Source organism: Binatus sp. (SeqCode) (assembly GCF_035272065.1).
Classification (GTDB): domain Bacteria; phylum Desulfobacterota; class Binatia; order Binatales; family Binataceae; genus Binatus.
In genome coordinates, this window is sequence record NZ_DATEQZ010000044.1 from 1 (window position 1) to 54,793 (window position 54,793).

The 54,793-nt window shown below is 61.6% G+C and carries 61 protein-coding genes and 3 pseudogenes (1 of these 64 cut by a window edge); 31 read left to right on the top strand and 33 right to left on the bottom strand.

Annotated elements, in window-relative coordinates:
- From VJX68_RS07480 to VJX68_RS07495, 4 genes are all read left to right on the top strand, one after another.
- A partial coding sequence (locus VJX68_RS07480; RefSeq protein ID WP_324095047.1) for a phosphomethylpyrimidine synthase ThiC occupies positions 1-667 on the top strand: 667 nt, incomplete at its 5' end.
- On the top strand, positions 654-1,139 hold the full coding sequence (locus VJX68_RS07485; protein ID WP_324095048.1) for a peroxiredoxin: 486 nt from the start codon (positions 654-656) through the stop codon (positions 1,137-1,139). The genes VJX68_RS07480 and VJX68_RS07485, both read left to right, overlap by 14 nt.
- An 89-nt stretch (positions 1,140-1,228) precedes the next feature.
- The gene (gene moeB / locus VJX68_RS07490; protein ID WP_324095049.1) at positions 1,229-2,464 is read left to right on the top strand and encodes a molybdopterin-synthase adenylyltransferase MoeB; all 1,236 of its coding nucleotides are present in this window, start codon (positions 1,229-1,231) and stop codon (positions 2,462-2,464) included.
- 114 nt (positions 2,465-2,578) lie between these two features.
- Positions 2,579-3,280: a histidine phosphatase family protein gene (locus tag VJX68_RS07495; protein WP_324095050.1), complete on the top strand. Its 702-nt coding sequence runs from the start codon at positions 2,579-2,581 to the stop codon at positions 3,278-3,280.
- 23 nt (positions 3,281-3,303) lie between these two features.
- Here the strand turns inward: VJX68_RS07495 and VJX68_RS07500 are convergent, their stop codons facing one another.
- On the bottom strand, positions 3,304-4,485 hold the full coding sequence (locus tag VJX68_RS07500) for a VWA domain-containing protein (protein WP_324095051.1): 1,182 nt from the start codon (positions 4,483-4,485) through the stop codon (positions 3,304-3,306).
- A gap of 293 nt (positions 4,486-4,778) precedes the next feature.
- Here VJX68_RS07500 and VJX68_RS07505 point away from each other — a divergent pair, with 293 nt between their 5' ends.
- From VJX68_RS07505 to VJX68_RS07520, 4 genes are read left to right on the top strand one after another with little or no spacing between them, the layout of a single operon-like run.
- Positions 4,779-5,999 (top strand): LLM class flavin-dependent oxidoreductase, encoded by a 1,221-nt coding sequence (locus tag VJX68_RS07505; RefSeq protein ID WP_324095052.1) that lies wholly within the window; start codon positions 4,779-4,781, stop codon positions 5,997-5,999.
- A 1-nt stretch (position 6,000) separates the two neighbouring features.
- Positions 6,001-6,831, top strand: a complete 831-nt coding sequence (locus VJX68_RS07510) for a hypothetical protein (protein WP_324095053.1) — start codon at positions 6,001-6,003, stop codon at positions 6,829-6,831.
- Positions 6,832-6,849: 18 nt separating this feature from the next.
- Positions 6,850-7,245 (top strand): DUF6632 domain-containing protein, encoded by a 396-nt coding sequence (locus tag VJX68_RS07515; protein WP_324095054.1) that lies wholly within the window; start codon positions 6,850-6,852, stop codon positions 7,243-7,245.
- A 53-nt stretch (positions 7,246-7,298) separates the two neighbouring features.
- A complete protein-coding gene (locus VJX68_RS07520) occupies positions 7,299-8,462 on the top strand; it encodes a M20 family metallopeptidase (protein ID WP_324095055.1) in 1,164 nt (387 codons plus the stop codon).
- A 24-nt stretch (positions 8,463-8,486) separates the two neighbouring features.
- Here VJX68_RS07520 and VJX68_RS07525 read toward each other — a convergent pair whose 3' ends face one another.
- The 10 genes from VJX68_RS07525 to VJX68_RS07570 all read right to left on the bottom strand — a co-directional run bounded on the left by VJX68_RS07525 (position 8,487) and on the right by VJX68_RS07570 (position 16,938).
- The gene (locus VJX68_RS07525; RefSeq protein ID WP_324095056.1) at positions 8,487-8,741 is read right to left on the bottom strand and encodes an FmdB family zinc ribbon protein; all 255 of its coding nucleotides are present in this window, start codon (positions 8,739-8,741) and stop codon (positions 8,487-8,489) included.
- A 6-nt stretch (positions 8,742-8,747) separates the two neighbouring features.
- The gene (gene mce / locus VJX68_RS07530) at positions 8,748-9,185 is read right to left on the bottom strand and encodes a methylmalonyl-CoA epimerase (protein ID WP_324095057.1); all 438 of its coding nucleotides are present in this window, start codon (positions 9,183-9,185) and stop codon (positions 8,748-8,750) included.
- The gene (locus tag VJX68_RS07535; RefSeq protein ID WP_324095058.1) at positions 9,164-11,560 is read right to left on the bottom strand and encodes a tetratricopeptide repeat protein; all 2,397 of its coding nucleotides are present in this window, start codon (positions 11,558-11,560) and stop codon (positions 9,164-9,166) included. Before VJX68_RS07535 ends, mce begins: the two co-directional genes overlap by 22 nt.
- 68 nt (positions 11,561-11,628) lie before the next feature.
- Positions 11,629-12,354: an HAD-IA family hydrolase gene (locus VJX68_RS07540; RefSeq protein ID WP_324095059.1), complete on the bottom strand. Its 726-nt coding sequence runs from the start codon at positions 12,352-12,354 to the stop codon at positions 11,629-11,631.
- A gap of 13 nt (positions 12,355-12,367) precedes the next feature.
- Positions 12,368-12,550 (bottom strand): hypothetical protein, encoded by a 183-nt coding sequence (locus VJX68_RS07545; protein ID WP_324095060.1) that lies wholly within the window; start codon positions 12,548-12,550, stop codon positions 12,368-12,370.
- A 63-nt stretch (positions 12,551-12,613) separates the two neighbouring features.
- Positions 12,614-13,759 (bottom strand): ABC transporter permease, encoded by a 1,146-nt coding sequence (locus VJX68_RS07550; protein ID WP_324095061.1) that lies wholly within the window; start codon positions 13,757-13,759, stop codon positions 12,614-12,616.
- A gap of 109 nt (positions 13,760-13,868) precedes the next feature.
- A complete protein-coding gene (locus tag VJX68_RS07555; protein ID WP_324095062.1) occupies positions 13,869-14,420 on the bottom strand; it encodes a hypothetical protein in 552 nt (183 codons plus the stop codon).
- Complete coding sequence (locus VJX68_RS07560; RefSeq protein WP_324095063.1) at positions 14,420-14,944, bottom strand: hypothetical protein; 525 nt, start codon at positions 14,942-14,944, stop codon at positions 14,420-14,422. The genes VJX68_RS07555 and VJX68_RS07560 overlap by 1 nt, the downstream gene beginning before the upstream one ends.
- A gap of 178 nt (positions 14,945-15,122) precedes the next feature.
- A complete protein-coding gene (locus VJX68_RS07565; protein ID WP_324095064.1) occupies positions 15,123-16,334 on the bottom strand; it encodes a CaiB/BaiF CoA transferase family protein in 1,212 nt (403 codons plus the stop codon).
- A 169-nt stretch (positions 16,335-16,503) separates the two neighbouring features.
- The gene (locus tag VJX68_RS07570) at positions 16,504-16,938 is read right to left on the bottom strand and encodes a hypothetical protein (protein WP_324095065.1); all 435 of its coding nucleotides are present in this window, start codon (positions 16,936-16,938) and stop codon (positions 16,504-16,506) included.
- Positions 16,939-17,272: 334 nt separating this feature from the next.
- Here VJX68_RS07570 and VJX68_RS07575 point away from each other — a divergent pair, with 334 nt between their 5' ends.
- The 3 genes from VJX68_RS07575 (at position 17,273) to VJX68_RS07585 (ending at position 20,680) form a co-directional block, all read left to right on the top strand.
- The gene (locus VJX68_RS07575; RefSeq protein ID WP_324095066.1) at positions 17,273-17,605 is read left to right on the top strand and encodes a carboxymuconolactone decarboxylase family protein; all 333 of its coding nucleotides are present in this window, start codon (positions 17,273-17,275) and stop codon (positions 17,603-17,605) included.
- A gap of 34 nt (positions 17,606-17,639) precedes the next feature.
- The gene (gene ispG / locus VJX68_RS07580; protein WP_324095067.1) at positions 17,640-18,800 is read left to right on the top strand and encodes a (E)-4-hydroxy-3-methylbut-2-enyl-diphosphate synthase; all 1,161 of its coding nucleotides are present in this window, start codon (positions 17,640-17,642) and stop codon (positions 18,798-18,800) included.
- A gap of 173 nt (positions 18,801-18,973) precedes the next feature.
- On the top strand, positions 18,974-20,680 hold the full coding sequence (locus VJX68_RS07585) for a thiamine pyrophosphate-binding protein (protein ID WP_324095068.1): 1,707 nt from the start codon (positions 18,974-18,976) through the stop codon (positions 20,678-20,680).
- 21 nt (positions 20,681-20,701) lie between these two features.
- Here the strand turns inward: VJX68_RS07585 and VJX68_RS07590 are convergent, their stop codons facing one another.
- Together VJX68_RS07590 and VJX68_RS07595 are read right to left on the bottom strand one after the other, a co-directional pair.
- A complete protein-coding gene (locus VJX68_RS07590) occupies positions 20,702-21,730 on the bottom strand; it encodes a methyltransferase (protein WP_324095069.1) in 1,029 nt (342 codons plus the stop codon).
- Between the two features lie 118 nt (positions 21,731-21,848).
- Entirely contained in the window at positions 21,849-22,907 is a 1,059-nt protein-coding gene (locus VJX68_RS07595; protein WP_324095070.1) for a ferritin-like domain-containing protein, read from the bottom strand.
- A gap of 217 nt (positions 22,908-23,124) precedes the next feature.
- On the opposite strand from VJX68_RS07595, the gene VJX68_RS07600 reads away from it, so the two are divergent.
- The 6 genes from VJX68_RS07600 to VJX68_RS07625 all read left to right on the top strand — a co-directional run bounded on the left by VJX68_RS07600 (position 23,125) and on the right by VJX68_RS07625 (position 28,080).
- Complete coding sequence (locus VJX68_RS07600; protein WP_324095071.1) at positions 23,125-23,313, top strand: hypothetical protein; 189 nt, start codon at positions 23,125-23,127, stop codon at positions 23,311-23,313.
- A gap of 255 nt (positions 23,314-23,568) precedes the next feature.
- Positions 23,569-25,434 carry a S53 family peptidase gene (locus VJX68_RS07605; RefSeq protein ID WP_324095072.1) on the top strand — a complete coding sequence of 622 codons (1,866 nt, stop codon included), beginning with the start codon at positions 23,569-23,571 and terminating at the stop codon, positions 25,432-25,434.
- 223 nt (positions 25,435-25,657) lie between these two features.
- Complete coding sequence (locus tag VJX68_RS07610) at positions 25,658-26,587, top strand: SDR family oxidoreductase (RefSeq protein WP_324095073.1); 930 nt, start codon at positions 25,658-25,660, stop codon at positions 26,585-26,587.
- Between the two features lie 101 nt (positions 26,588-26,688).
- The gene (locus tag VJX68_RS07615) at positions 26,689-27,021 is read left to right on the top strand and encodes a hypothetical protein (protein ID WP_324095074.1); all 333 of its coding nucleotides are present in this window, start codon (positions 26,689-26,691) and stop codon (positions 27,019-27,021) included.
- 219 nt (positions 27,022-27,240) lie between these two features.
- Positions 27,241-27,543, top strand: coding sequence for a hypothetical protein (locus VJX68_RS07620; protein ID WP_324095075.1), 303 nt, complete (start codon positions 27,241-27,243; stop codon positions 27,541-27,543).
- A 42-nt stretch (positions 27,544-27,585) separates the two neighbouring features.
- On the top strand, positions 27,586-28,080 hold the full coding sequence (locus VJX68_RS07625; protein ID WP_324095076.1) for a hypothetical protein: 495 nt from the start codon (positions 27,586-27,588) through the stop codon (positions 28,078-28,080).
- Between the two features lie 226 nt (positions 28,081-28,306).
- Here the strand turns inward: VJX68_RS07625 and VJX68_RS07630 are convergent, their stop codons facing one another.
- Entirely contained in the window at positions 28,307-29,206 is a 900-nt protein-coding gene (locus tag VJX68_RS07630) for an IS1595 family transposase (protein WP_324095077.1), read from the bottom strand.
- A gap of 92 nt (positions 29,207-29,298) precedes the next feature.
- On the bottom strand, positions 29,299-30,342 hold the full coding sequence (locus VJX68_RS07635; protein ID WP_324095078.1) for a S1C family serine protease: 1,044 nt from the start codon (positions 30,340-30,342) through the stop codon (positions 29,299-29,301).
- 119 nt (positions 30,343-30,461) lie between these two features.
- Here VJX68_RS07635 and VJX68_RS07640 point away from each other — a divergent pair, with 119 nt between their 5' ends.
- The 3 genes and pseudogenes from VJX68_RS07640 (at position 30,462) to VJX68_RS07650 (ending at position 32,885) form a co-directional block, all read left to right on the top strand.
- Positions 30,462-30,734, top strand: coding sequence for a hypothetical protein (locus VJX68_RS07640; RefSeq protein ID WP_324095079.1), 273 nt, complete (start codon positions 30,462-30,464; stop codon positions 30,732-30,734).
- A gap of 488 nt (positions 30,735-31,222) precedes the next feature.
- Positions 31,223-31,717, top strand: a pseudogene (locus VJX68_RS07645) (MraY family glycosyltransferase); the annotation flags it as partial.
- Positions 31,718-32,243: 526 nt separating this feature from the next.
- On the top strand, positions 32,244-32,885 hold the full coding sequence (locus tag VJX68_RS07650) for a nucleoside-diphosphate sugar epimerase/dehydratase (RefSeq protein ID WP_324095080.1): 642 nt from the start codon (positions 32,244-32,246) through the stop codon (positions 32,883-32,885).
- 101 nt (positions 32,886-32,986) lie between these two features.
- Here the strand turns inward: VJX68_RS07650 and VJX68_RS07655 are convergent, their stop codons facing one another.
- The 8 genes from VJX68_RS07655 to sufT form a co-directional block, all read right to left on the bottom strand.
- A complete protein-coding gene (locus VJX68_RS07655) occupies positions 32,987-33,445 on the bottom strand; it encodes a hypothetical protein (RefSeq protein WP_324095081.1) in 459 nt (152 codons plus the stop codon).
- 238 nt (positions 33,446-33,683) lie between these two features.
- Entirely contained in the window at positions 33,684-34,700 is a 1,017-nt protein-coding gene (pfkA, locus tag VJX68_RS07660) for a 6-phosphofructokinase (protein ID WP_324095082.1), read from the bottom strand.
- A gap of 227 nt (positions 34,701-34,927) precedes the next feature.
- Entirely contained in the window at positions 34,928-36,073 is a 1,146-nt protein-coding gene (proB, locus tag VJX68_RS07665) for a glutamate 5-kinase (protein ID WP_324095083.1), read from the bottom strand.
- Positions 36,054-37,073 carry a GTPase ObgE gene (gene obgE / locus VJX68_RS07670; RefSeq protein ID WP_324095084.1) on the bottom strand — a complete coding sequence of 340 codons (1,020 nt, stop codon included), beginning with the start codon at positions 37,071-37,073 and terminating at the stop codon, positions 36,054-36,056. The genes proB and obgE overlap by 20 nt, the downstream gene beginning before the upstream one ends.
- Before the next feature lie 123 nt (positions 37,074-37,196).
- Positions 37,197-38,225, bottom strand: coding sequence for an LLM class F420-dependent oxidoreductase (locus VJX68_RS07675; RefSeq protein ID WP_324095085.1), 1,029 nt, complete (start codon positions 38,223-38,225; stop codon positions 37,197-37,199).
- 130 nt (positions 38,226-38,355) lie between these two features.
- Complete coding sequence (gene rpmA / locus VJX68_RS07680) at positions 38,356-38,637, bottom strand: 50S ribosomal protein L27 (protein ID WP_324095086.1); 282 nt, start codon at positions 38,635-38,637, stop codon at positions 38,356-38,358.
- A gap of 200 nt (positions 38,638-38,837) precedes the next feature.
- A complete protein-coding gene (rplU, locus tag VJX68_RS07685) occupies positions 38,838-39,152 on the bottom strand; it encodes a 50S ribosomal protein L21 (RefSeq protein ID WP_324095087.1) in 315 nt (104 codons plus the stop codon).
- 102 nt (positions 39,153-39,254) lie between these two features.
- Complete coding sequence (gene sufT, locus VJX68_RS07690) at positions 39,255-39,794, bottom strand: putative Fe-S cluster assembly protein SufT (protein WP_324095088.1); 540 nt, start codon at positions 39,792-39,794, stop codon at positions 39,255-39,257.
- A 189-nt stretch (positions 39,795-39,983) separates the two neighbouring features.
- Here sufT and VJX68_RS07695 point away from each other — a divergent pair.
- A pseudogene (locus tag VJX68_RS07695) lies at positions 39,984-40,226 on the top strand (GYD domain-containing protein); the annotation flags it as partial.
- Positions 40,227-40,303: 77 nt separating this feature from the next.
- Positions 40,304-42,184 carry an exonuclease domain-containing protein gene (locus VJX68_RS07700; protein ID WP_324095089.1) on the top strand — a complete coding sequence of 627 codons (1,881 nt, stop codon included), beginning with the start codon at positions 40,304-40,306 and terminating at the stop codon, positions 42,182-42,184.
- Positions 42,185-42,193: 9 nt separating this feature from the next.
- Here VJX68_RS07700 and VJX68_RS19310 read toward each other — a convergent pair whose 3' ends face one another.
- Positions 42,194-42,475, bottom strand: coding sequence for a choice-of-anchor D domain-containing protein (locus tag VJX68_RS19310; RefSeq protein WP_414643464.1), 282 nt, complete (start codon positions 42,473-42,475; stop codon positions 42,194-42,196).
- A 336-nt stretch (positions 42,476-42,811) separates the two neighbouring features.
- On the opposite strand from VJX68_RS19310, the gene VJX68_RS07710 reads away from it, so the two are divergent.
- Positions 42,812-42,955, top strand: coding sequence for a hypothetical protein (locus VJX68_RS07710; RefSeq protein WP_324095091.1), 144 nt, complete (start codon positions 42,812-42,814; stop codon positions 42,953-42,955).
- Here the strand turns inward: VJX68_RS07710 and VJX68_RS07715 are convergent.
- The 3 genes from VJX68_RS07715 to VJX68_RS07725 are packed head-to-tail and all read right to left on the bottom strand — an operon-like array spanning position 42,952 to position 45,666.
- Entirely contained in the window at positions 42,952-44,010 is a 1,059-nt protein-coding gene (locus tag VJX68_RS07715; RefSeq protein ID WP_324095092.1) for an NHL repeat-containing protein, read from the bottom strand. The two genes, VJX68_RS07710 and VJX68_RS07715, sit on opposite strands and share 4 nt — an antisense overlap.
- A gap of 34 nt (positions 44,011-44,044) precedes the next feature.
- Positions 44,045-44,350 carry an NHL repeat-containing protein gene (locus VJX68_RS07720; protein WP_324095093.1) on the bottom strand — a complete coding sequence of 102 codons (306 nt, stop codon included), beginning with the start codon at positions 44,348-44,350 and terminating at the stop codon, positions 44,045-44,047.
- Positions 44,287-45,666 (bottom strand): NHL repeat-containing protein, encoded by a 1,380-nt coding sequence (locus VJX68_RS07725; protein WP_324095094.1) that lies wholly within the window; start codon positions 45,664-45,666, stop codon positions 44,287-44,289. The genes VJX68_RS07720 and VJX68_RS07725 overlap by 64 nt, the downstream gene beginning before the upstream one ends.
- Before the next feature lie 183 nt (positions 45,667-45,849).
- Here VJX68_RS07725 and VJX68_RS07730 point away from each other — a divergent pair, with 183 nt between their 5' ends.
- Together VJX68_RS07730 and VJX68_RS07735 are read left to right on the top strand one after the other, a co-directional pair.
- Positions 45,850-46,116, top strand: a complete 267-nt coding sequence (locus VJX68_RS07730; RefSeq protein WP_324095095.1) for a type II toxin-antitoxin system Phd/YefM family antitoxin — start codon at positions 45,850-45,852, stop codon at positions 46,114-46,116.
- Positions 46,104-46,505, top strand: coding sequence for a PIN domain-containing protein (locus VJX68_RS07735; RefSeq protein ID WP_324095096.1), 402 nt, complete (start codon positions 46,104-46,106; stop codon positions 46,503-46,505). Before VJX68_RS07730 ends, VJX68_RS07735 begins: the two co-directional genes overlap by 13 nt.
- 15 nt (positions 46,506-46,520) lie before the next feature.
- On the opposite strand, the gene VJX68_RS07740 is transcribed toward VJX68_RS07735, so the two are convergent.
- The 4 genes and pseudogenes from VJX68_RS07740 to VJX68_RS07755 all read right to left on the bottom strand — a co-directional run bounded on the left by VJX68_RS07740 (position 46,521) and on the right by VJX68_RS07755 (position 48,776).
- Positions 46,521-47,228 carry a dienelactone hydrolase family protein gene (locus tag VJX68_RS07740; protein WP_324095097.1) on the bottom strand — a complete coding sequence of 236 codons (708 nt, stop codon included), beginning with the start codon at positions 47,226-47,228 and terminating at the stop codon, positions 46,521-46,523.
- A 59-nt stretch (positions 47,229-47,287) separates the two neighbouring features.
- The gene (locus tag VJX68_RS07745; RefSeq protein ID WP_324095098.1) at positions 47,288-47,566 is read right to left on the bottom strand and encodes a DUF2442 domain-containing protein; all 279 of its coding nucleotides are present in this window, start codon (positions 47,564-47,566) and stop codon (positions 47,288-47,290) included.
- A gap of 11 nt (positions 47,567-47,577) precedes the next feature.
- Positions 47,578-47,838, bottom strand: a pseudogene (locus tag VJX68_RS07750) (DUF4160 domain-containing protein).
- 47 nt (positions 47,839-47,885) lie between these two features.
- The gene (locus VJX68_RS07755; protein ID WP_324095099.1) at positions 47,886-48,776 is read right to left on the bottom strand and encodes a tetratricopeptide repeat protein; all 891 of its coding nucleotides are present in this window, start codon (positions 48,774-48,776) and stop codon (positions 47,886-47,888) included.
- Positions 48,777-49,026: 250 nt separating this feature from the next.
- Here VJX68_RS07755 and cofC point away from each other — a divergent pair, with 250 nt between their 5' ends.
- The 6 genes from cofC (at position 49,027) to VJX68_RS07785 (ending at position 53,372) form a co-directional block, all read left to right on the top strand.
- Positions 49,027-49,671 carry a 2-phospho-L-lactate guanylyltransferase gene (gene cofC, locus VJX68_RS07760; protein WP_324095100.1) on the top strand — a complete coding sequence of 215 codons (645 nt, stop codon included), beginning with the start codon at positions 49,027-49,029 and terminating at the stop codon, positions 49,669-49,671.
- 3 nt (positions 49,672-49,674) lie between these two features.
- Entirely contained in the window at positions 49,675-50,466 is a 792-nt protein-coding gene (locus VJX68_RS07765; RefSeq protein ID WP_324095101.1) for an MlaE family lipid ABC transporter permease subunit, read from the top strand.
- A 24-nt stretch (positions 50,467-50,490) separates the two neighbouring features.
- Positions 50,491-51,321 carry an ABC transporter ATP-binding protein gene (locus tag VJX68_RS07770; RefSeq protein WP_324095102.1) on the top strand — a complete coding sequence of 277 codons (831 nt, stop codon included), beginning with the start codon at positions 50,491-50,493 and terminating at the stop codon, positions 51,319-51,321.
- 11 nt (positions 51,322-51,332) lie between these two features.
- Positions 51,333-51,842 (top strand): outer membrane lipid asymmetry maintenance protein MlaD, encoded by a 510-nt coding sequence (gene mlaD / locus VJX68_RS07775; RefSeq protein WP_324095103.1) that lies wholly within the window; start codon positions 51,333-51,335, stop codon positions 51,840-51,842.
- On the top strand, positions 51,839-52,519 hold the full coding sequence (locus VJX68_RS07780) for an MlaC/ttg2D family ABC transporter substrate-binding protein (protein WP_324095104.1): 681 nt from the start codon (positions 51,839-51,841) through the stop codon (positions 52,517-52,519). The genes mlaD and VJX68_RS07780 overlap by 4 nt, the downstream gene beginning before the upstream one ends.
- A gap of 76 nt (positions 52,520-52,595) precedes the next feature.
- Complete coding sequence (locus VJX68_RS07785) at positions 52,596-53,372, top strand: MlaA family lipoprotein (RefSeq protein ID WP_324095105.1); 777 nt, start codon at positions 52,596-52,598, stop codon at positions 53,370-53,372.
- 252 nt (positions 53,373-53,624) lie between these two features.
- On the opposite strand, the gene lipA is transcribed toward VJX68_RS07785, so the two are convergent.
- Both lipA and lipB read right to left on the bottom strand, forming a co-directional pair.
- A complete protein-coding gene (lipA, locus tag VJX68_RS07790) occupies positions 53,625-54,488 on the bottom strand; it encodes a lipoyl synthase (protein WP_324095106.1) in 864 nt (287 codons plus the stop codon).
- Positions 54,481-54,793 carry the end of a lipoyl(octanoyl) transferase LipB gene (gene lipB / locus VJX68_RS07795; RefSeq protein ID WP_324095107.1) on the bottom strand. It continues 383 nt past the right edge of the window, so only the last 313 of its 696 coding nucleotides appear in the window; its start codon lies beyond the right edge, outside the window — the gene reads right to left on this strand; its stop codon occupies positions 54,481-54,483. Before lipB ends, lipA begins: the two co-directional genes overlap by 8 nt.

Sequence of the window (54,793 nt, forward strand, 5' to 3'; positions counted from 1 at the left end):
GATTTCGATCGGCGACGGGCTGCGGCCGGGCGCCACGGGTGACGCGACCGATCGCGGGCAAATCGCGGAGCTGCTGCTGATGGGCGAGCTGGCCGATCGCGCGCGCACGATGGGCGTGCAGGTGATGATCGAAGGCCCCGGCCATGTGCCGCTCGATCAAATCGAGGCCAACGTGAAGCTGGAGAAGCGAGTCTGCGGAGGCGCGCCGTTTTACGTGCTCGGCCCGCTGACTTGCGACGTCGCGCCGGGTTACGATCACATCACGGGTGCAATTGGCGGCGCGATCGCGTCGGCGGCGGGCACCGATTTTCTGTGCTACGTGACGCCGGCCGAGCATTTGCGGCTGCCCGATATCGACGACGTGCGCGAAGGAGTGATCGCGACGCGAATCGCCGCGCACTCCGGTGACCTGGTAAAGGGCGTGCGCGCGGCGAAGGTCTGGAACGATCAGATGTCGCGATATCGCAAGGCGCTCAACTGGGAAGGGATGTACGCGATGGCAATGGACCCCGACAAGGCGCGTCGTTACAAGGAAGAGAGTGAGGCGGCGGGTTCCAACGTCTGCACGATGTGCGGGTCGCTGTGCTCGATCAACATCGACAACGCGGCGATCAAGTTCACCAGGCGCCGCTCGCTCGCCGAGGCTGAAGCGCATGCCGCCGGCTGACGCGAACGGCGCTCCGGATCTTTCGGCAGCGCTCGAGCTCGCACTCCCGGACGCTCGCGGCGAGCTGCGCCGGCTCAAGGACTTTCGCGGCCACAACCTCGTCGTTTATTTCTACCCGAAGGACGACACACCCGGCTGCACCGTCGAGGGCAAGGAATTTCGCGACAGTTCCGAACAGTTCAAGGCGCTCGATTGTGTGATCGTCGGCGTCAGCACGGATTCTTCCGAGCGGCATCGCGTGTTCGCCGAAAAGCACGCCTTGCCGTTCATCCTGCTGGCGGACGAAGACGGAAAGCTCGCCGCCGCGTTCGGCGTGCTCAACGGCAAGTATGCGTCGCGGTCGACTTTCGTGCTCGACAGCGAACTGCGTGTGCGCCGCGCGTTTCACGACGTGACCCCGCGCGGACATGCCGCGCAGGTGCTGAACTTCATGCGCACGCTGGTCGAATCGCGTCGAATGATCGGCGGGTAACCGGCGCCACGCCGCGTGGCGTGACTCGCGCGCGTGGTTATAGTTGTATATTGAAACTGAATCCGCCGACGGACCGGACGGGAAAATTTATGGCGAAAACTTCGAAGAATATCCTTGACGAAGCGCGCTCGACGATTAAGCAGGTCGACATCGACGAAGCCCGCCGGATGATCGATAAGCCCGGCACCGTGCTGGTCGACGTGCGCGAGAGTGACGAGTGGCGGCAGGGTCATATTCCGCAGGCGGTTGCGGTTCCGCGCGGTTTCCTTGAACTCCGAATCGAGGAGAAGGTTCCCGACCACAAGACTCCCGTGATTTTGCAATGCGCGTCGGGCACGCGCTCGCTGCTGGCGGCACGCACGCTGCGCGAGCTCGGCTACGAAAACGTTTACAACATGACCGGCGGCTTCAACGCGTGGAAGGATCGCGGCTTGCCGTGGATCGCGGATCGCGCGTTCACGGCCGACGAGCTTACGCGGTATTCACGCCATTTCGTGATCCCCGAGGTCGGCGAGAAGGGACAGGCGAAACTGCTCGACGCCAAAGTGTTGCTGCTCGGCACAGGCGCGCTCGGCTCGCCGTCGGCACTTTATCTCGCGGCGGCGGGAGTCGGCACGATCGGCCTGGTCGATTTCGACGTGGTCGACATGTCGAATCTTCAGCGGCAGATAATCCACACCACCGATCGCGTCGGGACGCCCAAGACCGAGTCGGCGCAGAAGGCAATCAACGCGCTGAACCCAGGCGTCAAGGTGATTCGTCACGACGTGCGGCTGACCTCCGAGAACGCGATGGACATCGTCAAGGATTACGACGTCGTCGTTAACTGTGGCGACAATTTCCCGACTCGTTATCTGATCAACGACGCCTGCGTGTTCTCGAAGAAGCCGCTGGTGGACGGCGCGATTTTCCGCTTCGAGGGCAACACGACGGTTTTCTACCCGGCCAAAGGCGGGCCGTGCTACCGATGCCTGTATCCGGAACCGGCGCCGCCGGACATGGCGCCGTCGTGCGCCGAGGCCGGAGTGCTCGGCGCGATTCCGGGCCTCATCGGCTCGATCGAAGCGCTCGAGGCTATCAAGTTGATAGTCGGCGCGGGGTCTCCGCTGATAGGCAAGATGGTTTACTTCGACACGCTGTCCGACAAGGACTTCGTGCGAATTCTGAAAGTCCGCAAAGATCCGAAGTGCCCCGTCTGCAGCGAGCATCCCACGCAGACTACGCTCATTGACTACGAAGCGTTCTGCGGCTTGGGCGCGCCCGCAAACGGAACGGCGCATGCGGAACAAACGGCGCACGCGAGCGCAGCAGCGTCCGCGCGGTAAGACTCCGCGCGCTGGTCTCAACAGCCGAAAATCTGGTTTGATTGCGGCGGGGGCTCATGAAGAGATCCCGCCGTGCTATTTTCGGCGGGCACTTCATCAGCCGAGGAAGTTTCGATGGCGCTGGGACCGTTTTACGTCGCGGATAAACTGAAAGGTGGCAACGGGATGAGAGGAATCGCGCTCTTGATGCGCCATGGCGAGACCGCATGGAACCGCGAAGGCCGCGTGATGGGCCGCAATCCGATCGAGCTCGACGACGACGGACGCGCGCAGGTGCAAGCCGCGATTCCTTTCGCCCGCCTGATAGGGCCCGAGTTGATCGTCACGAGTCCGCTCGCACGCGCGCGGCAGTCGGCGGAGATAATCGCGGCCGGCGTGGGCGGCGTCCCGGTGGCCGAAGATCCGCAACTGTCGGAAGTTCAATACGGGCGCTGGGAAGGGATGGTGTACGACGATCTGATCGAGGATCCCGACTACCTGCACTATCGCGAGCATCCGCTGGACGCGGCCACGCCCGGCGGCGAGACAATCGCGCAGGTGCAATCCCGGGGGGTCGAGGCAGTGCGACGCGCGATCGGCGACAATGCCGGTCGGCGTATCCTGTTCGTCTCGCACGGCGACATCATCCGCACCGTCTTGTGCCATTTCATGCGGCTCGAGCTCTCGCACTTCCGGCGAATCCGCGTGGACAACGCGGCTTTCTCAGGCTTCCAGTTAATCGGCGATTTCGCTGAAATGAAATTCCTGAACCTGTTGCCGGATCCGGAGCGCGCGTTCATCGCGCCATTTGTATCGAAAAAGCGCGAGTCTCCATGAGCGGCGACCCTGGAAATGCAGGATCAGGGTCCGCCGGCGACTGACGGATCGAGGTCGGGTGGCGGCGAGCCGGACGCGCCGACTTCGATTCCTTTGCGGACGCGAACGTCCGCTCCCGATTTGCCGGGAACGTCCACTTTCAGACTGCGGTATCCGCCCGCGGTGGGATCGGGCGCGAGAAATCCGATCGTGTATTGCTCGCGCAACTCGAGGCTGATGTTCTCACATGCGCGGCGCAGCGCCTCGCCGTCGCCGGCCTCGCGGATGATGTAAGTCTTGGCGCCGGTTTCGGTCGAGAGCGTGTGCAGCGTCTCGGCGTCAACGTGCTCGCTATCGTCGCCGCCCAGCACGAACGGCCCGATCGAGACGGAAAGTCCACCGCTGCCCCCGTTGGGATCGCCGATTCCGATTGAGTACACCAGCACGCCCATCCGCCGCGCCTGCACGACGACGTCATTCACCGTCGAGGCGCTGGTGTTGTCCATTCCGTCGGTCACGACGAGCAGCGCTTTCTTGTCGTAGCGCCCGCGCTGCACCATCTGCAGCCCCTGCATGATCACGTCGAACAACGCGGTCTGCCCGTATGCGTGCAGCAACGCGAGCCGGTGCATCACGAGGTCGTGGTTGGTCGTGAACGGCTGGAGCAGGAACGGATGGCTGGAAAACGCGAACAGAAAGATGTCGTCCTTGTCATTCAGATCGCGCAGGAACTCCGCGATCGCCGCGCGCGCTTGCGGAATTTTCGGCGTCATGCTGCCCGAAGTGTCCACCAGGATGCCGACCGAGACCGGCGTGTTCAGGTCCTGTCGAAAAAATTCAATCGGGCGCTGCTGCCCGTCCATGTAAAGCTTGAAATCGCTCTTTTGCAGCCCGGTGACGTAAGTGCCGCTCGGTTCGGTTACCGTCACTGTTACTTGCTCGTAACCCGGCTGCTGGCGCAATTCGCGCGTCGGCAGCACCAGCTCCTGCCCGCCCTGCGGAACCTGCGGCGGGATGTTGAGCGACTCGGTGCCCTGTTTCGCCGGCATCGACGGCAGCTCGAGCGTCGAGGTTTCCTTGCCCTGGCTGCGCGGGATGACGAGCGCTGGCGGCTTCGGCGAGCCTTGCTGCTGCGCCGCCGCGGGCGCAACGCCGCCGAGCATTAACGCCAGTGCAATCAGCGCCGCCGTGAGCGAGCGTCGTACTATGTCCGGAGTTGTCCTCATCACGCCTTCTTGTCTAATGATCCTATTTGCTCCTGCTTTGGGCAAGCCGGTCAGTTTTTCCAGGCTGTCTATTCCCGACACTCTATCACTTTGGACGAATTCGCGGGGGCGAAGTTTCAGGCGCGAAGCCATGCCGGTGAATTCACGGTAAACCAACCACGAATTCTTCCTGAACGATCGTTTAGTTTGACGCGGCGCCTTTCTTGTTTCGCGTTCTGATTTCGTCCTAACCTGACAAGTCCGTCGTGGCCCCGAGGCGGTCGCTTTCGACCCTGCCCGACCGAGGAGAAATGATGAAGTTCGGAATTTTCATAGCCCCGTTCCACCGCGTCGGCGAGAACCCGACGCTCTGCTTCGAGCGCGATATGCAGTTGATCGAGTGGCTCGACCAGCTCGGCTACGAAGAGGCGTTTATCGGCGAGCATCATTCGTCGGGATGGGAAATAATCTCGTCGCCCGAAATTTTCATGGCAGTCGCCGCCACGCGCACCCGCCGCATCATGCTCGGCTCCGGCGTGGTCAGCATCCCGTATCATCACCCCTTCCACGTCGCGAACCGCTTCGCGCTACTCGACCATCTGACGCGCGGCCGCGTGATGCTTGGATGCGGTCCGGGCGCACTGGCCGCGGACGCGCACATGCAGGGCATCGATTCGACCACCCAGCGCAAGCGGATGGTAGAGGGCGTCAGCGCTATCCTTCGCCTGTTCAACGAACAGGGCAAGATTTCGATCGACGGGTCGTACTTCAAGCTCGTAGACGCGCACTTGCAGGTGAAGCCGTTTCAGCAGCCGCACATGCCGATCTTTGTCGCAAGCACGGTGTCGCCGTCGGGGATGGTAGCGGCGGGACAGCTCGGATGCGGCGTGCTGTCGGTCGCCTCGTACGCGCCGGGCGGCCTCGACGATCTGATGAAGCGCTGGGCGATGGCGGAAGAGTCGGCGGCCGAGAACGGCAAGACCGTTGACCGCAAAAACTGGCGGATGGTTTTTCCGATTCATCTCGCCGAGACGCGCGAACAGGCGATGAACGATATTCGCGACGGCGCCAACACGTGGATACGCGAATACTTTATCGACACGCTCGGCGCGCAGCTCCAGTTCGAGGAATATCCGAATCAGCCGGTCGAGGAGATGAATATCGATCGCATGAACGGGCGCGGCGGCATTATCGTCGGAACGCCCGACGACGCGATCGCGAGGATCAAGGAACTGCAACAGGCAACCGGCGGCTTCGGCGGAATCCTCGGGCTCGCGCACGAATGGACCACACGCGAAAAGACGCTGCACTCGTACGAGCTGTTCGCGCGCTACGTCGCGCCGCAGTTCCAGGGACAGGTCGCCGAGGGCGTCAAATACTCTAACGACTGGGCACGCGAAAATCGCGACCTGATGTTCGGCAAGGCGGTCGCAGGAATCATAACCGCGATGCAGGACTACGCCCAGCACAAAGTCGAGAAGGGCGAGCCGGTCCCTGACATGATGACCCAGCCGCTGACCCGCGTCCGCCCATAGCATGAGCGAGGATGTTCCGTTTGCGGTGCGTCGCGGCGAGTTGCTCGAGCGCGCGGTAGCGATTTTCTCGGCCGATGCGCGCTTTCCGGCGGGATGGCTCGAAGGCAGCCTCGCCGACGGTTCCGCGGACCCGTACTCGGATATCGATTTGCACCTTTGCGTCGTCGAGAACGCGTGGGACGCGGTATGGAATTCCCGGCGGAGTTTGATCGAACGAATCGCGCCAATCCTCGCGTCGCTCGATATTATGGGCGTTTTCGGCGTCGGCTGTCTGATCGAAGGACCCGTGAAGCTCGACGTCTTTTTCGAGCGGGAAAGTGGTCTGGCTTCGAGGCCGCGAATTGCGGTGAAGCGGCTGTGGGGCGCGGCGGAAATTTACGAGCGCTTCAAAATTGGCGACGACCTCGGCGACGCCGCAATCAAGCACGCGCTCGAGTTCAACGTGCTTGGATTTCTGCAGGGCGCGACCTGGCCGGTTAGAATTTTGGCGCGCGGGCAAATTGAGACATTTCTGTTCAACGAAATCCTGCTGGTCGAGACGGCGATCATGCCGCTGATGCTGCTGGAAACGGATCGGCGCGCGTTCCATCGCAACATGTTCACGCGAGCGAAGCTGCTGCCGTTTGCTCAGCGCGACGAATGTGCGCGGCTGGTCGATCGAATCGAAACGTCGGTGCACGCCGATCGCGATGCGATGCGCGACGTGCACATCGAAATTTTCCAAAAAATCTGCTATCTCGCGCGCGCCGCATTCGCGCGCTACAGTCTGGAGTTCCCGCCGCGCGTCGAAAATGAAATGGTCGCGTTCTTCAAACGGGAGTGGCCTCTATAGCCCTGCAAGGAGGAGATCATGGCTGATGACAGTCGTATGAGAAATCTGCGCATCGCGCTGATATTGGTTGGCGTGATTTTTATCTTCGGAATCTACCCGCTGATGATCATCTGGCCGTCGGGCTGGACGTGGCACACGGGTCACTCCGACTACCCGCTGATGATTGTCGGTATCTACGCGACCCTCGGTGTGTTCCTCATTATGGCGGCGCGCGACCCGCTCAATAACCTCACACTCATCTGGTTCACCGTCTGGTCGAGCATCGTCCACGCCGCGATCATGTTTATGCAGTCTTTCGAAATGCCCGAAAATCACGGCCACCTGATCGGCGACGTACCCGCCCTGATATTCGTCGCCGTATTGCTGGCGGTGCTGACTCCGCGCGGCGCGTTGGCGGAGCGACGGGTTGGATAGTCCGAGTCTTCGGTGCTACTCACAGTGCAATACGGCTCTAGAGGAGCACATTGATGGGCGCTCACGCCGAAATAGCCCGCGCGATTGATAATTACCGTGACAAGGTGGTCGCGCTCAGCCACGAAATCCACGAGCATCCTGAGCTCAGGTTCCAGGAAGTTTTCGCTGCCGGCCTGCTCACCAAGGCTGCGACCGAATTGGGGCTCGAGGTCGAGCGAGGGGTCGGCGGACTCGAGACCGCGTTTCGCGCCGAGTTCGGTGGCAAGGGTCCAACGGTCGCGATTCTCGCCGAGTACGACGCTCTCCCCAATGGCCATTCATGCGGCCACAACCTCATCGCCGGGGCCGCGCTCAGTGCGGTCGCGGGCTTGAAGAGCATCGCGAGCCTGCCGGGGCGAATCGTCTTTCTCGGCACGCCGGCCGAGGAAGGCGGCGGCGGGAAAATAATTCTGATCGACAAGGGCGCGCTCCGCGGCGTCGACGCGGCCATGATGGCGCATCCGACGGACGCGGAGTTCTGCACGATGCCCGCGCTCGCCACGCAGCATCTCAAGCTGACCTTTCATGGGCATGGCGCGCACGCTGCGCTGGCGCCGTGGGACGGCTCGAGCGCGCTGGCCGCGGTGATCCAGACTTTCCAGAGTGTCGATGCGATGCGGCTGCATCTGCGCGACGGCTCGCGCATCCACGGCATCATCACCGACGGCGGCCAGGCGGTGAATATCATCCCGGAACGTACTGAGTGCCTGTTCCTCGCGCGCGCCAAGACCAGCAAGTATGCGAGAGAGATCGGTGCGCGCGTGATCCGATGCGCCGAGGCCGCCGCGATGGCGACCGGGACGCGCGTCGAGGCTATCGTCGAAGGCGGCTACAAGAACCTGATCAACAATCTCAGCATGGCACATCGTTATGCGGCCCATAGCGAGGCGCTCGGCGCAAAATCCGTCGAGGCGCCGGAGAACACGCCCACCGGCAGCACCGACATGGGCGACATCAGTCACGTGATGCCGGCGATACATCCGTCGTTCGCGATTTCGCGCCACGGCGAGGGAAACTGCCACGAAGACGCGTTCGTCGCGCACGCCGACTCAAAACGCGGCTACGACGCGATGATTCGAGTCGCGAAGGCGATGGCGATGACGGCGTACGATTTGCTCGCGGAGCCGAACTTGCTGGCGTCAGCAAAAAAAGAATTCGAAGCGCGCAAAGAGAGCTGACGGTCTGTATCGGCGGGCGTGGCGCTAGTGACAGCCGCAGCCGCAGCCGCCACCGCAACATCCGCCGCCTGTGAAACCATTCGACGTGCCCGAATCGGCCATCGCGGACGCGACCGCTGCCGCGCTGTCGCCGTCGCTGCGGCGCGCCGCGAACGTGGACATCTCGCGCGTCAGCTTCGAGCCGTGACAATTCGGGCATTGCGCGCCGCCGTCACCGGGGCGAACGAATGCCTCGAACGAGCGGTCGCAGTTGGCGCATCGGTACTCGTAGATCGGCATGGTTCTCTACTCGGCGGGCGGCTGCGCGTATTCAACCAGCACGCCGCGCGTGGCCTTGGGATGCAGGAAGCAGATCATGCCCGCCAGGCCGTGACGCGGCTTCTGATCGATGAGCTGGATTCCCTTGGCGCGCGCAGCGTCCAGCTCACGTGCGACGTCGTCAGTTTCGAAGCATACGTGATGCAGGCCGCCGCCGCGCCGCGCGAGGAATTTGCCCACGGCGTTGTCGGAATCGAGCGGCTCGAGCAGTTCGATCTCGCTCTCGCCCGCCTTGAGCAGCGCGGCGCGAACGCCTTGCTCTTCAATCGTGGCGCTCTTGGTGAATTGCAGGCCGAGCGTGTCGCGCCAGAATTTCAACCCCGCGTCGAGACTAGGCACGACGACGCCGACATGATGAATCTTCTTGAGCATCGAGCTGCTGGTTACCGCTGATGATCGAGGCACAGCGAGCGCTGCAGCTTGTCCCACCTGACCTTCATGTCTTCCGAACCCAGGGTCGGATGCTCGGCGCGCGTTTGCGCCAGCTTGCTGCATGCGCCCTGCGTATTGCCCTGCTCGTTGTAGACCACGGCGAGCTGGTACTTCGCCTCGTACCACAGCGGGTCGGACTCGGCCGCCGTGTTCTCGACGGCGGTCCACAGATTGACCGCGTCCTTCCAGTCCTTCTTGGATTGCGCTCGACGGGCAAGACCCGCGTTCGCATCGGGCGACGCCGGGTCAGCCTTCACTACTTGCTCGAAGATCTTGTCCGCCTCGTCGTCCTGGCCGTTAGCCTGCAGAGCCTGAGCGTAGATCGACAGTGTACCAGTCAAATTCTTGACCGGAATCTTGCCCGACGCTGCCATGTCCGCGAAAAACTTGTACGCGGTGGCGGTCAATTTCGCGTTGGCGTGATATGACTTCTCGTCGTTATTATCCTTGGCGGCCAACGCGGTCTTCCAGAAATCGATTCCAAGTCCCTTGATGAAATCGCCCTTGGCCACGTCCCCGTGGCTGCGTTCGACGAGTGCGGCAACGTCGGTGTTAACCTCGTCGTACTTGCCGAGATGGTCGAGCGCCGTGATGCGCCATTCGACGACGTCCGGGAATTTCGCGCTCATCATCGGGTAATTCGATTCGTAACCGACAAGCAGTGGCGCGACTTGCGCGTAATCGACATGGTCCGGGTCTTCTTCGAGGATCGAGGCGAGCATGTAGGTCGCTTCGCCGCGAATCTCGCGCACCGCCTTCTTGGCAGCCGGTGTACTAGCTGATCGCTCCGCTTCGGCCCCCATCTTGATCGATTCGTTCAGATTGTCGAGCGCCGCTTTTTTGAGCTGCTCGGTATCGACCTTGGGTCCCTTGTTGTCCTTGGCGCTGGCACCCAGGAGCTGCTTGTAGTAGCACTCCGCGGCCTTGAACTTGGCGGTGAAGGTGAACTCGGGATCGCCCTTGACCTGAGAATACATCTGCGCAGCTTCGACGAACTTGCCCTGCCGCTGCAGGCGGTCTGCGAGCTGCACGCGCATCTCGGCGGCATGCTCACCGTTGGGATCTTTTTGCAGGTAGTCCTGCGCGTCCTTCACCCACTGATCTTCCAGCGCGGTATCCTTTTGACCGCTCTGTTCCCATCGGTTATGCGCGAGGCTGAACTTCAGGTACTCGGCCCATTGCGCGTCGCCGCCGCCACCGGCTGCGATCTTGCTGAGCATCGCCTCGACCAGGTCGTAGCGCTTCTCGCGCAGATAGATGTCGGCGGCGAACTTGTAGGCCTTGGGATACTTTCCGCTGGCTCCAGCCTCGGCATAGTACTTCGCCGCGTTGGCTTCATCCTTGCGCGAGAGCAAGACCGCGGCGAGTAGCCATTTCTCGAACGGGTCGTTCGAGTTGCCGAATTCCTCGACCGCGTTGGTCGGGAACTTGGACGCCGCCGCTACATCGACTGCCCATCCTTCCTTGTCGTTCTCCTTGGACTTCATCAAGTCGATGATTTGCTTATGATAGGCCGCCTTCTTGGCCGGATCGCTGGTGGCGCGCTCGGCGCTGAACAGGGTCTGCAACTGAAGCATGAACTGGCCCGAGCCGGCATGCCCACCGGGCTCAGTTGGGAGAGTCTTGGCGGCTTCCTCCGCATTACCCATCTTGGCGTAAGTCGTTGAGAGTCCCTGGCGCGCTGCGGCGTATTGCTGCGTGCCGCTGCCGTCGTCCATTATTTTCTTGAAGTCGTTGATCGCGTTGTTGTATTCGTTGCGATCGAACTTGCCCAACTCGCGCTCGCAGTAGGCGCGGCCGAGGGTGTTTTCGCGAATCAGGTTGGGATCGGGCATCGCGAGCATGCTCGCAGTGAAGCCATCAATCGATTGGTTGAGCAGTTTCTTCGATTGCTCGGCGTTATCGTCGAACAGAGTGGTCGCAGCCGTGAACCGCAGCCAGGCAAGCGGATACGCGGCGCGCAAGGCCAACTGCTCAGGCTGGTCGTAGTCGCATTGCCCGCCACTGTCGATCTGCGCGATGCAATCGTCCTTCTTCTTGGAATAGGCTGCTTGCATCCGATCGAGCATCGACTCGAGCTGATGGAAGATCGGGATCAGCGCGCCCTTGTCCACCTTGCCGCTCGAAGTGAGCTTGGCAAAGGTGCCCTCGGCGTTGTCGAGCCGGCTGATCACCTGGTCTGCAGTCGACGCGTTGGACTCGGCCGACGACATCTGGCCCGAGAGGCTCGAAAGCTCTCCTTCGAGCTGCCCGGCGCTCTGCGCGGCCGCCATGCTGGCGGTGAAAGCGAGCGCAAAAAACGCGGTTAACATCGCCGTCAGACGATGCGAAAAAAGCGGACGTTTCATTTGTCTAATCCCCAAATACTGTTCCCCGGGAAATTGTGGCCTTAACTAAGGATAATGCGGCGATAACGTCAAGCGAGCTCCAATACTCGCGCAACTTCAGGGACGCTGGCAAGCGAGCAAATCCTGGCGGTGCGGCCCGCAATCGAGGGCGCGGCCTGCCGGTCCTCGCGATCGATCAGCACCGCGGCCAGCCCGAGCGCCGCGGCCGGTGCGAAATCGAGATGCTCCGAGTCGCCGATATGCATCGCGTCGTGCTCAGTAACGCCGGCGCGCGAAAGAGCGGCGGCGAACGCCTCGCGCCGCGGCTTGGCGTAGCCGGCCTCGGACGAAATCGTTATCGAGTCGAAGTAACGGGTCTGGTCGAGGCCGTCGAGAATTCGATACAGGCGATAGTCGAAGTTGGAGATCACGCCGAGGTTGAGTCCATCGCTCTTTAGACGTTGGAGCATCGGCGCGGCTTCACGGTCCGCAATCCAATGAGCGGGATCGGCGAAATGGGCAAACAGGGCGTCGAAGTACGCGTCGAAGTCGGGAAATTTGCCCAGCGGCGCGAAGGTTTCGCCGACGCGATTCCGCCACCATCCCCGCTCGAGGCGCCGAAGCTGGTCGTGGCGAAGCCCGCGTCCGAAGGCCAAACCGGGCGCCGCACCGAAAACGCGGCGAAAACTCGCGGCGACGGCCTCCTCGGGCGCGTCGAGCCCGAAATCCCGCGCCAGGCGGGCGTAGGTGCGTCCGACAGGCTCGCGCGCCTCGAACAGCGTCCCGGCGGCATCGAAGAATGCGGCGCGGATCAAGAAATGCGAACCCTCACGGAGTTTCGTTTTTCACCGGCAGCGGCGCCTGCTCTTCGCACGCAGGATCGCGGCGGGCCCACCAGAAGATGTCGCACAGAGCGCCGCATGCGGCGAGATAAATTTTGGGCGGTTCGACATGCGTCGAGGGCGGCGAGTAATCGGGAGCGCCGGTTTTGCTTTCGTGGTCGCGAAGCATGACGGGAGAAATGGTAGCTGATTCGGTAAATGTGGGAAATCGCGCCGAGAGTCGAACTGCTCGTTACACGGCGCGGAGTTCGGTTGAAATGTCGCCGCGGGTCGCGAGCGTTGCCGGGATGAAGCCGCTGGCCGCCCCAATAAGTGCGGCGATCAGAAAGCTGTAAACGACCATTCGCGGTTCCAGCGTCATCGCCAGCGCCAGCGGACCGAGCGCTCCGGAGACTCGCGGCAAGAGATCGAAGCCCAGCAGTGCGAGCACGCACCCGAGCGCGCCCCCCGTCACCCCGACTATCAGGCCCTCGACCAGAATCCGCAGTATGATCGAGTTGCGCGTGAATCCAATCGCGCGCATCACCGCCATCTCGTGGCGCCGCTCGCGCACCCCCATCGCAGCCGTGTTGGCGGCGACCAGCGCGATCGTGAACATCACGATCGCCGCGAGAAATTTCGCGCCGTTAAGCATCAGGCTCAGGTTGCTCCCGATCTGGTTCTTGATCAGCGCCACTTCGGTTTCCGTAGCCGTTTCGTACTGCGAATTAGCGAACATCTCGTCGATCGCCGCGATAACTTCAGGCGATGATTTCGAGCTGTCCACCTTGACCCAGAACAGGTTGGCAGTGCCGGGCCGGCCGAGCAGTTCTTCCATGTAGTCGCGGCGGAAAATAATGCGAGGGCCGGCTGCATCCTCGTTCAGCACGCCGACGATTGTCAATTGCAGATCGACTGGATACATCGTACCCCGCAACATGATCGTTTGGCCGACTTTCCAGCGGTAAACCTTCATCAGGTTGGTCGCGACCAGCGCCGCGGTGCGCATGCTCTCGAATTCGTGTTCGGTTTCCGCGCTGACATCCCAATCGGGAAAAATGTCGCGGATATGGTCGTCATCGACCGCGAGCACGCCCAGCTGCTGGTTCGGATCCTGGTAAGTTGCGAGGAAGACGCTGTAGGCCGCGACGGCCTGCACGTGCGGCAGGGTTTCGATTCGCCGACGGTAAGACTCGGGCAGCATGTAGAGCAGGCTGGCCTTGCTATGGCAGATGAGGCGCAGCGAGTTGGCGCGGTCGCGCAACACCTGGTTGAGCAGACCGGGCAGGCTGATAAGCGACGCGAAGATGAACACCGAGACGGTGATCGACAGCATGGTAAGAATCGTGCGGCGCTTGTTGCGGGTGAGGTTTCGGAGCACGAGGGACAGGTAGTTCATGGCGCGAGCTTAATTGTAGTGAAACCGCCTTGGGTTTGCAGGGGTGACCGGCTCGTCGATCCTGACCTCTCATTGTCTTGGGAGAGGTTGGGATCCGGACGGGGAAGGGTTAGATCAAAAGCGCGCCGCGGAAGGGTTCGTCCCTCGGAGGCGGAAATTGGAGCAGGTTGATCGCCCATTTGCGGGCCTGGCGCAGCGCGTCTTCAGCGCGGCGGAAGATTCTTTCGCGATACATTACGGACCATACGTACGCGTCGACTGACGGCTCGTCGCCGAGCGTGATGTCCAGCATCCAGTCCTCGAGCTGCGGACCACAAATCAGCAGGCGCACCACGCGCCCGTGATCGATTACGATTCCGCGCGCATCGCGCGGGATGCGAAACTCGTCCTTGACCCGCTTGATTACGTTGGCCGGCGCGTGCTGCTCGGTCATCGCGACGTAGGCCCAATCGCCCTGCGGCGGATTGGCTTCGCGCGCGATGCGAAGGTTGTTGTCGGTCAAGTCTTCCTTGGCGCGGTCCTGGTCGTAGTCGCGCGCGACCTGGTAAAAGGCCATCGCGACCGGCAACTGCGGCATCTCGGTTTCGGACCTGGCCCGCTTGGGTTTCTTGAAGGTGGTTTCGACCCACCAGCGATTTTCGACGGTTGGCTTTTGCGGCATCAGGCGACCCGCCGGGATTTGCGCGAGGCGATGCGCGTGGTGCGTCGCGATTTTCGTGCGACCGAAATGCGCGCGCCGCGCTTGCGGACGCGATTTGCGGCGCGGCGAGCGCTCGAGATTCCGGCGCGGATGCGCGAGCGCGCGGCGCCGCGGCCGCTGGTGGACTTGAGCCCGCGCCTCATCCGGCGCGAGAACAAATCGGCCTTGCGCTCCGGGTCGCTCCAAAAAATGAAGTGGCCCATCTCGTGATAGATCATCTGGATCCACATCCGCTCGCTGAAATAGACGCGGCCACGCTTCCAGTTTTCAGGATGGACGAGATGGATGCGGCCGTCTTCGTAGGTGCGGCCGGCGGTTTTGCCCCAATCGATATACTCGAACCATTCGATGCGCGGGCGGCGCACGTTGAAGTACCGGCACATCGACGAGATGGCGCGATTGAAATGCGCGGCGCGATGGCCGCGGAAAAATTCGGCGAGGTTGCGATCGATTTCGCGCCGATGAGCGACAGGAGGAACAATCATTCGCACAAGCAGGCGACCTCCGGGAACAAATGCTGACCAAGTAATGCGATCATACGGAGGCTCGTTCGTCAGAGTCAAACAAAGTCGGTGAAATGCCGGTTTATACCGATGTTTGATCATTCCATAAGTTCGAAACCGCCCGTCAGGAACGAGGTTGGCGCGCCTTGCCGGATCAAGGCTAACCGAGCGTACCGGAGGCTTTCAGCCGCGCGATTTCGTCCCAGGTCAGGCCGATTTCGAGCGCGACTTCCTCCGTATGCTGACCTATTTCGGGCGCGGGACGGTGGGGCGTTTTGTTGGCGTCGCCGAACTCGACGGGACTGTTCACGACGCGACATCCGGGAATGTTCGGGTGATCCACGGCGGCGAAAGCGCCGATCGCTTCGGCTTGCGGATCGTCGAGCACTTCGTCGTCGGTGCGCACAGGCGCCCAGACGAGATCGTGTCGATCGAAAATCGGAGCCCATTCGTCCGAGGTTCGGACGGCGACGGCGCGATCTATTTCATCGGTTAGCGCGGCGCAGTTTTGCGCGCGCGCAGCGGAATCCTTGAAGCGGGGATCGTTTTGCCAATTTGATTTGTCCAGCGCGCGGCAGAAATCCGGCCAATGGCGATCGCTCTGGATCATCACGAAGTAGATCCAGCGCGCGTCGGCGCATCGGTAGGAGCTCCACAGCGGATTCACGCGTTCCGTGCGCGCCTCGGAATGCGGCGAGCGGCCGGTCATGAGTCCGACGGTGAGATCGGAGGCGTTCATCCACAGGCCCATCGAGAACAGCGAGATGTTGACCTCGCGGCCGCGACCGGTGCGCTCGCGCGCGAGCAGTGCGGCGGAGATTGCACCTGCCAGGCCGAGGCCGACGGCATGATCGATCATCGCCGGCCGCTGCGCGGGCGGCGACTGCCCGGGCTCGGCAATCGTCGCCATCAGCCCCGAGCGCGCCCACGCGGCGGCGTAGTCGTACGCGGGACGATTGCGGTCGGGGCCGCGATGCCCGTAGCCGTTGATCGATCCATAGATGAGGCGCGGATTTTTCGCCGATAGCGTCGCGTAGTCGAGTTTCATCCTCTCGATGGCGTCGAGGCGCAGGCTGGTGACGAAGACGTCGGCGTGTTCGATGAGCTTGAGTGCGAAGGCGTGACCGCCCGGCGTGCGCAGGTCAACGGCGACGGACCGCTTGTTGCGATTGTCGAGTTCGAACGGCGGACGGATGCGCGCGTTGGGATCACCCATCGTGCGCGTGACGAAGCCGCGAATCGGATCTCCCGTGCGCGGGTCTTCGAGTTTAATAACGTCGGCGCCCCAGTCGCCGAGCACCGCGGTGGTGGACGGCCCTGCGACCCACATCGCAACTTCGACGACTCTGACGCCTTCGAGCGGAAGATCCATAGGAACTTGATTGTAGTGAAACCCGCCGTGGGTTTGCAGGGGTGGCCCTTCACCCAATGTTAAGAAAAAGATGTGAGACCTCGTCCCTGTTGGAACTTCCTTAATACGAAAACCGCGCGCGGACCTTTGTAGTCCGCACGCGGCAGAGTGCTGCTATCAAATTAGTGCGCTAGCGGGCGCGATGCATCCGGCGCGGCTCGCGGCGCCGCACTCGATTTACCGTGAGGCGCTGCATCCGGCTCGCTTCCTTCAGGCGCAGGCGGAGCGGACTGCCGCCGCGGCCTGCCACCAGTTCCGACAGGCGCCATCGCAAGCCGTCGGTGTCGATGCCGAGTGCGTCGCATACGCTGACGAACGACAAAGGACTCGAGACACGATTGCTGAAGAACCAGTTCCAGGCCTCGTTAAACGAGTTGCGTTTGCGCAGGCTCGAGGAGCCGCCGAATTCCTGCACGACATTAATCGCGTCGGCCAGCACCGCGAGCATCAGCCGCTGCTCGCTCGAGAGCGCGCGCGTGCCGACCATCTCGAAGAACTGGCTGCGAAGGATTACGTCGGGAAAGGGACGCGGATCGGCGACGCCGATTGTGGTGATGGTACTCATTGTTCAGCTTCCTCCCTCCCCCGAGCGAAGAGCTTGAACTCGAAAGATTCCCTGCGGGCGAACAGCAGCTTCACTTACACACCGCCCTTTTCCGTCCAGTAAACAACGACGGAGAGAAAGAAACTTAGTGAGAACGGTGACTCATTGCAAGGGAAAAGTCAGAGCCTAAATTCGCCGTTGCTAGCTTTGGATAAGCAAAAATTGTCTGGCGATAACGTTAGAATTAGCGTAAGCGAATGGCGCCCGCGCGCAAAAAACAATTGTTGTCGATACGCACGGACGCTCTGCTATAGTTGCATCCTCACTAAGAAAGGGCGGCCCAAGGGGAATCGCGATGGCAGATTTCTACGGCAAGGAAACCTCGAAGTATCTCCGCAACCTGCGCCAGAATGCGCCCGACGCGTTCAAGGGCTTCCTGGAATTCGACAAGGAAGTCTTCAAGGACGGGGCGATCCCAAGCAAAACGAAAGAGTTGATGGCGATCACGGCGGCGCACGTGACGCAGTGCCCCTGGTGCATCGAGGCGCACGTCACGCGCGCGAAAGAGAAAGGATGCACCAACCAGGAGATTGCGGAGGCGGTGTGGGTCGCGGCGGCGATGCGTGCGGGCGCGGCGTTCAGTCATGGCGCAATTGCGATGGCGGTTGCGGACGAGCACAAGCACTAGCAAGCCTGGCGCGCATTCGGCAGCATAGGTGGGAATGGATCACGCGCTTAAAGATCGGAAAACACGGCAGATAACGATTGGCGGTACCAAGGTCGGCGGCGACGCGCCGGTGGTGGTGCAGTCGATGTGCGCGACGCGGACGATCGACATCGATGAGACCGTCGCGCAGGCGCATCAGCTGGCAGATGCGGGCGCGGGAATCGTGCGCATCGCGATCGACAGCGAAAAGGAAATCCCGGCGGTCAAGGAGATCCGCGAGCAGACCAAGGGTGTCGTCCTGTCGGTCGATTTGCAGGAGAACTACAAAATCGCGGACCGCGTCGCGCCGCACGTCGACAAGATCCGCTACAACCCGGGGCATCTGCACCATATCGAGAAGTCGAAGACGATCGAGCAGAAGGTGAAGTGGCTGGTCGATGTGGCGCGGGACAACGACGTCGCGATTCGGATCGGCGTCAACTGCGGCTCGGTGGCGCCGGCGTTCCTGGACAAGTACCCGGGCGATCAACTCGCGGCGATCGTCGAGTCGGCCGCGTACCATTGCGATCTGATGGACCAGCTCGGCTTCACCCGCTTCGTCGTGTCGCTGAAGGATTCCGATCCCGTCAAGGTGATGGACGCGAATCGCCGCTTCTCGAAGCGGCGGCCCGACGTCCCGATACATCTTGGCGTCACCGAAGCGGGGTTGCCGCCCGACGGGATCATCAAGACGCGGATAGCGTTCGAGAAACTGCTCGCGCAAAGTATCGGCGATACGATCCGTGTCTCGCTCACGCTGCCCAACGAGCGCAAGCATGAGGAAGTGCTGGTCGGGCACAAGATTATCCAGGACGTCGCGGCGGGCAGGTTTATCTCGGTGCCGGACTTCGGCGCGGGACTGAATATCATCTCGTGCCCGTCGTGCTCGCGCGTCGAGAACATGAAATTCGTCGAGCTGGCGCAGCAGGTGAAGGAGCTCACGGTCTACGCCGAGAAGTACAAGATCACGATTGCGATCATGGGATGCCGTGTGAACGGGCCGGGCGAGACGGATGACGCCGACCTCGGGCTGTGGTGCGGTCCGACGACGGTGAATCTCAAAAAGAAGGATCGCAAGCTGGGCTATTTCGGCTACGAAGAAGTATTGCCCAAGCTGCGCGCCGAGCTGGATCGGTTGATCGCAGAGCGCACTGCCGCCGCTGCCACCACGAATTAAGCGGCTACCTGGCCGCGCGCAAATTCGTTCGCTGCATTCACCAAGAGAAGAGCCGCTCAACTTTTCCTGAGTCATCGCGCTGTTATGTCGTCCCTGTTTTGTGCCATCTAAGAGGCTGGCCAGGCCGCTTCGATCGCTTCATCCGCTGCTAACCCGGCCGGCAGGAGGATTTTATGAGCGAAATCGCCGGAGCTGAGCTGCTGCTGCGATGTCTCGTCGCCGAGGGTGTGCGCTTCGTCTTTGGGATCCCTTGTCCCGAGGTCGATCCGCTGCTCGCCAAGCTCGAGCAGTACGAAGTGCGGTTCGTGCCGGTTCGTCACGAGGCTGCCGCCGTCCACATGGCGGAAGGGTTGTACAAGACTACAGGGCAGGTGGCCGCCGTGCTTGGCAATCCCGGGCCCGGCTCCGCGAATCTTCTGCCCGGGGTGATCACTGCGCGGCACGAGGGCGTGCCCGTCGTCGTCATCACTGCGCAGCATCGCCTCGGGATCGTCTATCCCTCGCCGCCTTCGACCTTCCAGGGCCAGGACCAACTCGAAATCTTCAAGCCTGTGGTGAAGTGGAGCGGTCCGATTCTCTCGTGGGATCGAATCCCCGAAGTAATGCGCATCGCCTTTCGTGAGATGTGGACCGGGCGTCCTGGCCCGGTACAAATCGAGATACCTGCGCCCGTGATGTACGCGACCGGTGACGACACAAAAGTCCGGGTGCTGAAGCCGCTGGAATACCGCGCTGCCGGCCCGCTGCCATCTGAAGCGCAAATCGAAGAGGCAGCCGCGATGCTCATAGGCGCGAAGCGGCCGCTCGTCATCTCGGGCGCGGGAGTGGATCGCGCCGGCGCCAACGAAGCGCTGCTTGCCGTCGTCGAGCTGCTCAACTGTCCCGTCATCGGCTCGATTGCCGGACGTTCGTCGGTGCCGCTCGATCATCCGAACTTCCTCTACGGCTACGGCGCCGGCGCCGACCTCGCGCGCCGCGAATCCGACGTGATCCTTGTCGCCGGCTCGCGGATGGGCAATCTCGACATTCCGTACGACAAGTACTGGGGCGATCCCGCCAGTCAAAAACTCATCCAGGTGGATATCGATCAGCGCAACATGGGCGTCACGCGGCCGCTGGCCCTCGCGATCGTTGCCGACGCGAAAAGCGCGCTCGAGGGTTTGCTGCGCGTGCTCAGAACAAAGCGAGCCCAGCGCAAAGGCGGTGAGGATTTGGCGCGCTATCGAGAGACCGCCCGCGAATGGCGCGAGAAGCGTTTCGCATCGGTCGCGAAGTGGAGCGGACCCGGAATCCATCCGGCGCACGCGATCGAAAAAATCGGCAAAGTCTTCGGCGCCGACAGTATCTATGTCGCCGACGGCGGCAACACCTCGTTGTGGTCGCTCTGGTTTCTGCCGTCGACCAGGCCGCGCTCTTACCTCAACATCCTCGAGCTGGGAATGCTCGGCACCGGAATCCCGTCCGCCATTGGAGCGAAGCTTGGCAATCCGGAGCGCGAGGTTGTCTGCGTCAGCGGCGACGGCGCTGCGGGATTCAACTTCATGGAGATGCAAACGGCGGCGCGCGAAGGCCTGAAGGTCAGGGTTATCGTGTTCGCCGAAGGTTCATGGACGATGGAGGAGCCGAATGAACGGCGGCTCTGGGGAAAGACCTTCGGCACTGAGATGGGGACCGTGCGATGGGACAAGGTCGCCGAGGGCCTCGGCTGCAAATCGTTCTATGTCGAGCGCATGGAAGATCTCGAAGCGGCGCTCAACGGCGCGAAGTCAGCGGACGGCCCCGCGGTCGTCTGCCTCAAGACCAATCGCGACGCCAACCTCGCGATTCCTGGCGAGCTCGGCCTCCGCTTCGGCGAGGTGTATCAAGGCCCGATGGGTTGAGCTGTCCGGCGCGCCGCCGCGCTAAGGCTTGACCCCGGTGACGATGCTCATGTAGCCGAACGTCGGCTTGACTCTGATATCTTTGAAGCCTGCTTCACGCAGCATTTCCGCGATCTCGTGTCCGGAGTACTGCCTCCCCGTCGTCCATCCGAGCATGATCATCGTGTATGCGGCCGCGGCAAACGGCCCGGTCTTGTCCTTGTTGTAGAGCACCTCGTGGACAATCAGCCGTCCACCCGGTCTAAGGCTCTCAAAGCTCTTACGGCTCAGCAAGCGGCACTTATCCGGCGGCCAGTCGTGGTAGATGTACGAATAGAAGTGCACATCGGCCGGGGGAAACGCATCATTCCACATATCGAGGGCGTGTGTGCTGACGCGATCCTGCAGGCCGGCTTGTTGCGCGATTTCGCGGGCGACCTCGCACACCGGTGCAATATCAAAGACCGTCGCCCTCAACTTCGGCCATCGCGTCACGGCGCCGATACTATGCGCGCCCGATCCGCCACCAACGTCCAACATCGTCTTGCACTTCGACAAACTAATTGCGCTCGGCCAAGCCAGCGCCGGCGCCATGCTGATACTGTGCATGGCTCGCGTAAACGATCTGGCTAAGTTGGATTGCTCGTCGTGGGACTTAAAGACTTCGGCGCCGTGATAAACCTGCGGCGAATCTGTGCGCACTGCTTTCTCAAGGCTCTCGATCGAGCAAACCGGGTAGTTGTCGATTATCAGATCGAAGTAGCTGCCGAAGTAGCTAGGACTGCTTTCGAGCAAATAGTCTTCGGAGAGTGGGGTGAGCGCGTAGCGGCCGCTCTTTAGTCTGACAAAACCCAGTGCCGCGTTCGCCGCGAGGATCGTCTCAGCCGGCCGGTTCGCGATTCCAAGACACCCGCAGATCTCGTCGAACGAGCGCGGCTTCTCCGCGAGAAATGGAAAGAGTCTGAGTTTGTGCGCGAGCAGCACCGCCGGCGCACCGTACACTGAAAACACAACATCCCACAGCGCCCGATCGTCGCGCCGCGACTTTCTAATGGAGGGTTTCTTTTTCACACCAACCTGTTCTAACAGGGACGAAGTCCCGCATCTTTTCTGCTCACTGGGTGCAGGGGTCACCCCTGCCCAGGGAAGCGTGAAACCCACGGTGGGTTTCACATTAGATGAAGTGACTTTACTTCTCCGCGCCGCGGCCCATCCGTGCGTCGAACTCCTGCGCCACCTTCTCGTCATTCTCCATCAGTTGGTCGCTATCGAGATCGGCGTAAGCCATCACGCCCATGTTCGAGTACGCGCGGCGAATCTTCGGCCCCCAGAGCCCGATATTCTTGATCGTCGGAACGATCCGCGAGAACAGCCGCGACTGAAACTCGCGCATGTCCGGCGACGAATCGACGTACTCGACGCATTGCTCGACCGGCAGTCCCAAAGTTTCCCACACTTCCTCTGAGCGAAAGCGGTCGCGCATCAGGTAGGAGGCCTCGACCGCGAACTCTTCGCGCTCATCGCGCTCCGGCTGCGTGAGCTGCGGATAGTAGTCGCGCAATGCCAGCCGCCCGAAGGCGACGTGCCGCGCTTCATCCTGCATCACGTAAGCGTTGACGGCCGCCGCCAGCGAATTTTTTGCGGTGTCGCGGATTCCCGCGAACGCCGCCAGAGCGAGCCCCTCGATCAGTACCTGCATCCCCAGGTACGTCATGTCCCATCGCGAATCACTGAGCACGTCATTGAGCAGACGCTTGAGGGGTGGCGTTATCGGATAGGCGAGATCGAACTTCTCGTGCAGCAGCCGCGAGTAGGTCTCGACGTGACGCGCCTCGTCCATCACCTGCGTCGCGGCGTAGAACTTCGCATCGACGTTGGGCACCTGTTGCACGATTTTCGCCGTGCAGATCAGCGCGCCCTGCTCGCCGTGCAGAAATTGCGAGACCGACCACGCTTGCATATGCCGCCGCAGGTTGGCGCGCTCCTGCCGGTTGAGCCGGTTCCACAGGTCGGATCCGAAAATCGAGATACTCTCGTCGGGCAGCTCCTGCGGATTTTCGGGATCGAGATCCTGCGACCAGTCGATCCGCGTCGTCGTGTTCCACTGAAGATTCTTGCCCTTCTCGTACAGCTTGCGCAGCGCGTCGCTGCCCTCCTGGTATTCCCACTTGAACACCGTGTCGAAGCTGCCCGGCACCGCCCATTCGGTCGCGTCCACAGGAATCGCGTAGCGCTGTTTTGTGCTCATCGGAGAACCTCGCTTGTGGCAAGGTTTTCCTTGTAACCCGCGCTCCGATCTATGCGCAAGCGTGCGACTTAGCCGCGCGATTTGTGCGCCGGAACGACATCGAGCCTCAGTTGCTCCGTCCTGCGCACCGCGACCTGGCTCATCGTAAGATGACGCTGCAAATCGTCGATGCCGGCGATCGGCGAGTCGCCGAGGACTTCGACCTGGGTATCCGAAGGTGGACAAGATGATTGCGGGCCTGCGGTGGACCGTTTCCATCGGCTGCGGATCATTCTTCGTGGCCGGCGTTTACCGCGGGATTTGGCGCTACACAGGACTGGCCGAAATCGTGCGCTTTGCGCTGGCGGCGATGATGGCGGGGTTCGTCGTCAAGCTGGCGTCTTCGTTCCTGCCGATTACCATATGAACTCTTCTGAGCTTGTGTTGCATCAACGACTCTTTGGCTGTATCGGACATGCTACACGGGCCCCTGGATGTACCGACTTTCAACGCAATGTTAAGGCATAGAAGTTGCTGGTACCATCATTTCAAACTCTTGGTCGTAGCCCTCGGAAATGCCGATTTCTTTGTTGTTTCCTTCGGAAGCATACTATGTGCAACGGAAATCCGAGATTCCGCGATAACTGCTGCTGAAAACGGAAGTGCCGGCTGAAAGGAAATCATGATTCGAAGATTGAGTGTATTTTTGCTCACCATCGTCGCGACCGTTTCAGGCGCGAGTATCGTTTGCCGGGCGCAAGAACAGGTTCCGTTAACGCGTCATGTGCGCGAAGTGACTCTCAGTGGGCAGGCGCAGTTAATCGGGCGACTCCCCGCAACAAAGTCAGTGCGCTTCGACATCGTGCTGGCGCTGAGCAATCAGACAGAGTTGGATAATTTCTTGCAGGAGCTCTACGATCCTACGAGCCCCTCCTACCGGCACTTCCTTACGGTGCAAGAGTTTACGGCGAGGTTTGGTCCCACTCAGGGGGACTATGACGCTGTGATTGGTTTCGCGAAAACGAGCGGCTTAACCGTGGTTGGCGGCTCCCGCGATGGTATGGACGTGCAGCTCGAGGGCTCGGTCGCGGCCATCGAAAAGGCCTTGCATGTTACCATGGGTGTCTATCAGCACCCTACGGAAAACCGCACATTCTATGCGCCGGACCGGGAGCCCGGGGTGGACCTGCCTTTTCGGCTGTGGCACATCTCAGGTTTGGACAACTATTCGATCCCGCATCCCGCAGCCCAGCATAGAAATCTGATTGCGAAGTCCGCTGCCGTTAGCGGCTCCTGTCCATCTAGCTCATATTGCGGCAGCGACATGAGGTCGGCCTATTACGGGGGAACGGCTCTCACCGGAACGGGCCAGACGCTCGGGTTGCTGGAGTACTACGGATATGACACAGCCGACGTGAACACTTACTTCACGAACGCTGGCCAGAAGAATACTGTCCCTATCGACGGCATTTCCACTGACGGTACCAGCTTGAGCTGCCTCTATGCGGATGGTTGTGATGACACTGAACAGACCATCGACATAACTCAGGCGGTTTCCATGGCCCCGGGCATGACCGCACTAAATGTTTACGTGGGGTCCTCCGATACCGCCATCTTCAGCGCCATGTCTACGCATTCCCCGCTGGATGCGCAATTGAGCTCATCGTGGACCTGGAGCCCGTCGGACCCCAGCACTGACGACCCCTACTTCAAAAAGTTTGCGGCGCAGGGTCAAAATTTGTTTCAAGCAGCCGGCGACAGTGGCGCGTATACCTCGTCTTCCACGTATGTCTACCCCGCGGATGATGCGTATGTCACAGTGGTCGGCGGCACGGACTTACAGACCAGCAGCGCGGGCGGCTGGAGTTCAGAAACCGCCTGGGCCGACGGTGGCGGCGGCTACTACACGCCGGGCGCCATTCCAATTCCCTCCTGGCAGCAGCTCGCAGGCGTCATAACCTCGACCAACGAGGGGTCGACGAGCTTGCGGAACTCGCCGGATGTTGCGGCAGAAGCCAATTTTGACTTTTACGTCTGTGCCAACCAAAGCCCCTGCATTGCAAACTACTGGGGCGGAACAAGTTTTGCTGCACCCATGTGGGCCGGCTACCTCTCTCTGGTCAATCAACAGGCGGTTGCCAATGGCAATTCGAAGCTGGGGTTCATCAATCCGATTCTTTATTCGCTTGGTGTGGGGCCAGACTTTGCCACCGATTTCCACGACATCACCAGCGGTAGTAACGGCTTTCCGGCAGTAACCGGCTACGATTTGGCGACCGGCTGGGGCAGTCCAAACGGAACCAGCCTGATCGACGCACTTGCCGGAACCGGCGCCGCCTCACCTACCCCGACATCCACTGCGACGAGTACCCCAACGGCCACTACGACCAAAACAGCAACGGCGACACCAACTAGGACCGCAACCCCGACTAGAACAGCGACGGCTACAGCAACCAAGACCGCAACTCCGACCAAAACCGCGACGGCAACCAGGACTGCGACTCCCACTGCCTCACCCACGTCTAAAGGCCACGGGCACAAAGGGTAAAATTCATTCGCCTTGAGGCCGCTCCAAATGCCACCGCTAGTGCAAAACATAATCGTCGGATAACACCGGCACCGGTCTCCCGCCCCACAATCCAGTCCCCCCTTCCACCAATGCGAGGGGGTGGTTGGGGGGGAGGTTTCTTCGCCCATACTGCTCCTCGAAATCCCCCGTCCGATGGTATAAATCCCGGACCCGATTCGGTGACAAAGGAGGCGACCCACCAATGGATGCAGCCAACGGCGAACCGAAATTCGGATCGCGATCCAGCGCCTACGATGTCGTCGCCGGCCGCGACCTCTCCGGCCACACGATTGTCGTCACTGGCGCCAACACCGGAATCGGCGAATGGACCGCGCGAGCGCTGGCCAGCGCTGGGGCGCGCGTCATCTTCGCATGTCGACAGCCGGCAAGCGGAGAAGCCGCCGTCGCCCGGACGCGCGAAGCGCACTCCGGATGCAAGGCCGAGTCCGCGGAGCTCGACCTCGCGTCGTTCGCGAGCATCACGCGTTTCGCGCAGCACCTGAATGCCGATCGGATTGATGCCCTCATTTGCAACGCGGGTCTCCTGCAGATGACCTGGGCCGAGACGGAGGAAGGTTTCGAGCGAATGGTGGGCGTCTGCCACATCGGTCACTTTCTTCTCGCACGATTGCTGATGCCGCGGATGCTCAGGTCCGCGAGCCCGCGGATCGTCATGGTGTCGAGCCTGAGCCATCGCACGCCGGCGAAGCTTGATTTCGATCGGTTACCGATGACGCGCGAGAACTTTCGAGGCATGACGGCATACGGTCAGGCGAAGCTGTGCAATGTGCTGATGGCAAAGGCGCTGCAATCGCGCTATGGCAACCGCGGTCTGGTCGCCTGCGCGCTGCACCCGGGCACGCTAGTCACGACCGATATCGGCCGCAGTTCCATGCTCTTCGGCGCACTGATGAAACTGGTGAGTCCCTTTACCAAGAGTCCGGTTCAGGGTGCGGCGACCAGCGTCTATGCGACTGTCCACGAACCAGCGTCGGACCTGGCTGGACAATACCTGCAGAACTGTCGTGTCACGCCCTGCAGCGCAGAAGCGAACGATCCCGCAGTAGCTCAGCGTTTGTGGACAGTAAGTGAACAGTGGATCGCGCCGGCCGCCGCCCCTGCCTGGCCGTAACACCGAGGGAAGGGGGTTGTGTTGCAATGCACCCACAGAGGGGATAAGCTCGACCGACGAACAGGGCGGCGACGACGAATCTCCAACCGAGGTGCGACTCGATGGCTCTAGATTGGTTCAATACCGTTTTTCTTTATGAGTTGGGACGTGACTTGCAGACATTGACACAAGCTGCTCCGACTTCGCTGGCTGCCGTATCAGAGCCACTGCTCAATGCTCAGATAGCACTGGATGTTCTCTATACTTCAAGAGTCTTAGGGAAGCCGCTATTACCGCTGCCAACTTCCCAACGCGCGTACAAATCGCTTAAAGGCGTGCTTGACCAGATAGACAAAGCGGTCACCAAGATGACTTTGGAGACTGCGGCTCAGCCTCTGGACTCAAGACTTCTGTCGGATTTGACCGAAAAACTCGCGCAATTTCAAATTGTGTAAGAGGCCGATCTTGGTAGGTCTTGGACTTACGTTGTTAAACAGCCCGGCATTCTTGCCGTTGATTCTCTGATTTACGGTGCGCGTGTAGTTTTTGAAGGTTATGCGAATCGCATTCCAGAAATCGCAAAGCGAGATACCGACCAAGCTGGTCGTTGTATCGCTTTTGACCTTCCAACTGCCGCAGGTTTCCATATCGCGCGGGCGACCGAGGCCGTTCTTGTGAAATATCTTGAAGCATGGGGCAAAAAGGTTGAAAAAGCGAGTCAACGAAACTGGGGAAAATACACTGATTTGCTCAAAGAGACGGGTGCAAACAAGAAGGTGATCAACTCGATTGACCAAATAAGGGAATTGCACCGCAATCCGCTGCTGCATCCCGAAGATACCTTAATTATGGCCGAAGCGCTTAATTTGTGGGCTATTTGTTGTAGCACGATTCAAGGAATGATCGCTGACATCGAAGAACGATTTCCGAATCCTAGCCCCGAAATCATCGGAATGCTGCCGGACGAAACCAGATAAAACCCCGATGCCGAATTGTCGTAAAATTAGTATGCTGCACGAATGCCATCGCGACTGTACTACTGGTTCGCGTTAGCTCTAAGCGTTGCGGGAATCGGATTGGCGCTAATAAACAATCAGCAGGACTCCGCAGCATTGGTGGCGTTCGTTATCGCCTTTGTCTTGATATCCGCAGGCGGCATCGGTGAACTATTGGTGCCGTTCTTACTGTGGCGATTCGGTCGTTTTGGGAAATGCGAACGTGCGATCCGAGCGCGAATTAGACTAAGGGAATCACTTCTCAAACAACCCATTGTCACCCAAGATGAGGCGACACATTGGGACGCGCTAACTCAACAAGTTTTACGAAAATTTCTTGGCGGAGAATGGCATAAGGAATTCAGAAACTTTCTGAGAGTTGGGCGTATTGACCAGGCGTTAGAAGAAGATCGTCGGCGCGTAGTATCTGCGAGAATTCACGTGCTGATTGATCTGAGGAAGGCGATAAAAAATCGTGCGATCAGCATCACGTTGAATAGGGATGTGAAACTGTCTTAAGGCGCTTAAGCGCGGCGAGACGTTTGCGTGAGCAAGGGTTTGATCGCTTTGCCCAACGTTTTTTCAAACTTCTTGATGTCGGCGTCAGTCAGACTCTCAAACTCTTTTCTTATTCGCTGGTCGTCGGCGCGCTGCTCGGCGCTTGGTACGTATGGTTTGCGGGCCGGTCGGCCCTTTGCCCTTGTGGAAGCCACCGCGATATTCTAGCGCTTCCACGTTTGCGCGGCTAGTTACTGCACGTCGCAATCAAATCCGCGAATGCGTTTGAGTTTTTGCGGTTGTTGAGACGCCATGCGAATTCGTTCACATAGAGCGGCAAATATTCCTTGCTGACTTTGTGATACGAACCGATGATCCCGCGCTTGAACAGACTCCAGAATCCCTCGATGGTGTTTGTGTGAGTAGTGCCGACAACGTACTCGCCAGCGCTGTGCCGAACCACGTGGTGATTCATGTCAGCGCCCAAGAGCCGGTATTCGCTGTGCTCGTCGGTCGCAACGAGTTTCACATCTTTGGAAACGGTCTGGCGGACAAACTTGTCCAATTTCGCGGTGTCGGTATTCTCAATCACTTTCGCAACGATCATTCCCTTGCGGGCGATTGCGCCGATGACAGCGATTTTGTTCTTTGTGCCGGTCAATGCGAGCGCCTTGCGCCGGCTGGCGTGCATATTGTGCGCTTTGCCGCCGACGAAAGTCTCGTCAACTTCCACTTCACCAGTGAGCGGCATCACGTCGCCCTTCATCGCGGCCCGCCAGCGCTGGCAGATATACCAAGTGGTCCGATAGTCGTGGCCAGAATCTTCACCGAACACGACGCGATGCACCTGTAGAGCGCTCATTCCTTTCTTCGCAGTCAGGATGAAGTAGGCGATGCGGAACCATAGCTTCAATTCAATCTTGGTATCTTGGAAGATCGTGTGTGTGATGACGCTGAATTTGTACCCGTTGCGACCACCACAATCTGCGTTGCGACAACGCCATTGATACGGCTTGATCGCGTAGACTTTCTCTTTGCGATTGCAGCGAGGGCAACGCACACCATCGAGCCAGCGCTGTGCGGCTAGAAAGTCTTTGCACGATTCTTCAGTTGGAAAGCGTCGGTCGAATGCGCTTAGTGTTTCCATACGCTGAATATAGACTTTTCAGCCGTGTGGGTCAATAGCAACACAATCACCCCGAGGGGAGGGGTTAGGGGTTGGGTTCCAAACACGCGGACTTAAGCGCGCGATTTGTGCGCGACTTCCGCCGGCACCACTTCGAGCATCCGTTGCTCCGTCCCGCGAATCACGACGACCGGCGTGCGCACCCCGACCTGGCTCATCGTGAGATGACGCTGCAAGTCGTCGATGCCGGCGATCGGAGAATCGCCGAGTCGAATCAACAGGTCGCCTTCCTTGATGCCGCCGAGCGCGGCCGGACTGTTCGCCTCGACCGATGCGACGCGCACCGCGGTCTCCGCGGGCAGCCGATAGAAGCGCACGAAGCGGCGCGGCAGCTCGACGTTGTGGCCGGCGATTCCGATGTAGCCGCGGCTTATCTTGCCGTCCTTGATCAGATGCCCCGCGACCAGCTTGGCGCTGTTGATAGCGATCGCGAAGCAGATTCCCTGCGCGGGCAGGATGATCGCGGTGTTGACGCCAATTACCTCGCCGCGCGAGTTGACCAGCGGCCCGCCCGAGTTGCCGGGATTCAGCGCCGCGTCGGTCTGGATGACGTTGTCGATCAGGCGGCCCGATCCCGCGCGCAACGACCGTCCGAGCGCACTCACCACGCCCGCGGTCACGGTGCATTGGAAGCCGTAGGGATTTCCAATCGCTATCGCGAGCTGGCCAACCCGAATCGCCTGCGAGTCGCCGAGCGACACGGCCGCCAGGTTCGAGCCGCTGATTCGAATCACCGCAAGATCGGTTTCCGGATCGTCGCCGATCAGTTGCGCGTCAGACTTGCGACCGTCGGAAAGCGTGACCGAGATTCGCGACGCGCGGTGAACGACGTGGCTGTTGGTGATGATGTAGCCGTCGGGCGCGACGATAAAGCCCGATCCGCTGCCCGCCGGCGCGTCCGGATTGCGCGAATTGCTCCGCGATTCGGTCGCATGCGAGACCTCGATATTCACTACCGCTGGACTGACGGACTCGGCGGCGCCCGTCACGGCGCGCGAGTACGCGTCGAACAGACGCTCGTCGGACGAATCATGAGGGAACGGACGGCTGCTGTTGCGTGCGGCGCCATCCGAAACCAGTTTCAAAGATGAACGCATTGTCGGTACTCCTGACCACTAAAGATAATCACGATTGCCCAGTTGTGATGCGCGTCGAATCGTTATAAATCCTTGCCACTGCGGGGTTACTCACGATGAAGATGAGGGAGGGAGGCGTTATGAGCGGACGCTCGATACGAGTTGCGGCGTGGATGGTCTCGGCGGCGACGATCGCGCTGGCGGGATGTTACATTTTCTCGCCGTCGCAGGCCCAGGAGAACAAGGCGCAGACCCAACTGCACTTCGACCTCACCCAATGCGAGCAGACGGCGCCCAACCTTTACAAATGCCCGAGCGTCGACAAGTCGATTTGCGGAGCATTTTATTCGGGGCAGCAGGTCGATTGCCTGAAGGTGGATAACGACGGCAACGTGATCGTGATGAAGCAATAGAAGTCCGCTGAAAGTAGCATTTTAGGTCAGAAAGTACGTAAGCTTTGGCCGGCAAATCGCGGCAGTTGCGGACTTGCGTACACGCCCAATAAATCACCATAGCTTACCTTGACGTAGCATCGATCCTCTGCCATGGTCACGTGACCGAGGCAATGAACCGCTCAGCCTCGACACGATGGCCAGCGATTCGCGTACCCGAAATCGAGGGTTTAGCCTTTACCCTCGAACAGCGCTAATCTGCCGGACGCGCTTACGACGGGCCGCGATGGGCGGCGGCAGGCTTTAATTAGTAACCAAAGCAAAGAGCGTAAAAAGCAAGATTGTCCACCGAGTTTGAAATAGCGCTCACGCTTCTCTCTGCGTTCCTGGTCGCGACCGCGATGATGCCGGTCGCAAAAGCCGCGTCTCTCCGCTTCGGCATCGTCGCGCAACCTTCGACCGACCGCCCCCATGAAAAGCCGACCGCGTTGCTCGGAGGCCTGGCCGTAATGGCCGCCTTCGTCGTCGCGATCGGCTTCGTCGGAATCCTGTCAGGGTTGCCGTATCACAGTATCCCGTGGCTCGCGGGGTTCGCGGTCGCGATGTGCCTGGTCGGATTGCTCGACGACATCGTCGATCTGCGGCCGCGCCACAAGCTGATGCTGGAGCTTGCCGCCATTTCTGCCCTCGTCTGGTGGGGGCCCCATCTCGACTTCTTCCCCTACCAGCCCGTCAACATCGCGCTCACGATTTTCTGGCTGGTCACCGCGACCAACGCCTTCAACCTGATCGACGGGGTCGACGGCCTTGCCGCGGGAGTTGGAATTGTCGCCGCGTTGAGTATCGCCACGGTGGCCGGACTGCATCAGCACGACGGAACGATGCTCGCGGCGCTGGCGATTGCCGGAGCGCTGGCGGGATTCATGGTCTTCAACTTTCCCCCCGCTTCCGTCTTCATGGGTGACGAAGGCGCGCTTGCGGTCGGGCTGGTGCTGGGCGTGCTGTCGATTCAGGGCAGCCGCCTTGGCGAAGGTTCTCTGCCGGCGCGTTTCGCGATGCCATTGTTGGCGCTGATGGTTCCGCTGCTTGACACCGTGACCGTTACGGTGACGCGGCTGGCGACGGGAAATCCTGTCTCGAGGCGCGGCCTCGACCATTCGCACCATCGGCTGACTCGCCTCGGCCTGTCGTCGTGGAGGGCGGCGGCGGCGTTGATCGGCCTGCAGGTGATCGCGGGTGGATGCGCGATCGCGCTCAGCCTGGTGCCCGGATACGACGCGGTGCTGCTGATTCCCTATATGGCGCTGTTTTTCGCGCTGGTCGCGTTGTTCATGATGGATCGATCGTTCGACGCGGAGGCGCCCGGTCAAATCGAGGACCTGCCCGCGCTCGCGCGTCATTCTGAGCTTCGGCTACAAGCGCCGCTTCGTCGAGTTGTTCCTCGATGCGGCGCTGGTGGTGGCGGCGGCGTATTTTGGCGCGATGCTCCTGCGATACGACTTCGACCTGAGCATCGCGCAGGTGGACCAGATGATTGCGGGCCTGCCGTGGATCGTGGCGATCGGCTGCTGCTCGTTCCTGGTGGCGGGCGTTTACCGGGGGATATGGCGCTACACGGGACTGGCGGAGGCCGTGCGCTTTGCGCTGGCGGCGATGATCGCGGGGCTCGCGGTCAAGCTGGCGTCGTCGTTCCTGCCGATAATCATTTCACGCGCGGCGGCAGTGATGTTCGTCCTGTTGTTGTTCAATTTCCTGGTCGGTACGCGCTGGTCGTTCCACTTGTTCCAGCGCATCGGCCGCTTCCTGGCGCATTCCGCAGGGCGCCTTGTGATTGTCGGCGCCGATGCTCGCGGCGCGGCGGCCGTTCAACATCTGCACTCGGCGATTAGCGCGAACACCGAACTGCTGGGACTGCTGGACGACGACAGTTTCAAGCACGGCAAGCTGTTCCATGGCTACCCGGTGCTGGGCTCGCTCGCCGATCTGGAAACGATCATGGCGCGCACCCCCTTCGACGAAATCGTAATCGCACAAGAAACCCTGTCCGCCACGCAACTGGCCTTGCTCGAATCCTTCGCTCAGAGTCACCGCATAACCCTGCGCCGCTTCATGCTCGGCGTAACCGATCTAACCGCCCCCAAAATCTCCGACCGCCAACTCACCACCGCCTAACCACCGCGGCCTTTTGAGCGACCGCAGTCGGGAGAGGCCGACGCTCGTCCACGCGCGGCGGGTGAGGAACCAAATTTCCGCGATTCTGGAGGCGTCGTTCATCAGAAGGCGGGGACTGCGACTTGGGTTCGGGTGCGGCGGCGCCGGCTTAGATGCTTGGTCCGCGGCGTGATCTTCAGCCGCAGATGAGGCGTCGCGGCTCGAGTCTCGACGTTGCGGCGGAGTTCATGCTTCCAGGCCAGCATCCGGCGCCGCAACACGCTCGGGTTGATTCCCAGCGCGTCGCATACAGTGTCGAAGCTGAATGCGTGACGGCATTTCGCGCTGGCCGTGATCCATCGCTCGGCATCGATGAACAACAGGCGCTTGCGCGTATTCCGCGACAGGACTCCCTGCTGATAGACGTTGATCGCGTCGGCCAGCAACGCGAGCATCAGGCGCTGCTCGCCGGTCAGGCGATGGCCGCCGGAAAGGTCGTAGTATTGGCTGGGAAGAATCTGGTTCAGGCCGACGAAGCGTTCGACCGCGGTATCGGAAGTCAGCTGGAAACCTTCGGACATCTGCAAAACCCCGGGGCGTTAGCGTCCTCGGGAGCGCATCCGGAATGCTCCCGGCAGGACTCTCATCGACCGCGATGAGACGGTCCCCATGCGCTCTGTTAACCATCGAGTGTCGCCATTGGTTCCCAAAGTTGAAGGCTACACGCCCGTCATCCAGTAATACCGACCGGGCATGCCCGCGGATTATTCCACCGCGCGGCGTATGGAGATCTCGCTGATTTTCGGAAGTCTCTCGGGGTCAGGTGGAGAGCTGATGGACCAGTTCAATCAGCGAGGGGTCCAGCGGGCGGCGCTTATTGGCGACCTCGCCCAGCGGGACGCAAACGATTGCGCCCCGCTCCTCGCCGATCAGTGAAGGTCCCGCGCCGTCGAGGACGGCCCGGACGGCGCCCGCGCCCATCCGGCTCGCGAGCAGCCGGTCGCGGGCCGTGGGCGCTCCACCGCGCTGAACGTGGCCGAGCACGACGACGCGCGCCTGCATCCCGAGCCGGGCGGTGAGGGCCTCGGCGACCGGGATTACGCCTCCGGTGCGCGGACCCTCCGACACTACGACGATGGTCGAGCGTTTGCCGCGGCGATGGCTATCCTCGACGCGATCGCAGATGTCGTCCAGGCTGAACGGGAGTTCCGGCACGATGACGGCCTCGGCGCCGCCGCCGAGCGCGACCGCGATTGCGATAAAGCCCGAGTCGCGGCCCATCACCTCGACGCAGAAGACGCGCTCGTAGGCGAACGCGGTATCGCGGATTCGGTCGATGGCGTCGAGCGCGGTGTTGACCGCGGTATCGAAGCCGATCGAGTAGTCGGTGCCGGGAATGTCGTTGTCGATCGACGCCGGGATGACAAAGATCGGGATGCCGGTCTCGCCGGCGAAGACCGTCGCACCGGTCATCGAGCCTTCGCCACCGACTACTATGAGCGCCTCGATCAGGTGACGTCTCAGGTTGCGGGCCGCCAGGCCGCGGGCGGCGGGTGTGCGGAACTCCGGCGAGCGCGAGGTCTCGAGGAAGGTGCCGCCGCGCTGGATCATGTTGGCGACGGAGCGGCCGCTGAGCGGCTCGGCCAGGTCGCGGATGAGACCCTCGTAACCACGCCTGAATCCGATCACGTCGATTCCCGCGACCGCCGCGCTGCGGACCACGGCGCGAATCGCGGCGTTCATGCCGGGGGCATCGCCGCCGGCCGTGAGAATTGCGATTCGGCGGGTACGCGCGCCGATCCGGTCGGGAGATTCGCTGTTGCCGTTGCTGTCCATGGAGATAGCGAGCGATTTTTCAGTGCCTATCGCTCACTATCGAATCTAACGAGCGCGCCGAGTAGAACCAAACCGGCGCGAGACGCCGTATGTTGGTGCCGAAGCGATACGCGCTGCGAGCCAGGATCCGGAATTGCCTCACCCCCTGCGGGAAGAGGCCGCCCTGTCCTAGGAAGCGGGAAACCCACGGGGTTCACATTCAATAAAATGACTTACCGTTCCATGCGCTACGCGATTTCTTTCATCAGCACGAAGTTGTCGCGATGGATTATTTCGTCGGCCACCTTGTAGCCGAGCAGCGTTGGAATCTCAGTCGAGCGTCTGCCCGCCACTTTCATCACATCCGACGCGGGATAGTTCACCAACCCGCGGCCGAACTCGACGCCGTCGGGATCGAGCAGGCTCACGCAGTCGCCGCCGCCGAAATCTCCGCGCACCTCGCGCACGCCCGAAGGCAGGAGAGAACGTCCGCGGTTGCACAGCGCGTCGGCCGCGCCCTTATCGACCGCGAGCGATCCCGCAGGCCGCAATGCGAATGCGATCCAATGCTTCCGGCTCTTGAGCCGCACTCCGGCCGGAACGATCAGCGTGCCCGCGTTGCGCGCCGGGTCCAGCGCGGCTGTGACGATTCCAGCTTCGCGCCCGCGCGCGATTATCACGGCGATTCCCGCGCGTGTCGCCTGCCGCGCCGCCTTCAACTTGGTCGCCATCCCGCCGCTGCCAAGCGGGCCCGCGTTCTCGGCGACCAGACCGCGCATTTCGGCTTCGGGATCGCTGATCACGGGAATCAGCCGTGCATCGCTGCGCTCGCGAGGGTTGCCGGTCAGCACGCCATCGACGTCGCTCAGAATAATCAGTAGCTGCGCCTGCACGAGGCTCGCGACCAGCGACGACAGCACGTCGTTGTCGCCGAGCCGGATTTCCTCGACTGCGACCGTGTCGTTCTCGTTGACGATTGGAATCACGCCCGCGCCGAGTAATTCAGCAATGGTTTGATTCGCATTCTGACGGCGCCGGCGTTCCGCCAAATCCTGATGCGTGAGCAAAATCTGCGCGACGCTCCGATCATGAGCGCCGAATGCGCTCGCCCACGCCGACATCAGATCGATCTGGCCGGTGGCGGCAGCGGCCTGGCGGGCCGCGATCGTAGCGCCGTGAAGTTTCGACAACCGCGCGCGTCCCGCCGCCACCGCGCCCGACGTGACGATCACGATTTCCTGCCCCGCCCGTACTGCCGACTCGATCTGCGCTGCGAGCTGCTCGATCACGTCGACGCGCAGCCCGTCGACGTCGGATAGCACCGCGCTGCCGACCTTGATCACGATTCGCCGCGCGCGCGCGACCGTCGATTCCTTATAGTTCAGTTGAGACATGGGCCGGCTGATCCATCGTATGAAGCATGCGCGCGATCGCCGCGACCAACGGCGCGAGCTTTTCGTTCTTGTCCGCCGAAATCGGAAAGACTTCGAGCCCGGTGAGCTTGCGCAGCTTGCGCGCGATCTTGGTCACCGCGGCCGCATCGAGCAGATCTATTTTGTTGAGCGCGACGAGTGCCAGCCGCTCCGCGAGCATAGGATCGAACGCCGCGATCTCCCCGCGCACGGTCGCGAACGCGGCTGCCGGATCGTCCGCCGCGTCGAGCACGTAAACGATCAACCGCGTGCGTGCCAGATGCCGCAAAAAACGGATCCCAAGCCCAAGCCCCTTGTGCGCTCCTTCGATCAGCCCGGGAATATCCGCGAGCGTGAAACTTTCCTCGTCGGAAATAGACACGCGCCCGATATTCGGCGCGAGCGTGGTGAAAGGGTAGGGCGCGATCTTCGGCCGCGCCGCGCTGAGCGCCGTCAGCAGCGTCGATTTGCCCGCGTTCGGCAATCCGACCAGCCCGGCTTCCGCGACCAGCCGCAGTTCCATCCGGACCCATCGCTGCTCGCCCGCGGTTCCGGGAGTCGCGATTCGCGGCGAGCGCCGCGTCGACGACGCGAAGTGCATGTTGCCGCGGCCGCCCTCGCCACCCTGCGCGATTACCGCGGTGTCACCCGGCAACACGAGGTCCGCGAGCGTCTTGCCGCTCTCCTCGTCGAAGACGATCGTGCCGGGCGGCACGCGCACGACGACGTCGTCGGCGCCGTGCCCGTATTGTTCCTTGCCGCGGCCGGGCTCGCCGTCCTTCGCGATCAGACGAGGCTGATATTTGAAATCGAGCAGCGTCGAGAGGCCTTCATCGACCTGGAAGATTACGCTGCCGCCGCGCCCGCCGTTGCCGCCCGCCGGCCCGCCGAACGGCCGGTACTTCTCACGCAAAAACGCGATCGCCCCGTCGCCCCCCTTCCCGGCGTGCACGAATACCCTGGCTTCATCGATAAATCGCATGTTTCTGTCTCCTCTCCCAGCAAGGGAGAGGATGAAGGTGAGGGTCTTTATACAGCGCGCTATTCCGCGCGCGATTCAAGATTCTGCCTCCGTATTACCACCGGGCCGTTATGCAAAGCTTTCCTACAGACAAATCTCCGCCAGCGCGCGCACCGTGTTGATATCGCCGGTGCCGATCAGCATCGTCTTGACCGGCGACGCCTTCCACGCCTTGAGTCGGTCCGCGATTCGCTCGCGGTTCCCGACCAGCGCGACCTCATCGACCAGCTTGTCGGGCACCAGCGCCATCGCCTCGGCCTTCTTGCCCGCGAGGTACAGGTCCTGGATTTTCACCGCGACATCTTCGTAACCGAGCCGTTTCGCATAGTCGTTGTAGAAATTTTTTGCGCGCGCGCCCATCCCGCCGATGTACAGCGCGAGCATCCCCTTCACCGGCATCCGGCACTTCTCGACGTCCGGCCCCATGATACAGGTGACGAACGGCGCGACGTCGAAATTGTCGAGGCTCTTCTTGCCGCCGGTCTTGGCGAAGCCTTCCTTCAGCGGCACGTCATAGATGTCCCATCGTTCTGGATTCATCCAGACCGGAATTACGCCGTCTGCTATTTCCCCCGCGAGCGCGATTCCCTTGGGGCTGATCGACGCGGTGTAGATCGGCATGTCCTTGCGCCCGTGCAGGATGCTCTTGAGCGGCTTGCCGAGTCCCGATGCGCCGGGACCGGTGTACGGGATGTCGAATTCCTTGCCGTGATGCTCGACCGGAACTTCGCGCGCGAGAATCGTGCGCACGATCTCGATGTACTCGCGCGTGCGCTGGATCGGTTTGCCGTACGGCACGCCGTGCCAGCCCTCGACCACCTGCGGACCCGACGGCCCGATACCCAGGATGAAACGGCCGCCCGACAACGCGTCGAGCGTCATGGCGGTCATCGCAGTCATGGCAGGGGTGCGCCCCGGCATCTGCATGATACCGGTGCCCAGCCGGATTTTCTTTGTCAGCGCACCGATCCACGCCAGCGGCGTGATCGCGTCGGAGCCGTACGCCTCCGCCGTCCACACGGAGTCGAAGCCAACGCGCTCAGCCTCGAGGATCGTGTCCATCGGCAAGCCCATCTGCGCGCCCGAGTAGCCGGAAAGTAAACCTAGTCGCATCGAAATTCCTCCCGTCGCGAGTTGCGGAAATACGCAAGCAAAATCAAAAAGTCAAAATTCGAATCACTAAAAAAGAGAAGCCCCACGGTGCAAACCGCAGGGCTTCAGCTCAATCTCGCTGGATAACGATCTACGCGGACGCCGCTGCGGTGTCACCGGCGGGGAGCGGCTCGACGCTCACTTGCCGCTTCTCACCCTTCGGCTCGTACTTAACCACACCGTCGATGAGCGCGTAAATCGTATAGTCGCGGCCGAGACCGACGTTGCGCCCCGGATGCACGCGCGTGCCGAGCTGGCGGATGAGGATATTGCCGGCCTTGACGGTCTGGCCCGCGTAAATCTTGATACCGCGGCGCTGGCCCGGACTGTCGCGGCCGTTGCGCGTCGAACCCTGTCCTTTTTTGTGCGCCACGCAGTGTCTCCTTGAATCGAAAGCCTGCTGAAACTCTTTCCCCTCTCCCTGCCAGGGAGAGGATCGAAGGTGAGGGTCCTTATTCAGCACGCGATTCGTTTCGCGCGCGATTCAGGATTCCGCCTCTGGAATCAGTGATGGAAGGCTCTCCTCTAATGGGCGGCCTTCCGGGCCGCGGTAAAATAGAACTCGCGCGACGACTATGCGCCCGCGGAGATTTCCTCGATCTTCAGAACGGTCAGTTCCTGCCTATGGCCGCGTTTGCGGCGGTAATTCTTGCGGCGCTTTTTCTTGAACACGATTATCTTCGTGCCGCGCGGCTGCTGGACAATCTTCGCCGTCACCGACGCGCCCGCAACGACCGGAGTGCCGACCTTGGGCGCTTCGCCGCCGACCGCGAGCACCTGGTCAAGTGATATAGCTGCGCCAACCTCGCCGGCGAGCCGCTCGACCGTAATCTGGTCGCCGACGCCGACGCGATACTGCTTTCCGCCTGTCTTTACTATTGCAAACATCGCTATGCCGAACGAACACGATTATCGGACGCAGTCAGCCGTGTCAACGCATCGGGCGTTGTGAGCGCGGTCCCCCGAGGCTGCGGTACGTTGCTTAGTCAGTTAGTCGATGCCGAGGCGCTCGCGGCCTTCGGGGGAAATCATCTGCGGCGTCCATGGCGGATCCCAGACCAAATCGACGTCCGCCTCCGACACGCCCGGCAGGCTCATGATCTTGTAGCGCGCGTCGGTCGCGATCGAGGCGCCCATGCCGCAGCCCTGCGCCGTCAGCGTCATCTTGACTTCGACTTTCCTGGTGCCGTCGCCGGCGTCCTTAACTTCCATTCCATAGACGAGGCCGAGGTCCACGATGTTGACGGGAATTTCCGGGTCGAAGCAGGTCTTGAGCTGCTCCCAGACCATCGCTTCGAGGTCGCCGCCGCCCGACGCTGACACGACGCCCGCATCCTCAGGCGTTTTGCCGAGCGCGTCGGCGTCCTTGCCCGCCACGCGAAACAGGCCGCCATACGCGGGGACTTGCAGAGTGAAGGTTCCGCCGAGCGATTGCGTGATAAAGGCCTCGAGCCCTTTTTCGAGCATCATCTTGTTCCCGGCCGGGACCTGGACGCCTTCGCATTCGCGGGTCAATTCAACGCGTTCCATCGACAAATACCTTCCTTGTCAGGTGGAGTATTCTAACGCGACAGCTGGGCGCGAGCCATAGGCGGGCGACGCGGCGGGATTGGCCGCAGACTTTCCGATGTGGGATATTGGCGTCGAAAATTCAGGGAGGTGAAATTTTCGATGCCCACTACGTGGTTTTGTTTCATCTGACTCAAGGGACTTGACCATCTTCGAGGCTCGCCCGATCGGGTCGATGCGGCGAAGAAGACTTTCAGTCAGCACGGCGCCAAGGTAAAGGACTTCTACTCGCTGATGGGACAGTACGATTCGATGTTCATCGTCGAGGCGCCGAACGACGATGTCATGGCGCAACTGTCGCTGACGGTCGGCGCTCTGGGCAACGTGCGGACGGAGACGCATCGCGCCTTCAACGAGGAGGAGTATCGCAAGATCGTCAAGAACATTCCGTGACGGTCGCGGCGTGAAAGGCGGCGTTGCCGCGGCGCATCGTCCCTGCTAAAGCGAAGGAAGGACGAAGGGGCAGGCGGTTGGAAGAAGCGGGAATCCCGGGCGGGAATCAGCGTCATTTTGGCGTCTCGGCCAAGCAGAAGCTGTATCAGTTCCTGTGCTCGCGGCCGGCCGGCGCCGACTCAAGCGAGTTGATTGGTCTGCTGCTGAGCGGCGTCGGCTCCGACCCTGAACTCGGCGCGCGGCTCGTGCGCCACCTGCTCGACGGCGATCCGAATTTCATCTTCGACATCGACACGGCGCAGTGGCGGCTGGCGCAGAGCGATCGGCTGCGCGTCGAGCTCGACCAGGCTGAGTTCACGGTCGTCGATCTGGAAACCACCGGCGGTCGCGCCGGCCCCGGCACGATCATCGAGATCGGAGCCTACCGGATGGTTGGTAAGCGCCTCACCGAGACCTTTTCGCAACTCGTGCGGCCGCAGGGCGGGGTCGTGCCGCGCTTTATCACGGGGCTGACGTCGATCACGACGGAGATGATTCGCGAGGCGCCGCCGATCGAGGAAGTGCTGCCGGCGTTTCGCGAGTTCATAGGCGAGCGCGTGATGGTCGCGCACAACGCGGCCTTCGACTTCGGCTTCCTTGACTTCGAATACCGGCGCATCTTCGGAATCGGCCTCGCCAATCCTGTCCTGTGTACCCTTCGGATGGCGCGCCGGTTCATGCCGTCGCTCAAGCGCCGCCGGCTCGATTTGCTCGCGAACCATTTCGGACTCTCGCTCGAAGGACGGCATCGCGGCCTCGGCGACGCGCGGATGGCCGCGGAGATTTTGTCGATTTTCCTCGAGATGGCGCAGCGGATGGGCATCACGCGGCTCGATCGCCTACTCGACGATCATCATCGCGGACTTGCGGGCAGGAGAATCGAGCGTCATGTACCGCCCGAGGAAATCGCGGCGCTTCCGCATGCACCCGGCGTGTACCTGATGCGTAACGAGCGCGGCGACTTGCTCTATATCGGTAAGGCGCGGCGGCTCCGGGAGCGGGTGAGCTCATACTTCACGGCGTCGGTGAAGGCGAAGACGGCGGAACTGATCTCGCACGTTTACAAAATCGAGACGCGAACGACGCGCTCGCCGCTGGAGGTGGCGCTCGACGAAGCGCGGCTGATCCGCGAGCTGAAACCGCCGTACAATCGCATGCTCAAATCCGCGGCGCCAGCGTATTTCATCAAGCTCGACATGATGGACGAGTTTCCGCGCGTGATGCTTTCCACCAAGATGAGCGCGCGGCGCGGCGTCATGCATCTTGGCCCGTTCATCGGGCGGCGCGGCATCGAGCATTCAGTGCGCGCGCTGTCGCGGATTCTCGGCCTGCGCACCTGCGGCGGCAAGCTCGCGCCGAGTGGGGAAGTTTCGCCGTGCATCTACGGGCAGATGGGCCACTGCACCGCGCCATGCAACCTGAGTATCGACGAAGAAAAATACGCTGAGCGCGTTCGGCGCGCAGTTGGATTTCTACGCGGCCGCACTGGCCCGCTGCTCGGTGAACTGGCGCGGGCGCGCGACCAGGCCGCTGCCGCCATGCGCTTCGAGGAGGCCGCGCGTTTTCGCAGCCATCTCGAAGCGCTAACCACGCTGGTGCATCGCGCGACCCGGCTGAGCGAAGTGGTGACGGAGAACAATCTCGTGATCGTGACCGGCGCGGCTGACGATCGCAGGGCGCACGTCGTGCTGTCGGGTCGCCTCGCGATGACCCTGCTGCTCGATCGTGATGAGGCTGCGCGCGAAGTGGCAGAGTTCGTCGCCGGCAACTACGAGCGGTACAAGTTGAAAGCCGTCGAGCGAGGCGAGCTGGAGCCGATGACGATCGTCGCGCGATGGCTCCGGGAGCGCACGCCCGACGAGGGCCGCGTCATTCATTTGAGCGGTCCGCATCTGGATCCGCGCGCGTTGGCGAATTGATCGCCACCGTTATTCCTTGGCCTGAGTGCCGATCCCGGTCAGACCGACAGAACTCGGCGAATTGTTCGCGTTACTCCTGATGGTGAGCGTGCCGCCGCGCGTGCCGAGGGCGGTGGGCGAGAAGGTTACGGTCACCGAGCATTTGGACTTGGGGCCGATCGTCACGCCGCATCCGCTCACCATCGCGAAATCACCGCTGGCAACGATGCTCGAAAACGTGACGGCCGTGGTCTTGCTCTTGTTCTGGATCGTGACGTGCTGGGGTTTGCTGACGGCGCCGTTGCCGAACACGACCTTGCCGAGTTTGAGTCGATGCGGTGAGACCTTAAGCGCGACAGGGACGGCGGTGGCGGTGGGAGTGGCCGTGGGAGTTGAAGTCGCAGTGGCGGTGTCGGTTGCCGTCGCTGTCGATGTCTGAGTTGGCGTTGCTGTTGCTGTATCGGTGGCAGTCGGAGTCGCGGACGGGTGTTGGTTGCAGTCGCCGTTGCGGTGTCGGCCGCTGTCGCTGATGAGGTCGGAGTCGCGGTCTGAGTTGCAGTTGCAGTATCGGTTGCAGTCGCCGTCTGAGTCGTGGTGGCGGTCGCTGTTGCTGATGCGGTCGGAGTCGCGGTCTGAGTTGCAGTCGCGGTGTCAGTCGCAGTCGCCGTTGCGGTGTCGGTTGCAGTTGCGGTTGCGGTCGCTGTATCGGTCGCACTCGCAGTTGCGGTATCAGTCGCAGTTGCGGTTGCGGTGTCGGTTGCAGTTGCGGTGTCGGTCGGGGTCGCGGTCTAAGTTGCAGTTGCAGTATCGGTCGGCGTTGCAGTCGCTGTCGCCGTGTTGGTCGGAGTAGCGGTCGCAGTCGGCGTATCGCTCGGCGTGTCCGTGGCGGTTGAGGTCGCGGTAACAGTCGCAGTCGCCGTTGCACTCGCAGTTGCGGTGTCAGTCGCCGTCGCCGTGGCCGTGGCAGTATCGGTTGCCGTAGCGGTCGGCGTGTCAGTTGCAGTCGGAGTGTCAGTGGGCGTGTTGGTGGCTACTGCCGTATCGGTCGCAGTCGCAGTCGGCGTATCTGACGCGGTCGCGGTTGCGGTAGTAGTCGGCGTTGGACTCGCGGACGGAACTACCGGTTGATCGAAACGCAGCACGCGATTGTTGGTTTTGTCGGCAACGTACAAGTTGCCCGGACCGTCGAGGCTGATACCGGCGGGATTGCAAATTCCGGTGGCGCTCGAGCTCGAGCACACTTGGGTCGTGAAACTCGTGCCGCCACCGCCTTGGCCGAAAACGAGGTCCGCAGTCGTATCGCCCGCGCCGGTGGTCGCATTGAGCGCCGCCAGCGGTTGATTGAATTCGAGCACTCGCGAGTTGTCCGTGTCTGAAATGAACAGGTCGCCGCTTGGGTCGGTAACCAGCCCGCGCGGAGTGCACAGCGTGTCCGCACTCGGAACGTCGCCGCCGTTGCACAGCCCGGAGGTGAAGATTCCGCTTTGTCCGAACACGTTGTCGGCGACCGTATCGCCGGGGTTGAACTCGAGCACGCGATTGTTGTCCGTATCGGACACGTACAGATCGTTCGACCGATCGACCGTCACTCCTTCGGGTAAGCACATCGAGAGGCCGTTGATAGTGGCCGTGCCGAAGTTGCATCCGGTGGTCGTGAAGCTGCCGTTTTGTCCCCACACTTGACCGGCGCTTTGTCCGGCAATCGGCGCGGAAATGGCGAACGGGGTAAGATATTCGAGCACGCGATTGTTGTCGGCGTCGGCCACATACAGATTGCCGGAACTGTCCACCGCAACGTCCACCGGATTGCACAGGCTGTCCGCGCCGATTCCGTTGGAATCTCCCACGGCGACGCCGTCGTTGCAGTTGACGGATAGCGCGTCAGGTTGTCCGATAAACGATATCAGCCGGCCTGCCGTTGACGAACGCGGCGGCGTTGGCCCATCCGAGCACGCGATTGTTGGCCGCGTCGGCGACGTAGAGGCGGTTATTGCCGCCGCTGGAATCGATCGCGACTCCCGCAGGCGCCTGCAGTGCGGCCGCGGTCGGATTGTCGATTCCGTTGTGAACCAGGTCGAACTGTCCGAGCACCGCGCCGGCAATCGGCGGCGACGACAGCGGCGTCAGGTACTCGAGGATGCGGCTGTTCGAGGCGTCGGCGACAAAGACGTCGCCCGGACCGTCCACGGCGACGCCGTCCGCAGGCATAGCACGGCTCCGCTGGGAGCGATCCCGCTGCCGGCGGCGCCGCCGCAGACGCCCGCGATGAAACTGCCGTTTTGGCCGAAGACCACGTCCGCGGTCACGTCGCCGGCGCTGCCGGGCGTGCCGGGCGAGCCGCCGCCGCTCGCGAGCGGGTTCAGGTATTCGAGTACGCGGCTGTTGTTGATATCGGTGACGAACAAGTCGCCGCCGCTATCCAGCGCCAGCCCGCTCAAGTTGCAGAGTCCGTCGGCGCTGGGTGCGGGATCGCCGCCAGCTCCGTCATAACAGAAGAAGTCGGTGAAATCGGCCCCAGTTGAGCCCTGGCCGAAGACCCGGTCGGCGGTTACGTCGCCGGCGCCGGTGAGGATATTCGCAGCCGCCAGCGGCTGATTGAATTCGAGCACGCGATGATCGCCGTCGTCGCCGACGTACACATTTCCCGAGCCGTCTACGGCGACCGACAAGGGGTTGCACATCCCGACCGCCGACGCGCTGCCACCGTTAATGACGCACACGCGGTCGATGAAGTCGGTGCCGGTCGCGCCTTGGCCAAAGACGAGGTCCGCAATCGTGTCGCCGGCCCCGGTGACAGCATCGAACACCGCCAACGGCTGGTTGAATTCGAGCACACGATTGTTGCCCGCGTCGGCGACGTAAAGATTGTCGCTCGCGTCGGCGGCGACGCCCTGGGGAAAACACAAGCCCGCCGCCGTCTGCGCGCATGCCGACTGGGTGAAGCTGCCGCCCTGCCCGAATACGGCGTTCGCCGCGAAGCCAAAAGCAATTGCCTGCGCGAACGGCTGATTGTATTCGAGCACTCGATTGTTGCTCGTGTCCGCCACGTAGAGATCGCCCGCGCTGTCCACCGCGACCCCGCCCGGCAGGCACAGGCTGTCCGCGCCAAGGCCCGCGACGTCGCCGAGGGCGGTGCCGCTGTTGCATCGCGTGGTTTCAAAATCCGGCTGGCCGATCTCGATATCCGCGTTCTGGCCGTTGGTGAAGCTGCTGGCGTTGTTCCATCCGAGGATGCGGTTGTTGCTGCCGTCGACGACATACAGATGTTCGGGCGAACTGTTCAGGTCGACGGCCATCTGGCTTGGCGAATTGAGGCTCGCCGCATTGGTGTTGTTGATGCCGTTGTGCGCGAAATCGATTTGTCCGAGCACCGCGTCCGCGATGTAGTCGCCGGTCGCCGCCGGCAGCGCCGTCACCATGAACACGGCAACCACGGATACGAACGCGATAGTGCCGAGACGAAGGCTGGAGATTCCTCGCGGCGATCTTTGCGGTATCGACATTCCAGCAGTGTCGTGCCCGCGCAATAGCGAGGTAAGTGGGGTGACAATTTGTGCCTAAACATACTGCAGGGCGCGCGATGTAGCGCGTCGCCGCGCATCGCCAGGTCATATGGAAGAGGCTTCGGAAACTAAGTCTCGAGAGCGCTTGCCAAGACGATTCAATAATCATAAAATCAGATAAGCATGAAATCAGAAATATCAGCTACCGAAGCAGCTCGGCGATTTTCAGAAGTTTTGAATCGGGTGCGATATCGCAACGAGACTTTTGTCGTGAAACGCGGCGGCGAACCGGTTTGTGAGATCGTCCCCGTGCGCGGCGCTACCTTTACCGGCCGTGAACTGGTGGGATTGCTCCGCTCCTTGCCGCACCCCGACAAGGAATATTTGGACACAGTCGAAAAGCATGTTCGCAGACAGCCGAAGGCCGAGAAGTCAAAGTGGCCGCGTTGATCGATTCCAGCGTCTTCATCGCTGGCGAGCGCGGTCGGATCGATCTTGCAGAGCTGCTGGCATCGCTCGGCGGCGAACCGCTCGCGTTGTCCGCTGTGACCGCGTCGGAACTGCTATACGGTCTGCATCGGGCTCATACGACTGCGCAACGAGATCGCCGCAACGCCTACGTCGAGGCGATATTCGCGCAGATGACGGTGCTGCCGTTCGATCTCTCCGTCGCGCGAGTCCACGCGGCGGTCTCGGCTCAACTGGATCGCACCGGCCGCCAGGTCGGCGCGCACGATCTGATAATCGCGGCTACCGCGATGGCCCATGATTACCGCGTAGCGACGCGGGACCTCAGGAGCTTTCCGAAAATCCGGGGCCTCGAGACGGTAAGGATTTAACGCTCGCGCTGGGGCTCATCCCTTCAAGTTCGCGGCGAACAGCTTGAGCGTCCGCTCCCACGCGTCCTTGGCTTCGACGGGGCGATAGACGTCGGCGCGAGTATCGTTGAAAAATCCGTGCGAGCATCCCGCGTAAACCTTGACCTCGCCCGGCTTGTCGAATTTCTTAAGCGCCGCCGCCAGCCGCTCGACGTCAGCCCGCTGGATCCATCCGTCGTTCTCGCCGTAGGCGTAAAAGATCGGGCAGCCGAGCTGCTTGAGTTTTTCGTCCGCCGGTATTTCGCCGTAGAACGGCGCCGCGGCCGCGATTTCCCTGTTCTCGCACGGCAGCAGGATCGCGTAGCTGCCGCCCATGCAAAATCCCGTGATGCCGATGCGCGCTGCACGCGTCTGTTTCTGCGCGCGCAGCCATTCCACCGTGGTCTGCAGATCCGCGATGCCGTCTTCTTTCTTCAGTCCGCCCATCAGCCGTGCGGCTTCGTTGGGGTCGGTCGCGACGCGATGACCCTGGCGCGAGTACAGGTCCGGCGCGATCGCAAAATAGCCCTCGCGCGCCAGCCGGCGCGAGACGTCGCGGATATGTTCGTTCAGCCCCCACCATTCCTGTACTACGATCGCCGCTGGCGACGACTCCGCCGCCGCCGGCTCGGCGACATACGCTTTGAGCGCGCACGCCCGCCCCGCATAGCTCACTTCACGCGTGGCGATATCTTCCTTTGCCATTGTCACTCACCTCGAAAAATAAATTACCAGCCCCGTCTGCTCCGCAGTCCGCCATGCGTTCAAGTCTGCGGTGGATGTGCAGGCTGATGCCCTTCTTTGGGAGGGGCGCCGCCCCAGATCAAAACGTCGGGGCAGAGGTCAGCCCCGTTTGGCCAGACCACCGTCCCGCCCTCGACGCGCACCTTCGCGAAAACCGCCGGATCCTTTCGGATGGGCTCGAATATCGGGCCGACCAGCAACCGCGACACGTCGCGTTCGATAACAGAGCCATCGGTCAGCGCCAGCCTTAGCTTGAAGCCTTCAACGGCTTTCACCTCACGAATACGCAAAAGCGCCATGTCGTTTCACCTTAATCGAGGGGCTCGATCTCCTTAAGCGTTTCTCCGTTGCGAGCACGTTGCCAGTCGTCGCGAAGTTCGGTGCGATGGAGTGCAGCCCATTCGAGTACCAGCGCGAGTGCGCGTCGCGGCAACGAACCGCGGAATACCGACAGAGTTTAGACTTCGATTAGCGCCTCGTACTCGCCGTAGATAGCGTGGAAATGTGCCGGCTCGTGGTCGCTGTAAAACATTCGGACCACAATTCCGAAGAACCGGCTCAACTCTGGCATCGCCGAATCGCTCGCCTAAACAATGTGCCACCAGGCCCGTCGCGCATCTACTCCGCCGCCGCCACCGGGATGAAGCCGATCGTGCCGTTCTTGAGTCTGATCTGCAGATAGTCGCCGGTGATTCCGGTGACGTGAACGTACTTTTTGCGGCGCACCTGCGCGATCGTCGCGCTGGTGTCGTCGGGATTTAGATATACCGCCGAATTTTTCGTCAACAGGAAGAGCTTGTTCAGCGGCTTGATCTTCGGCGCGACGGCTCCGGATGCCGACGCGGTTGTCGTCGCTGCTCCGGCCGGCGCACTGGCGGCCGCCGTCGCGGCCGGCGCGGGCAGCAGCTTGGCGTCGAGTGCCCGCACCTCGTCGAATTCCGCGTTGGCTTCGGTCGCCCGGCCCGGCTCGGCCGCGAGCAGATTCGCCAGCGCCAGATGGGCCTTCGCATCCCTGGGGCTGAGTCCGATTGCGGTGCGGATTTGATCCTCGGCCTCGGCGGTCTTGCCTTCCAGTCTCAGCACCTCGCCCAAATCGAGATGGTAGTTGTAGCGGTCGGGCTCGAGCGCGACCGCGGCGCGGTACTGATTTTCCGCGAGCCCGCGCTGGTTCTGATCGCTATAGAGGTTGCCAAGCGCGACATGGGTCGCCGCGTTTTTCGGATCGATCTCGAGCACCTTCATGAACTCGACTTGCGCGTCGCCCGGCTTGTGCTCGAAGACGTAGAGATTTCCAAGTGCGATATGGACGCGCGGGTCGTTGGGCGCGAGCTTCACCGCCGCCTGGTACGCCGTCTCCGCGTCGGCGAGCTTGGTCGTCTGCATATCGGTGTCGCCCTCAGCCAGAAAATCGTCGGCGGTCTTGTGATGGCATCCCGCGCCTATCAAGATCAAGGCGCCGACCACGATCATCGCCGCGGTCCGGGCCAGTAAGCTTCGCGTCATGTTCATTTGCCGAGGTTCCTCCAAGACGATCGCCATTTCCGAGGTGCGATGATCGGACCAGCGATTCAAAACGCTACAATTCATGTTGAAGTCAGCACGGAAACGGTGTCAAGCATTCTACGTCGGCACGCGCACTCGGGCGAAGCCGGTAAATTTTTCAGAGCAAACTCCGCCTGCATCTTCTTCTTTAATACTGTGTGCAGGGTCGCCCCTGCCCTTTGGATTGCTCGTGCTTGTTAGGTTATAAAGATACGCCGTGCGCTTTATCCTGATTGCAGCCAAGCAGCTCGAATTCGCCAAGACCCGGCTCGCGCCCGTCCTGCCTCCCGGCGAGCGCCGTGCGTTGGCCGAGGCGATGTTTCGCGACGTGCTGGCCGCCTCGCTCGGCGCCACCGCCGCCGACCACGTCGCCGTGGTGACGTCCGACGCCGGCCTGCTCGCGATGGCCCGCTCCGCGAATGCGCTGGCTATCGACGAGGAATTTCCGCGCGGCCTCAATGTCGCAGTCGCGCTCGCCACCACCGCGCTGATTGCGCAGGGCGCGCGAACCGTGTGCACGGTGCTGTCCGACATCCCGCTCGTTGCCGCCGAAGATATCGACGCGGTCTTTGCCGCGATGCCCGACGCGCGTGGCGCGGTGCTGGTTCCCTCGCGCGATTTCTCCGGCACCAACATTATATGCCGCTCACCCGCCGGCGTTGTGCCGACCCGATTCGGCCGCATGAGCCTGGTGCGCCATCTCGACGATTGCCGCACCGCCGGCGTTCCGGCTAGAGTGCTGCGACTTGCGCGGCCGGCGCTGGATCTCGACGTAATCGCCGATCTCGCCGAGTTCGAGCGCGCCGGGTCAGCCACGCATACTCAAAACCAGTTGGCCCGGCTCGGGATTGCTCATCACTAAAAATTGAAAAACGGACTGATGTCGATCGTGGAAATGGTTGAGCGGCTCGGCGCGCTTGTGCTCGACGGCATCGTCCGCCTCGGCGCGTTCATGCTCTTTTTGCTCAACGCCGTGTTCTACGTGTTCGTTCCGCCCTTTAAGCCGCGCCTGTGGATTCGGCAGACACGCATCATCGGCGCCGACTCGCTCTTTCTTATCATTCTGATCGGCGGCTTCACTGGCATGGTGCTCGGCCTCCAGGGTTACAACACGCTGCGCCGGTTCGGCTCCGACGGCGCGCTCGGCACCGTCGTCTCTCTAGTGCTTGTGCGCGAGCTTGGTCCCGTGCTCGCCGCCCTGATGATCGCGGCGCGCGCGGGCTCCGCGATGGCCGCCGAGCTCGGCTCGATGCAGTCCACCGAACAGATCGACGCGCTCACCGTGATGGCTATTAACCCGATCCAATATCTGGTCTCGCCGCGGATGCTCGCCGGGGTGATCAGTTTCCCGCTGCTGACGTCCATCTTCGACGTAGTCGGAATCTATGGCGGTTACATGGTCGGCGTCGGCCTGATGGGCGCGCCGTCGGGCGCCTACTTCAATGGTATTGCCGCCAACATGGACAGCCACGACATCATGACCGGCCTCTACAAGGCCCTGGTCTTCGGCGTGATCGTAATGTGGGTCTGTTGCTACAAGGGATATCACGCCGAGCGGATGGCGACCGGGGTCAGCCGCGCCACTACCGAAGCGGTCGTGCTGTCCAGCGTCCTGATTCTTGCCTTTGACTATTTTCTTACGTCTATACTTTTGTAATAACGCCGTGACGATTTACCAATCATGAGCGAAACTGAAATCAACCGCCGCGCCGGCAGTGCGCAGCCGGCGCGCGACGCGGCGGGCGCCGGTAACGCGATCGAAGTGCGCGATCTGCGCCGCCGTTTCGGCCGCCAGCAGGTGCTCGCCGGCGTCACGCTCGATTTTCCCGCCGGCAAAATCACGACCATCGTCGGTCCCAGCGGCTCCGGCAAGACCGTGCTGCTCAAGCATCTCAACCTGCTGCTGCGCCCCGACTCGGGCAGGATCGTAATCGACGGCATCGAGGTCACGAAGCTCGGCGCGACCGGCCTCGACGCCGTGCGCGAAAAATTCGGGATGCTCTTTCAGGCCGGCGCGCTGTTCGACTCGATGTCGATATTTGACAACGTCTCGTTCCCTTTGGTCGAGAAAACCAAACTCACGCGCGCCGAGATCGCCGAGCGTGTGCACGAAACGCTCAAGGCAGTCGGGCTCGACGGCATGGAAGCCAAGTTTCCTTCCGAGATGAGCGGCGGGATGCAGAAGCGCGCCGCGCTCGCGCGCGCATTGGTGCGCCGCCCGAAAATCCTGATGCTCGACGAGCCGACCACCGGCCTCGATCCCTCGCGCACCGGCGCGATTCACGATCTCATCCGGCGTACGCAGGAGAATTTTCACCTGACCGCCGTGATGGTCAGTCACGACGTGCCCGCCGTCTTCCAGGTTTCCGATCGCGTCGCCTTTCTTCATCAAGGACGGACTCATCTCAACGGCACGGTGGCCGAGGTGATGGCGGCCGACGACGACGTATTCAAGCGCTTTCTGGCCGGCAAAGCCTCCGGCGAGGAGAATGAAACAGCCCTCGCGGGCTGAAGCAAAGACCTATGTACGCAACTCGAACTACGCAGTTTATCGTTGGGATTTTCGCGATTCTCGGGATTATCGCGCTCACGATTCTGTCGCTGTCGCTGGGCAAGATCGCGCTCTTTCCCGCGCCGGGGTACACCCTCTACGCAAGTTTCGATAATATTTCAGGCTTGAAGACCGGCGATCAGGTTCAACTCGACGGTGTGCAGATCGGCAAGGTTGTGAATATCGGGCTCAAGGACATGCGCGCGCGAGTTGCGATGCGGGTGAACGATGGCGTGCAGATCGACAAGGACGCGATCGCGGCGATCAAGACCAGCGGAATTATCGGCGACAAGTACGTCTCCATCGCGCTCGGCCCCAGCGAGCATATCCTCGAGAACGGCGACACGATTCGCCAGACCGAGTCGGCCTTCGTGCTCGAGGACGCCATTGGCCAGCTCATCAACAGTTCCGGCAGCGGCGGCGAGAAAGAAAAATCATCGGGCTCAGACAAGGACCAGAAGTCCGGAAAATCGGAGAAATGAAACAAGTGAAATATACGATAACGCGAACTTCCATCCAGCGACTGCTGCGCCACCGCGCGCTCGCGATGCTTACCTTGACCGCTGTACTCGTCTTGAGCCTTGCACCGTCGCGCTTTTTGGCGCCCGCGTGGGCCGACGATCCGATGTCCGTCGTGCAGACCACCGTCAATCGGGCGCTGAGCGTGCTCCGCGACAATCAAACCCCGCTGGCCCAGCGTCAGGACAAGCTGCGTCAGATCGTGTCCGCGACCTTCGATTTCACCGAGATGGCCAAGTCGGCCCTGGGCTACCATTGGAAACAGATCACCGCCGCTCAGCAGCAGGAGTTCACGACCGCGTTCGTCGCTTTCATCGAGGATTCGTACCTGAGCAAGATCAACGACTATCGCGGTCAGCAGGTCGCGTTCCTCACGGCCAGGAATGATGGGCCGCAGTATGCTCAGGTCAACACCAATATCATCGAGCCGAACGGCCAGGACCCGATCCACGTGAACTACCTCCTGCTGCAAAAGGACACCACCTGGAAGATCTACGACGTGACCGTCGACGCCATCAGCATCATCGCCAACTACCGCAACCAGTTTAACCGCGTGATGAACAACAAGGGTTACGACACCCTGATCAGCGACCTGAAGAGTAAACAGGCCGCCCTCGCGGCAAGGCTCGCCAACCACTAGCGGGTATGGATTCGTCGAGGCTGGAAAGGTACCCTTCTACCGAAGTTTCTACGGCGATAGCGCAATGGAGAGGCAAATGAGATCTGGTTCGAAACAAATCGAAAGGACAAGCGCGCGCTGGATGATGCTCGCATCGTCCCTGCTTGCGGTCATTTCATTTGCAACGCCGGCGCTGAGCCAGGCCACCAATCCGCAGACCCCGCCGGCCGAGAGTCAGGCCGTCACTCCCGATCCGTTGTCGGGATTCAACGAGCCGATGTTCACCTTCAACTTGAAGCTCGACGATTGGGTGCTGCGCCCCGTCGCCAGCGGATACTCCGTCATCGCGCCGCAGCCCGTGCGCGAGGGCGTCGGCCGATTCTTTGACAACGTCCGCGTCATCCCGCGTTTCGCCAACAACCTGTTTCAGCTTAAACTGGTCGAGGCCGGCGGCGAACTCGCCCGCTTCGGAATCAACTCAACGCTCGGATTGGTGGGCTTCTTCGATCCTGCCGACGAATTGTTTGGTCTCCAGGAACATAACAACGACTTCGGCCTCACCATTCGCTACTACAACATCCCGACCGGTCCGTACCTGATGCTGCCGTTCTTTGGACCTTCGACGATTGGCGACACGGTCGGGCTGGTGGCAGACGGCGCGATGAATCCGCTGGACTACCTGGTTCCGACATGGATTTCGGTCACGGTGGCCACCGGACAGCGCGCGGTTGAAGCGGTGAACTACCGCTCGCTCCACATGAACCAGTTCGAGGAAGCCGATCGCTACGCGATCGATCTCTACGGCGCCGTTCAGGATGCGTACCTGCAGACGCGCGCGCACAAGGTCAAGGAACTCCACGAAGAACAGTGGTAAGCCGAACCTGGCTCAAGCGTAATTTGCCGATAAGCGCGCCGCGGAACAATATTCCGCGGCGCGCTGTTTTTTCGGGAACCAGAAAGGAGCCGGGATTTTGCTTCGCCCTGGAATGACACTGAAAAGAACTTCTAACAGGGACGAAGTCCCGCATCACTCTCTTAGTACTGGGTGCAGGGGTCACCCCTGCCGAAGGAAGCGTGAAACCCACCGCAGGTTTCACATTCAATTAAGTGATTCCCCTGCGCAATCTTACTGAACGTGCTCCCACGCATGGTACGAGCTGCGCACCAGCGGCCCGGATTCCACATGATGAAACCCCATCGCCAGCGCCGCCGTCTTGATCTCCGCAAACTCCGCCGGCGGCACGTACCGCGCCACCGGAATATGCTCCGCCGACGGCCGTAGATACTGCCCGAGCGTCAGGATGTCGCATTCGACGCCGCGCAAATCGCGGATCACGTCGAGCAGTTCGCCGTTGGTCTCGCCCAGCCCCAGCATCACGCCCGCCTTGGTGAACATCGACTTGCCGATCCGGCGCGCGCAGTCCTTCGCATGACGGATTACGTCGAGCGATCGCTCGTAGTTCCCGCCCGGCCGGACTGAACGATAGAGGCCGGGCACTGTTTCGACATTGTGGTTGTAGATGTCGATCGGCGATTCCACTACCGTCTCGACGCTGGCATACGCTCCCTGGAAGTCCGGTACCAGCACCTCGACCCGCGCCGGCGAGTGGTTCGCTTTGATCGCATGCGCCGTGGCCGCGAAATGCGCCGCGCCGCCGTCGGGCAAGTCGTCGCGATCGACCGACGTGACCACGACGTGCTGCAAGCCCAGCCGCGCGACCGCCTCCGCGATTCGCCGCGGCTCGTCCGCATCCAGCGGACGCACCTTGCCGTGCGCGACCGCGCAATACGGGCAATTGCGCGTGCACACGTCGCCCATCAGCATGAAGGTGGCCGTGCGATGCGAAAAGCATTCGCCGATATTCGGGCAGCACGCCTCCTGGCAGACCGAATGCAGCTTGAGCTCGCCGAGAATCGCCTTGGTCCGAAAATATTCCGGCGACACCGGTGCGCGCACCTTGATCCAGTCGGGATGCTTCCGTTCAGCCATCGCCAGCCATCAACTCAGGCGTCCGCAAAATTTGCGCCGCCCCCGCTGAAACAATTTCATCGTAGTCGAACACGCGCGCGAAACTCCCGCGCATCACATCGGCGAACTCGCCCATCGATACAGCGCGATTCGTCACCTTGCACACCGACGTCATGCGGCATCCGTCGATGCCGCACGGCACGATCGAATCGAAGTAACTGAGATCGGTCGACACGTTCAGCGCGAAGCCGTGCCACGTAGTCCAGCGCCGGATACCGACGCCAATCGACGCGATCTTGCGCGCGCCGACCCACACGCCGGTCATT

What these genes read in the sequence shown, in the direction of transcription:
- VJX68_RS07615 (WP_324095074.1), top strand. Translation starts at nt 26,689, where the DNA reads ATGGCTCTAGATTGGTTCAATACCGTTTTTCTTTATGAGTTGGGACGT.
- VJX68_RS07755 (WP_324095099.1), bottom strand. Translation starts at nt 48,776, where the DNA reads ATGAACATGACGCGAAGCTTACTGGCCCGGACCGCGGCGATGATCGTG.
- obgE (WP_324095084.1), bottom strand. Translation starts at nt 37,073, where the DNA reads ATGCGATTTATCGATGAAGCCAGGGTATTCGTGCACGCCGGGAAGGGG.
- VJX68_RS07495 (WP_324095050.1), top strand. Translation starts at nt 2,579, where the DNA reads ATGGCGCTGGGACCGTTTTACGTCGCGGATAAACTGAAAGGTGGCAAC.
- VJX68_RS07730 (WP_324095095.1), top strand. Translation starts at nt 45,850, where the DNA reads ATGAAATCAGAAATATCAGCTACCGAAGCAGCTCGGCGATTTTCAGAA.
- mlaD (WP_324095103.1), top strand. Translation starts at nt 51,333, where the DNA reads ATGTACGCAACTCGAACTACGCAGTTTATCGTTGGGATTTTCGCGATT.
- VJX68_RS07725 (WP_324095094.1), bottom strand. Translation starts at nt 45,666, where the DNA reads ATGTCGATACCGCAAAGATCGCCGCGAGGAATCTCCAGCCTTCGTCTC.
- VJX68_RS07500 (WP_324095051.1), bottom strand. Translation starts at nt 4,485, where the DNA reads ATGAGGACAACTCCGGACATAGTACGACGCTCGCTCACGGCGGCGCTG.
- VJX68_RS07635 (WP_324095078.1), bottom strand. Translation starts at nt 30,342, where the DNA reads ATGCGTTCATCTTTGAAACTGGTTTCGGATGGCGCCGCACGCAACAGC.
- rplU (WP_324095087.1), bottom strand. Translation starts at nt 39,152, where the DNA reads ATGTTTGCAATAGTAAAGACAGGCGGAAAGCAGTATCGCGTCGGCGTC.
- VJX68_RS07565 (WP_324095064.1), bottom strand. Translation starts at nt 16,334, where the DNA reads ATGGATCTTCCGCTCGAAGGCGTCAGAGTCGTCGAAGTTGCGATGTGG.
- VJX68_RS07560 (WP_324095063.1), bottom strand. Translation starts at nt 14,944, where the DNA reads ATGATTGTTCCTCCTGTCGCTCATCGGCGCGAAATCGATCGCAACCTC.
- VJX68_RS07785 (WP_324095105.1), top strand. Translation starts at nt 52,596, where the DNA reads ATGAGATCTGGTTCGAAACAAATCGAAAGGACAAGCGCGCGCTGGATG.
- moeB (WP_324095049.1), top strand. Translation starts at nt 1,229, where the DNA reads ATGGCGAAAACTTCGAAGAATATCCTTGACGAAGCGCGCTCGACGATT.
- VJX68_RS07550 (WP_324095061.1), bottom strand. Translation starts at nt 13,759, where the DNA reads ATGAACTACCTGTCCCTCGTGCTCCGAAACCTCACCCGCAACAAGCGC.
- ispG (WP_324095067.1), top strand. Translation starts at nt 17,640, where the DNA reads ATGGATCACGCGCTTAAAGATCGGAAAACACGGCAGATAACGATTGGC.
- VJX68_RS07575 (WP_324095066.1), top strand. Translation starts at nt 17,273, where the DNA reads ATGGCAGATTTCTACGGCAAGGAAACCTCGAAGTATCTCCGCAACCTG.
- sufT (WP_324095088.1), bottom strand. Translation starts at nt 39,794, where the DNA reads ATGGAACGCGTTGAATTGACCCGCGAATGCGAAGGCGTCCAGGTCCCG.
- VJX68_RS07740 (WP_324095097.1), bottom strand. Translation starts at nt 47,228, where the DNA reads ATGGCAAAGGAAGATATCGCCACGCGTGAAGTGAGCTATGCGGGGCGG.
- VJX68_RS07625 (WP_324095076.1), top strand. Translation starts at nt 27,586, where the DNA reads ATGCCATCGCGACTGTACTACTGGTTCGCGTTAGCTCTAAGCGTTGCG.
- VJX68_RS07570 (WP_324095065.1), bottom strand. Translation starts at nt 16,938, where the DNA reads ATGAGTACCATCACCACAATCGGCGTCGCCGATCCGCGTCCCTTTCCC.
- VJX68_RS07585 (WP_324095068.1), top strand. Translation starts at nt 18,974, where the DNA reads ATGAGCGAAATCGCCGGAGCTGAGCTGCTGCTGCGATGTCTCGTCGCC.
- VJX68_RS07485 (WP_324095048.1), top strand. Translation starts at nt 654, where the DNA reads ATGCCGCCGGCTGACGCGAACGGCGCTCCGGATCTTTCGGCAGCGCTC.
- VJX68_RS07515 (WP_324095054.1), top strand. Translation starts at nt 6,850, where the DNA reads ATGGCTGATGACAGTCGTATGAGAAATCTGCGCATCGCGCTGATATTG.
- VJX68_RS07595 (WP_324095070.1), bottom strand. Translation starts at nt 22,907, where the DNA reads ATGAGCACAAAACAGCGCTACGCGATTCCTGTGGACGCGACCGAATGG.
- VJX68_RS07610 (WP_324095073.1), top strand. Translation starts at nt 25,658, where the DNA reads ATGGATGCAGCCAACGGCGAACCGAAATTCGGATCGCGATCCAGCGCC.
- VJX68_RS07505 (WP_324095052.1), top strand. Translation starts at nt 4,779, where the DNA reads ATGAAGTTCGGAATTTTCATAGCCCCGTTCCACCGCGTCGGCGAGAAC.
- pfkA (WP_324095082.1), bottom strand. Translation starts at nt 34,700, where the DNA reads ATGGACAGCAACGGCAACAGCGAATCTCCCGACCGGATCGGCGCGCGT.
- proB (WP_324095083.1), bottom strand. Translation starts at nt 36,073, where the DNA reads ATGTCTCAACTGAACTATAAGGAATCGACGGTCGCGCGCGCGCGGCGA.
- VJX68_RS07675 (WP_324095085.1), bottom strand. Translation starts at nt 38,225, where the DNA reads ATGCGACTAGGTTTACTTTCCGGCTACTCGGGCGCGCAGATGGGCTTG.
- VJX68_RS07510 (WP_324095053.1), top strand. Translation starts at nt 6,001, where the DNA reads ATGAGCGAGGATGTTCCGTTTGCGGTGCGTCGCGGCGAGTTGCTCGAG.
- VJX68_RS07545 (WP_324095060.1), bottom strand. Translation starts at nt 12,550, where the DNA reads ATGCTTCGCGACCACGAAAGCAAAACCGGCGCTCCCGATTACTCGCCG.
- VJX68_RS07555 (WP_324095062.1), bottom strand. Translation starts at nt 14,420, where the DNA reads ATGCCGCAAAAGCCAACCGTCGAAAATCGCTGGTGGGTCGAAACCACC.
- VJX68_RS07535 (WP_324095058.1), bottom strand. Translation starts at nt 11,560, where the DNA reads ATGAAACGTCCGCTTTTTTCGCATCGTCTGACGGCGATGTTAACCGCG.
- VJX68_RS07655 (WP_324095081.1), bottom strand. Translation starts at nt 33,445, where the DNA reads ATGTCCGAAGGTTTCCAGCTGACTTCCGATACCGCGGTCGAACGCTTC.
- VJX68_RS07605 (WP_324095072.1), top strand. Translation starts at nt 23,569, where the DNA reads ATGATTCGAAGATTGAGTGTATTTTTGCTCACCATCGTCGCGACCGTT.
- VJX68_RS07630 (WP_324095077.1), bottom strand. Translation starts at nt 29,206, where the DNA reads ATGGAAACACTAAGCGCATTCGACCGACGCTTTCCAACTGAAGAATCG.
- VJX68_RS07745 (WP_324095098.1), bottom strand. Translation starts at nt 47,566, where the DNA reads ATGGCGCTTTTGCGTATTCGTGAGGTGAAAGCCGTTGAAGGCTTCAAG.
- VJX68_RS07650 (WP_324095080.1), top strand. Translation starts at nt 32,244, where the DNA reads ATGATTGCGGGCCTGCCGTGGATCGTGGCGATCGGCTGCTGCTCGTTC.
- VJX68_RS07770 (WP_324095102.1), top strand. Translation starts at nt 50,491, where the DNA reads ATGAGCGAAACTGAAATCAACCGCCGCGCCGGCAGTGCGCAGCCGGCG.
- VJX68_RS07640 (WP_324095079.1), top strand. Translation starts at nt 30,462, where the DNA reads ATGAGCGGACGCTCGATACGAGTTGCGGCGTGGATGGTCTCGGCGGCG.
- VJX68_RS07525 (WP_324095056.1), bottom strand. Translation starts at nt 8,741, where the DNA reads ATGCCGATCTACGAGTACCGATGCGCCAACTGCGACCGCTCGTTCGAG.
- VJX68_RS07780 (WP_324095104.1), top strand. Translation starts at nt 51,839, where the DNA reads ATGAAACAAGTGAAATATACGATAACGCGAACTTCCATCCAGCGACTG.
- lipA (WP_324095106.1), bottom strand. Translation starts at nt 54,488, where the DNA reads ATGGCTGAACGGAAGCATCCCGACTGGATCAAGGTGCGCGCACCGGTG.
- VJX68_RS07520 (WP_324095055.1), top strand. Translation starts at nt 7,299, where the DNA reads ATGGGCGCTCACGCCGAAATAGCCCGCGCGATTGATAATTACCGTGAC.